Here is a 55,519-nt window from a genome sequence, read left to right as displayed (position 1 = left end):
CGGGTCGCAAGCCTGGGCCGCCACGTGTCATCGGTGTCCACGACCTCGTGGATCTCCTACGCCCCGGCCTGCAGGGCAACGGTGCCGTAGCACGGGGCCCAGCCGACTTGGCCAGCGGCGGCGCGCCAATCCGGACCCTCAGAGGAGATCGGGCAGCGGGCGCCGCGTGACCTCGTGCGCGTCCTCCGGCGGGAGCCCGAGCATACGCAGGACCATCTCCGCCAGGTCGGAGGCGGCCTCGTCGCCGTCGAGGTCGGGGCGTCCCAGCCTCAGAGCCACCAGGGACAGCAGGGTGCCGCCCAGGGCGGACAGGGCTGTGATGGGGTCGGCAGCGGTGAAGCGGCCCGAGGCGATGCCGCGTTCCAGGTCGCGACGTGCTCGTGGCGACAGGCCACTCCCGGAGTGGATGTGGGCCAGGCCGCGGTCGCTCAGGATCCGCATGAGCTCGGGGTGGGAGTCCGTCATCCGGGCGGAGAGCCGGAAACCCGCCGCAACCAGCTCGGCGGGGTCCTCGATCCCTTCCACACGCTCGTCGATGACCTGGCCGAACTCCTCCAGCGCGTCCGTCACCGCCGCGTCGAACAGCTCCGTCTTCGACTCGAAGTGGTTGTAGAAGGAGCCGAAACCGACATCCGCGCGCTCGGCGATGGCCTGGATGCCGGCGCTGGTGTCCCCGGTCTCCGCGAGGATCTGTCGGGCCGCACGGATCAATGCCTGACGGGTCTCGGCGCGGGCCCGCGCCGTCCGTGCGGCAAGCGGCGTGGTTCGCCAACCGGTCCGGTCACACCAAGGGGGGTGAAGGGCCGCGGCGGAAGCAGCCGCTCCGGCCCTCGACTCCGCCTGGCGGACCGTCCGTCACGGCACCTTGTACTCGAGCTCAGCTCCTGGCCGATGGGCCGAGGGGCGAGGCGGCCGCGATTTCGAGCGCCACGCGCACTTCCAGCGAGGTGATTGCCGTGGTGGTGACGGGCAGCAGTTCCTCCGCGCGTTTGACGCGGTACGTGACGGTGTTGCGGGCTACGTGCAGGCGTTCGGCCGCGGCGCGGGGACTGCGTTCCTCGGCGAGGTAGACGCGCAGAGTTTCGCGCAGCTCACGCAGGCGGGCCCCCTCGGAGGCCAGCGGCCCGAGGACCTCCTGCACGAACCAGCGTGCGTGTTCGGGGTCGGCCGTGACGAGGGCCGCCAGGCGGATGTCCTGGTAGTCGCAGAGCCAGGAGCCCGGCGCGTGCGAGGCCATCCGTTGTGCCTGCAACGCCCCCAGATGGCTGCGGCGCATGCCGTGGGGCCCTGGTGCGGGCGGGCCGAGAGCCGCGCGCACTCCTGCCGGCTCGGGCAGGGAGCTGCGCAGGTGCCGGACATGGTCTTCGTCGGTCTTGTCGCTGATGGCGAACCATGCCCACACATGGTTGTCGTGAGCCGGGATGACGAGCGTCCTGGCCGCTCCCAGGGCGCGGGCCATGGTCGAGGTCGCGTGGTGCAGCCGTTGGGCGGCGGGCGCGGCGGTGGCGGTGTCGTCGCCCCACAGCACCGCGGCCACGTGCGTGCCTGACAGGTCGTACCGCAGACGCAGGGCGGCGGCTTCCCGGTCGACCGGGCGGCCGGCCAGCAGTTCGTCGATGACGGCGCGGCGGGCGGCTTCGTCACTGCCGCGCCAGCGGTCCCGTTCGGCGATGTACTCCTCGGCCATCACGCTCGAATGGGCGTCGACGTAGGTGAACATCTGGTCGTCGATCCGGCGCAGCTCGGCCAGGCGCTGGTCGGCCGGGACGTGCTCCTCGACTGCTGCTGCCAGGCTGCGCGCCAGCTGCGCGTGGCCGAGCCGCACTCCCCGCAGGACGAGCTCCAGCGGGATGCCGCGGCGCGCGAACTCGCGGCATCCTTCCAGCGCCTCCTCGGTGAGGGTGGGGAGGGGCCGGCCGATGTCGGAGGTCATCAGGTGCAGGCCCGTCAGCACCGCGGACTGGGTCACACGCCGCAGGGTGGTCGCGGCAGCGGGACCGCCGCCGTGCTCGGGCACCTTCCTGAGGACCTCCTCCGCGATGGCGTCGGCGCTCTGGAGCGCCCACTCGACCGGGTCCGCGCCGAGCTCCGTGCGTGCCGCGGCCAGTTCCGCCGGTGACAGGACGGGCTCGGTCAGGCGGCCGGGGTCCGGCCGCAACCACTGGAGCCACTGTCCCCTCACGCTTCTCGTCCCTCCGTCGCGGGGAAGGTGGGCGAGCGGGCCGCTCGCAGCTGCAACCCAGGTCAGGGAACCATATCTTCCCTGCTGAGTCGAGCAGCCGCGGACCCGCCGCTGAGGACGACGAGCGCCGCCGTGCGGGCCGGCCGCAGGATGCGTCCTGCAGCCGGCCTGCACGGTCGCACCGTTCACCGGCAGGGGCTGCTCACCCCGCGCGGCAGCGGGGCGCGGTGCGTGAAGCGCCGCCCCGTGCCGCGCGTCGCTGTGCTCGGCGCGGCCTGCCATGAGCACCTGATGTGGCGCCGGCGGCTCAAGCGGTGACCTCCGGGGCGGGGGCCGCCGTGAGCCCGCCGCGCAGCGCAGTGACCAGACGCGGGAGGTCGGCCGTACTCTTGGCGCCGCCGAAGACGTAGAAGTCGGGGCGCACCAGCATGGCCTCGATGCCCGTACGGGCCAGGTCGGACAGGTAGGTGCGGTCGAGATCGACGACGTCGTCGGGGCCGTTCGCCGCCGGGTCGTCGGTGATCCTCAGCAGGCGGAGCCCGACCTGCTCACACCAGGCCAGGGTGTCCTCGTCGAGCCCGTCACGCGGATCACCGGTGGTGAGCAGGGTGAGCCCGATGCCGACGGTTTCGTCGAACATGCCGGTACGGCCCCTGAACCGCACCCGTCCCTGCCGGCTGAGCTGCCCGGTCGGCTCCGCGGTGGCGCCGGTGCAGTCGCGGTCCAGCAGTCCGCCGGCGAAGGCCCCCAGGAACGGGTCTCCTTGTGGTACGCGGCCTGCCTGCTGGTCGGCGATCATCCGGGCGTCGCGTTCGGCGGCCGCGGCCGGGTCCGGCTCGCAGACAACCTTCCCCAGCATCACGGACTTCTCGATCGCATTCTGCAGATGCCCGCATCGCTCGGTGGTGTAGGTGTCCAGCAGACTGTCGTCGGCTTTCCCGGACAGCACCAGGTCGAGCTTCCAGCTCAGGTTGATGGCGTCACGGAGGCCCGAGCACAGGCCCTGCCCGGCGAACGGCGGCATCTGGTGGGCCGCGTCCCCGGCGAGCAGCAGCCGGCCGTCGCGCCAGGAGTCCGCCCAGCGTGCCCGGAAGGTGTAGACGGTCTGCCGCTCCAAGGTGGCGTTGTCCGGGTGCAGGTCCCACGGCTCGAGCAGCTTCCAGGCGGTCTCGGCCTGGTGGAGCTCGGCGACGGACTCGCCGGGCAGGCGCATGAATTCCCACCGACGGCGGCCGGGGCCGCCGACCACCGCTGTGGTCGGCCGGGCCGGATCGCAGAGCTGCAGGTTCCGTGGCATCCACGCGCGGTCCCGGTCATGGGGCATGACGTCGAGGACCAGCCAGTCGTACTTGAAGCCGACGTCGGTGATCGAGGTGCGCATGCACGAGCGGATGAAGCTGTTGGCGCCGTCGCAGCCGACGACGTACGCGGCCCGGAGGGTACGCTGCGCGCGCACCCCGTCACGGAGCAGGGGCTCGTCCCCCGCGCTCTCCGCCACGGTGACTTCCACCGCCGTGGGGTCCTCCCGGACGGCCACGGCTTCCCAGCCGCGCAGGACGTCGATCCCCGGCAGCGACTGGACGCGCTCGTTCAGGGCCGCTTCCACGGTGGGCTGGTTGAACGCGCTCACGCTGGGCCAGCCGGAGTAGTTGTCGTCCGAGAAGTCGAAACGGAGGAGTAGCTGCCCCTCTCCGTTGCGCCACTCGTAGTCGACAGCGGGTTCACTGACAGCGGCCATGTCCAACCCCAGCGACGCCAGGATGCGGCCGGCCTCGTGGTCGAAGACGACCGCGCGTGGCAGCGGGTAGGGCTGCGGCCAGCGTTCGACGATGCCGACGCGGCGGCCTCGGGTGGCCAGCTGGATGGCCGTGGCCAGCCCGACCGGACCAGCGCCGACGACCAGCACGTCGTAGGTCTCCGCGGCGAGACCCTCGGTCGAGGTGCTCATGATGTGCGTTCCTTTTCGTCTGTTCAGCCGGCGTCGTGCGCGCCGGTCATCATCGCGGCGAGGTCCTCGGGGCGGAGGAAGGACGGCGGTACGGGCGGGCCCCAGTTGTACAGGGCGAGGCGGGCGTCCTCCCACGTCCCGGGGGTCCACAGTTGGTCGTCGACGATGCAGTCCATGTCGGAGTAGTACTCGGAGAAGTTGCCGGCCGGGTCCCGGAGGTACCAGAAGAAGTTCGACCCCAGCTGGTGGCGGCCCAGACCCCAGACGTGGCGCTCGGGGTGGTCCTCCAGCATCCGGGTGGCGCCGCGTCCCACCTCGTCCACGTCGTCCACCTGCCAGGAGGTGTGGTGCAGGAAGGAGATGGGGGCCTTCTGGACGAGGACGTTGTGGTGGTCGGTGGAGCACCGCAGGAACGCCGCGCCCGGTACCAGGTCGCTGACCTTGAAGCCGAGCCCTTCGGTGAAGAAGCGCTGGGAGGCTTCCTGGTCGGTGGAGCCCAGGACGACGTGTCCGAGGCGGCGGACGCGCACCGGACCCTCTCGCAGCACGCCGGGGGCACGCTCGCCGGTCCGCTCGATCCGCCCGGGAGCGTTGTACGGCATCCGCGCGGCGGCGGGCTGCACGATGCGCGGCTGCACCTCGACGGTCACCGTCACCTCGGTGCCCGGGTCGACCGCGCGCAGGTGGTGGGTGTCCCGGACGAACGGCACCTCGAGCCGGTCGAGGGCCGAGCCGATCCGCCCGAGGTCGTCCTGGTCGTCGGCGCTCAGGGTGAGTTCCTCCAGGCGGCGCCTCGCCGCGTGAACGATCTTGAGCTGTTCGCCACCGTCGGCAGTGGCGAATCGGCCGTCGCCGAGGTCGGTCAGTCCGAAATCGGCGTAGTAGGCCGAGGTGTCGGCCACATTGGGCACCCCGATCGTGATGTGCGCCACGCGGTGCAGGGCCATGGCAGTCTCCTCAAAGAGCTTCAGTGTGCGGGTGGTGTACGCAGACAGGTGGGGGGCCGCGCGTCAGACGGCCTGGGTGCCTTCGGGGTAGGTGGGGCCGGCGACCAGGGGGTTGCGCAGCTCACCGATGCCGTCGATCCAGCTGCGCAGTTCCTCGCCGGGGGCCAGGAACCGGCGCGGGTTCCGGGCGCCGCCCACGCCGGCCGGGGTGCCGGTGAAGATCAGGTCGCCGGGCAGCAGCGTGCAGATCGACGACATCCAGGCGATCTGCTGGGACACCGAGAAGATCATCTGGGAGGTGCGGGAGTCCTGCATGGTCTCGCCGTCGATCGCGCAGCCGAGCGCGAGGTCGTCGGGGTTGTCGAACTCGTCCGGGGTGACCAGCACCGGCCCGGTCGGGCTGAAGCCGGGGAACGACTTGCCGAGGGAGAACTGGGGCGCCGGTCCCGACAACTGGATGCCGCGCTCGGACAGGTCCTGGCCGAGCGTGAGGCCGGCGACGTAGTGCCACGCGTCCGAAGCGGCGACCTGGTGCGCCTCACGACCGATCACCGCTACCAGCTCGACCTCCCAGTCGACCAGGGCACTCGGCAGCTCGACCGTGGCGTAGGGCCCGGTCAGGGACGTGACGTACTTGGTGAAGACAGCGGGACGCTCCGGTACGGCGACCCCCGACTCCGCCACGTGGTCGGCGTAGTTCAGTCCGACCGCGAAGACCTGCCGCGGGCGCGGCACCGGCGCGCCCAGCTGCTGCTCCACCACGGCGATCCGCTCGTGGCCGGTCGCGGCCGCCGACCGGGCCCAGTCGCGGAACTCGGCCCAGCGGTCGAAGACCGCCTGCGGGTCGGAGGAGAACAGGCCGTCGCTGGCCTTCTCCACATCTACGGCGCCGTCGGGGAAGACGAGCACGAGACGGCTGTTGAGCGTGGCTGTCCGCATGGCACAGCACCTCCATGTTCAGAAAGCGAAAAGGGAAAGGGGGAACGGGACGATCGGGTGATCAGTCGGACGGTCGTTGTCGCTGCTCCGGCTGTGTGGCGGGAGACCGAGCGCGTCCTACGTCGTCAGGCGTCGGCCCGCCGCCAGACAATGCGCACCTGGGAGTCGTCGGCCCCGGCAGCTGTCAGCTCCAGCCGTCCCGGGCCGAACTGGACCTCGCGTACCAGGTCCGTCCCCGTCCACGGTGCGTAGTGACTGGCCTGAACGTGGTGCACGACCGACCCGTCCGCCTCGCACTCCCAGCGTCCGGCGTACGCCACGGTCCCGGTGGCCATCTCCTCGAACGGGGATACGAACGGGGCGTCATCGGGATGGACTGTCAGCAGTGCGCTCATCCAGCCGTCGGCGGCGTAGTGCAGCACCCCCCTGGGACGCTCCCCGAGCGGACGGACGACCGTCCCCTCTCGTGTCAGCGAGAAGTCCTCAAGGACCCAAGCTCCGAGCAAACTGTCCATGTGTGCCTCGCACCGTGCTTCAGTTCCGTCGGCCCGGCCGCGCAGACACCGTCACAGCACCACGGTGACGACCCGGCGGCCAGGCCGAGTGGCCGGCTCCTGCCACCCACACAGAGCAGTCAACCCGCGACCACGGCACGGGATCTTGGTCTCCGGAACTCAAAATTCCGCTTGCTTTGGGCTCACCGCACCCATGTGAGCAGCGCCCGTCCGCAACCCGCGCTTCGAAACGAAACGGAGTAGCTCGCGCGCCACCGGTGTCGTGCGACGCCCTCTCTTCGTGCCGCAAGCACGATCAGAGGTTCACGCCGGCGCTGCCCCCGCCCTTCGATGCGTTCAGCCGCTTGCTCTCGCCCTTGACGGAGGCGCCTTCCCATGCTCCTCCAACAGCTCCAGGAGCACGGCGTCCGCCCTTCTCTCGACGACTCCCCGCATGGCGGGGCGTTGCCGGCAGGAAGTGCGGTGCGGACCGCGTGGTGGGGTCGGGGGCGGTCCCATGCAGCGCATGGAAAGGGGTTTCGGGCCCTGGGCGCCCCACCACGACCAGCCCTTGCGACAGGGAGACGACCATGCACAAGATCGTGCAGCGCGCCGCTCTCGCGACCATCTCGGCCGCCATCGCCGCGGCAGCCCTCCTCGGCGCCCGGGGCACCGCCTCCGCCGACGTAGGCGAGGTGGGCGCCGCAGACTGTGCAGCGGAAGAGCATGGCGGTCGCCCGCTCGCATCGGGGTGAGGGAATGCGCGCAACGTGTTCAGCGGGCCAGACCGTGACGGCCAGCTGGCTGTGGACGAGTGCGACCGCCGGCATGGGACGCGACGAGCGGCCGGTGCAGATGACGCGAGGGGATACGTTCGATGATCAGGAAAGCGGCGTCGTCGGTGAGCTGCTCGCCGATGTGCGCGAGCAGGTCGCGGTGAATGTGGTGCAGCAAGGCGTCGGGGCTTGAGGCGAGGAAGGAAGCGACGCGTTCGGCGAGCGGGTAGAAGGCTCCGGTCGGTGAGCGGGCTTCGATCACACCGTCGGTGTAGAGCAGCAGCATGTCGCCCGGTTCCAAGGCGAACCGGTCGGTCCGGTCGTTGAGTACCCACAGGGCACGCAGGCCCAACGGGGGTGCGGGACGGCCGGAGTTCAGGGCAGTCACCTGGCCGCCGCGGATCAGCAGGGGCGGCGGATGGCCGCAGTTGAGCATCTCAGCCTGTCGGCCCTGATCGGGGATGTCGATCATGATGGCGGTGATGAAGTGCTCGCCGGCATCGTGCGCGGTGTCGGCGACCTCCTCCAGGTTCCGGCAGATGCTCTCTTCGACGGCCGTGGCGAGCTCGGGCAAGGAGGGGTACCGGTGAGCGCCCTCACGAAACGCACTCATCGCCACCGATGCTTCGCCGACGGAGGCAAGACCATGGCCTCGTACGTCGCCGATGAGTACCCGGGTGCAGGGGTGATCAGCGCGGGCGACCGCCAACAGGTCGCCCCCGATCTGGGCCTCGTCCTCGGCGGCCAGATACAGCCAGGCCACCCGCAACGGCCCGATCCGGCGAGGTGGAGGCCGCAGCAGAACCCGCTGCGCCGTCTCAGCCACCGACCGCAACCGGCTCAGCTCCCGGGCATGCCGCTCCCGCACATAACAGACGAAGACCACCAGAGCTGACAGCACAGCCAGGGCGATCAGCTGCGCCACGTGGTTGGTCGTGGTCAGCCCGCCGTGGAAAATCGCGATGATCACCAAGGCGACCTCCGCCAGAGCCCCGACCAGAGCGGTAAGCCGCGGACCGGCGAAGGCGGCGGTCAACGTCGGCGCGATGACCAGCAGCGGGCCCAGATGAACACTGGTCCCGATACCGATGTCCACCGCAGCGATGGCCACGATCAGCGCCAGCGCCGTCACCAACAGACCGCGCCGCTGTTCCGGGAGCCGGTCCCGCAAGACACCCCGCAGACGCATATATTCTTTTTACTCCTTTTTCGCGCACAGGCTCCCCCAGGACATCGCACTCCCTGTTGCGACACTGCGTCCCTCGACGCCTATAGAGGATGTCCCGCAGGCGGTCGACGGCCACCGGGTTGGTCAGGTCAGCGCCCGGACCGGCGAGATCGCCGTGGGGGGACAGCGCGGCCAACGCCTCGTCATTCACGCCCCTACCCGCGCGTGGCCGGGGCGCGCCATATGCTACGCGGATCGTTACGGACGAGCAGGCGGGTGCGATCGCACATCAGGCACTCCCAGATCGTCGCAGGAACCCAGACTGCGTGAGGCGCCGACTGCATCGTCCGCGACAGCGCAGCCGATCTCACGGCGCAGCCGCACCGGATCGATCCGGTGCGGCTGCGCCGTCTCAGGGCTCCGAGTAGAGTCCCGGCAGGAAGGACCCCGGCAGGGCCTCGCCGTATCACTGACGCCCCTATAACGGGGGAACGCTGGATACTGTTCTGACCAGGTGAAGACCTCTCAGGCTGTATATCGCTTGAGGCATCGGATGATCTCGCGTCGGGTCTTGCCCTCCCGGGTGCGGCGTTCGTAGTACGCCTGGGTGCGCGGCTCGTGACGCAGGCGGGTGAACACGATGCGGTGCAGGGTCGCGTTCGCACGGCGGTCGCCGCCGTAATTGAGCCGGTGCGTGCTCCGACGGCCCGGCTAATACTCGACTGGGCTGACTCCGCAAAGGGCAGCAAAGGACGCCTCGGTGTTCAGCCGCTCGGGGTTGTCTCCCAGACGCCCCTATAACGGGGGATCTCACCATTGCCAACCCCGACAGCTGGCACGAGCCCGACGCCCCCACCGTCACGGACACCACCCGCTACGGCAAGGCCGAGGCGATCGCCTGGGACCGGATGCATCCCCGACTCACCTACCGCGGGCCCTGGCTTGAGCACGCCAAGGAGGAACTACCCGTCCTGCACGGCACGTTGATCCGGCTGAAGGTCGAGCGGCTGACGGGCGACCGCGATCCGAAACCGGTCTGGCGGTGGTGCTCGGCCACCAGCGCCCTGCTCGCAGACGTGGACCACTGGTGGCAGTCGTCCCTCCGCAGATTCGATCTTGAACACATCTTCCGGCTGATGAAGCAGACCCTCGGCTGGACCGCCCCCAAGGTCCACCAAGCCGACAGCGCCGACCTGTGGACCGCCGTCCACACCCAGCTCCGCCTCGCCCGCCTCCTCACCGAGGACCTGCGCCGCCCCTGTGAGCGACCCGCCGCACCCCGCCGCCTCACGCCCGCCCGGGTGCGCCGGGGGTTTCGCAACGGCCGCGTGACCGCGGCCCGTCGGGCAGCCGCACGGAAACCGTCCCGGCCAGGGCCCGGACGGCCTCCCGGCTCGAAGAACAAGTGCCGGGCCAAGCATCACGACTCGGCAAGACAGTCAAACGCGCCGAGTCGATCAAGGAACACGAAGCCCGCCGACGTTAAACGTCAAGCTCACGTCCCGCTGACAGCCCCCGCTGGACAGCACGGGATCAGGGACACGCCCGAAGGAACTCCACGAGTGCCGCGTTCACCTCGTCCGGACGCTCCTGCTGGGTCCAGTGTCCGCAGCCCGCCAGTTCGACCGGCTCGCGCCACAGATTGGGCATCAACTCGGGCAGTCGACGGATGAGTTCGGGGGTGCCGGGGAAGGCGGGGACGAGGTCGCGGTCGCCGTAGACGTACAGGGCGGGCCTGGTGACGACGGCGCCGCGCCAGGGAGCGGTCAGTTCCCAGTTGCGGTCGAGGTTGCGGTACCAGTTCAGTGCCCCGGTGAAGCCCTCGGCGAAGCTTTCCGTCAGTGCGTCGAGGTCGTCCTCGGTGAACCACTCGGGCAGTGCTTCGGGATCCGGCATGGTCGCGAGCCAGCCACGCTCCGGGTCGACCAGCGGCTGCCCCTGGTCGGCGTCGCGCGCGTCGCCCGAAGCCCAGTAAAAGAACTTCCGCAGGGCGGTGCGCGTGTCCCGGGCGAACTCGGCGTCGGCCACGCCGGGACGGTTGAAGTAGTTCCAGTAGAAGCGGCCGCCGAACCTCTTGTCCATGGCGGTGAGCGGAGGCTCGGCCCCCCGGAAGGGGGGCGGCACGCTCAGGCCGGCCACCGCGAGCACCATGTCCGGTCGCAGCAGCGCCGTGTGCCAGGCGACCGGCGCGCCCCAGTCGTGCCCGACGATATAGGCCTTCTCCTCGCCCAGGGCCTGGATCAGCCCCACTACGTCACCGACCAGATGCAGGATGGTGTACGCCCCGACGTCGTCGGGATGGTCGCTGAGTCCGTATCCGCGTTGGTCGGGGGCGACGGCACGGAAGCCCGCGTCGGCCAGCGGGCCGAACTGGTGCTGCCAGGAATGCCAGGACTCCGGGAAGCCGTGCAGGAGCGCCACCAAAGGGCCGTCGCCCTGCTCGGCGATATGCAGGCGGATGCCGTTCACGTCAACCATGCGGTGCTCAACCATGCGCATGAGCGTACGGCGGCGTGATCGTCCGACGACGGCACGGGGCCGGGGGCCCGCCCCCTGCTTAGCCCGTTCGTCCCACAGAGAGCCGGCAAGAGACGTTCCGCCACCTCCGTCCGGGGCGCGTTACAGTAACCGGCCGCGATCCGCTGTGCTCGTCAAGCCGGGCTGTGCCCGGCGATCGCTGTGAGCGCCGTCTCCACCGCCTCGGCCGCTGAACGTGCCTGCTTCACTCCCGTCCGGAATCGGTCGGGGCCCCCGATGTCCCAGCCGCCTATCGCGACTGTGGGTGTGCCGGTCCGTACGGCGAGAGCCATCTCGCTCAGCGTGCCCCAGCTCCCGCCCACGACGATGACGGCGTCGGCGCTGCGAACGATCAGACCGTTGCGCAGTTCACCCAGACCAGTCGCGAGGGCCACGGTGAGAAAGGGGTTGCCCTGTGCCCGCGAGGTGCCCGGCAGGAGCCCCACGGTAGTGCCTCCCTCGGTCCGCGCTCCCCGGCATACGGCTTCCATCACGCCCCCTAGTCCGCCGCAGACCACGATGCATCGCCGCTGCGCCAGCAGACTGCCCACCTGCCGCGCCATCTCGACTTCCCTGGGCGTCGCCGCTGCGGGACCGACCACTGCCACGTAGGGCGCTGCGTACTGTCCGGACATCGTCGGCCTCCTGCGTACCGGGTCCGCTGAGAGCGCCCCGCCGACTCAGGAAGGTGACGATCAGCGGAGACAGCAGTACCGCTTCCTGGGGGCACCGTGCAGGGCACCGACCGACGTGCTGATGTGCGTGCGCCGATGCGCCACCGCTCAGGGCGCGGTGAAAAGGCTCGGGAAGCGGGGAGCCAGCCACGGCCGAGGGCCCCAGGCGAGTACCCACCCCTGGGCGATGGCACGCCATGGATTCAGCCGGCCCAGGGCGATGAGCAGGAAGGCGACGGGATCGAGCAGGATGGGCAGTCCGCGCGCCGAGGGTGGCTATGCCAACGACCGGTCCAGGAGGCCCTGTTGTCGCAGTTGTACGCGACGGCCAAGACGGAGTCCACCCCGGTCAACCTCGCGTGTGACTGCCTGGCTCACCGGTTCGGAAACGCCACCGACAACGGGGTGCGCGAGCGCTGTGCGGCAGGCCATCCAGGACGGCGCGTAGGTCTACGGCGATGGCCGCAGCACGGCACCCGCCGTGTGCGAGGCCCTGGCCGCCCTCTACCGGGCGCTCCCAGCGCTGTCAACCATCCCGGACGGGGATCAGAGCCACCCGCGGCGAACTGCCTGCGCGCCCGCCTGGAACCGGCTCGTCGCCCCGAGGCGGACGGTCAGGTCGGTGATCCGGCGGCGCAAGGTGCGTTCGCTGAGGCCGAGTTGGCGGGCTATGGTCTCGTCCTTCAGTCCGGCGTGGAGCAAGTGGAGCAGAGCACGCTCCGCCTCGCTGAGGTCGGGATGGTCGTCCGTCTCCCGGGCCTCGCTGCCGAAGACTGGCGTGGCCTGCTGCCAACTCGCCTCGAAGAGGTCGACCAGTGCGTCGCACAGCGGTGACCGGTGGACCAGGGCGGCCGTGGTGCGCAGGCCGTCCGCGCCCGCGGTGAGCGGAACCAGGGCATCGCGGCGGTCGAAGACCAGCAGCTTCAACGGCACATGGGGCAACACCCGGGCCTGCTCTCCGAGTGACACGAGGTGCTGGAGCAGTTCCGCGCGCTCGGGGACGGCCAGCACCTGGCTCGAATAGACAGCCCGCGCCCGCACGCCTCGGGCCAGCAGGTCCTCCTCGAACTGCAACGCACTCGCGTCAGCCGACAGATAGGGCGGGGTGTCGAAGCACAGTACCTCGTGCTCGGCGCCCGCCATCAGCTCGGTCAGCCAGTCGTTGATCGCTGTCGGCCCCTCGATGATCTCCACCAGCCGACTCGGGTCGGAGCTCAGTTTGCGCTCGTTGAACTCGGCGCCGTAGGCGTCCAGCGCGGCCTCCGCGCGCTCCAGCTCCAGACGGCGGGCGCGGATCAGAGCGGCCAGGCCGATGCGCGGATCCAGCGGGGCGTAGCGGGTGGGTCGTCCCGCCGAGGGGACCGCGAGGCCCGCCGCGACCAGGTCGTCGAGCATGCGGCGGGCCTGTGCCGTGCCGCAGGACTGATGCCTGGCCATTTCGGTCGCGGTCAGTGGCGGCGAAGCCAGCAGATGGCGGTAGGTGCGCTCGGTCGCATCGTCCAGACCCAGGGACTCCAGCACAGGTTCGCCTCCTCATGTATGTCCCGGCCGAGGCGGCGCCTGGCCGCTACCGGCTGCTGACCGGTATCGGCCAGCCGTTCGTCTCCCGGTGAGCCGGGTGCGCTGGAACAGTACCGGCATCCCCTGCAGGGCGGTTCACCAGTGCTTCTTCGACACAACCGCCCTGCTCCCACCCGAGAGGCGCGTGGTCACTTGAGAATGCGTGGAAAGGGCATACGCTCCGGCATGGTCGCCACCGTGCTGGGGCTCGCCGCCGGCCTGCTGGTCACACCGTCGGCTCAGGCGGTCCCTCAGCAGGGCGCGAAGAGCGTCCGGCTGACCGCCGCCGCGATCGAGAGGCTCAGCAGGCGGTACGAACCCCGGATCGACGGCACGCCCGGGCAGGTCGCCGCCCAGGAGGGGCCCGCGGCTGCCGCCCCGGTGCTGCCGGGCACGAAGCCGAGCGTGATGGCCGGCCCGGGCGAGCACACGGACACCCCGTCCTCGTCCGTCGCCCCGGGTTTCCAGCGGACCGGTCGGTGGGAGACAGCCCGTGGCTTCGCCGAGAGCCTGGCGCTCGGCGGCACCAAGGACTGGGTGGGCGTCTTCAGCGGCGGCACCGTCGCCCGGTACGACGCCCAGGGCAGGCAGGTGTGGAGCCGCGGAGCCACCTCCTTGTACAAGGACTGGCAGGTGACCCCCGACAACTGGTTCCAGCCGTACCCGTATCTGCCGAACCTCTACGCCGGCTACAACCCGTACCAGATGTCGGCCACCGGCAAGCAGCCGTACGTGACGGGCGACTTCAACGGCGACGGCGTCCAGGACGTCGCCGTCGCCTACGCGGTGGGCGACTGGCCGTTCCGGCCGTTCTCCTCACCCGGTTCGAAGGTGGACTACGGCACCTTCGTCACCGTCCTGGACGGCCGTAGCGGGAAGACGGCGTGGAGCAAGCTGATTCCCGGCTACGTCGGCACCATGCTGTTCCAGGACGGCAAGCTGATCGTCGCCAACACGGTCGGCCCGGACTGGGGCGGCGATCCGGTGGCCGAACAGGGCGACAGCCGCAGCAATCTGACCGCCTTCAGCTTCCGCCGCGCCGGTGACGGCAAGCTCACCGGAACCGCTGACTGGACCTACTCGACGCACGCGCCCTGGGCGTACTGGGGCGATCTGACGTCGATGGGAAGCGGCCGGATCGCCGCGTCGTGGTCCGACACCCCGATGGACCTGGGAAGCCCGCGCCCGGCGGACGGCAACGTGCTGGTGCTCGAGACCTCCGACGGCAGCGTCATGGCGCACACCAAGACTCCCGGCTACCCGCGCATGCTGGTGAAGGATCCGGGCGCGGACCGTGTTCTGGTGGTCGAGCAGAACGACCCGTTCGACAAGGTGCGCTGGGACCTGACCGCGATCGACGCGCACAGCGGCGAGCGTGCGGTGCTCGCCTCTCGTGAGGGCACCGTGCCGGAGGCCTTCCACGTCCTGCCGAACGCCAAAGACGGCCGGCCACGGTTCGCTGTCGCGGAGCTTGGCATCGACGCCGACATGTCCGACGGCCAGAGCACCATCTCCGGCTGGGACGCTCAGGGCCACACCCTCTGGTCGTACTCCACGGCATCCACAATCGGCGGACCGAACGCCCCGACCATGGAGCTGGCCTCCGACGCGAAGGGCAGCGAGGTGTTCGCCTCGCTGTCCGACCCGACGACCGCCACCGCCGCCACCCCCGCGGGTCCCGAGCACACCCAGCTCATCGGACTGAACGCCGCGAGCGGTCACCTCGACTGGCGACAGGAGGGCGCCGTCTCCGGCGACACGATCACCCGGTACCAGGGCGGACTCCTCACCGTCGGCTATGACGACACCGCCTACACGGTCAACCCCCACAGCGGTGCGTCGCACGCCATGCCCCTGGCCGGTGACCCCTACGCGGCCGTCGCCACGGACGTGAACCGGGACGGGAGCAAGGACCTGGTCGTCGCCGGCCAGAGCCGTGGTGTCTTCGCCGTCGACGGCAGAACCCTGAAGAAGGCGGCGCCGACCGTTCTGTGGCGGGCCACCGTCGACAGCTCGGTGCACGCCCTGCGCCTCCTGCCGAACCCGGGCAAGGACGCGACCGGCGCCTCGGTGGTGGCCGCGACCGACCACGGCTTCGCCCTACTGGACACGCACAGCGGTGAGGTACGCGCGAACGTGCACACCGGCGGCTATGCCGCTTCGCTCACGGTCGTGGGCGACGGCCGCGGCGGATCCGAGATCGTCGTCCCGGACAGCAGCCTGACCGCGTACAGCGAGCACGGCAAGAAGCTGTGGACGTACCGGCCCAAGGGCACGGCGGGCAAGAGCCTGGTCTTCTCCAGCGTCACCACGGACGGCGCCGGACACCTGTTCTTCGAGTACGGCGGCACACACCACGGCATCGGCCTGCCCACGCAGGCCACCGACCCGGCGCCGACGGCGGTCAGCCTGGACGCCGCCACCGGCATCCCGAACTGGACCGAGACCCCGACCGGCTCTGATGCCGTCGCGATCGTGCCGACCAACCCCGCCCTGGCCGACCCGAACATCCCGGGCGCCAACGGGCACGGTGTCGCCTTCGCCTACACCGGCGATTTCAGGAACTACCACCACCTGGTCCAGATCCTCGATGCGCGCTCCGGCGCGGTGATCAAGAACTACGACAGCCCCGGAACGTCGCAGGGCTTCGTCGCGTCCAAGAAGACCGGCCTGGTCGAGATGCGCGAGTTCAACGACTTCGTGTACCCGGCGAACGGCGGTGAGCCCTACGACGTACCCACCTTCCTCGGCTTCCACTCCGCAGTGTTCGCCAGATCCGTCGGCGGAACCGAGGCGTTCGTCGGTGCCTACCAGAACCTGTGGTCCTACGACACTCCCTTCGCGGACAACGATGGCTTCCTCCGCGAGAGCGCGACGGACTTCGCCCTGGGGGCGAGCCAGGTGAAAACAGCGGCGCTGGGCGACGGCCCCGGCGACGACCTGATCGGTCTCGCGCTCGACTGGCGGGCTCTGAACATCGCGGCGCAGTCGATCGGTGACGCCGTCAACGACATCGACTACTTCCCGCACGGCCTGACCACCTACAAGCTCTCCGAGGACGAGCCCACCCGGATTCCGACTCCTCCGAACGGCGACACGTCGGCCGCGGCCCCGCAGACCGCCGCCAAGGCGGGTCAGTTCAACGGCGACCGGATGCACAGCGCGAGCCCGCTGAAGGACCTCGGCATGCCGATCGGCACCGCCTCGGTCCCCATCGAGATCCAGTCGAAGACTCCGGCAGCCAAGAGGCTGAGCGCGGGCCAGGACAATGCCCAGGAGGTCGCCCCCGGCTACACCCCGCAGCAGATCCAGGCACGCCTGGGCCTCAAGGGTGACGGCACGGGCCAGACGATCGCGATCGTCGACGCGTACCACTACCCGACGGCGAAGGCGGACCTGAACCACTTCGCCGCGCACTTCAACCTGCCGCAGACCTGCGATACGGCCGGCACGGGAGAGGACTGCTTCGACTTCCAGCAGGTCTACGCGGACGGTACCCAGCCGGACGTGGACACCGGCTGGAACGAGGAGGCGGCGCTGGACATCGAGTGGGCGCACTCGGCGGCCCCGCACGCCAAGATCGTCCTGGTCGAGGCCAAGGATCCGACCATGGCAGCGCTGTCCCGGGCCCAAGACGCGGCCGCGGCGCTGCACCCGGCCGCGGTCAGCAACAGCTGGGGCGCCGGCGAGTTCTCCGAGGAAGCCTTCTACGACGGCCACTGCAAGCTGGCCGACTCGGTCTGCGTCCAGTCCACCGGAGACTTCGGCTACCCCGGCAGCTACTCCGCCACCAACCCCTACGCCCTGGCCATCGGCGGCACCAACCTCCGACTGGACGCCGACGGCAACACCATCGACGAGACGGCGTGGAGGTCCACCGGCGGCGGCCTGAGCTACTTCGAGCCGCGCCCGGCCTACCAGGACGGCGTGCAGCCCTCGCCACTCAGGGCCACACCGGACGTCAGCTTCGTGGCCGACCCCGCCACCGGCGTGCCGGTCTACCTGACGATGACGTACGGCGGCGCCTCCCACTCCATGTGGTTCAAGGTGGGCGGCACCAGCCTGTCCGCCCCGATCTGGGGTGCGATCATCGCCTCGGCCGACCAGCTCCGGGCCACCGCCGGCAAGCCGCACCTGGCTTCCGACGGTCCGGACGGCGACACGGCGCACACCGATGTCTACGCGCTCGGCAGCAGCTACCTGCGAGACATCACCGCCGGCTCCAACGGCCGATGCGGCGCGGAGTGCACAGCCGGCCCCGGCTACGACACCGTCACCGGCCTCGGCTCCCCCACCGCGGGCGTCGACGGGGCCCTGGCAGCCATGAAGTAGCCATCCGGTGTGAGCACGCAGGGTCCCGGCGTCCTTCTGGACGCCGGGACCCTGAGCTGTCTGTCGTCGAGGCTCTCAGCCGAGGTCGTGCAGGGGGCGCTGGGTGACCTTACGAGCGGCTGCTGTCACGCCTTGGACCTGACCAACACCGGCCCGCTCACCTTGCTGGGTCGAGTAGCCGAGGGGAATCTCACCCCTCGGCTCTCCCAGAACGGAGCGTGGCAATCTCTCGTCACTCCGCTCTTGTCATCCTGATCACCAGGCCAATGCGGCGAGCGTTGTGTCCGGCCAGTGCGCGAACATCCGCGGATACCGCTGGGCGATCTCCTGGAACTTCGCGATGGCCCTCCGCAACGGCGCCAGCCGTCGATACTTCCTGCGGATCCAGCGCACCAAGTAGGCGTTGATGCGCTGAAGGAACGGGATCAACACCCAACGGCCGTAGCGGCCGTAGTAGTTGAGCCACCCCGCAACGACGGGATTGATCCGCCGCGCGAGATCTGTGAGGGTCGAACCAGTGCGGTGTTGCAGCCGCCAGGAGCGAAGCTCGTTCTGGCGACAGGCGCTGTGCCAGTGGCGGACCTGTTCAACCAGCAGGTTCCCGGCACCGCCTGGCGGACGAAGCCAAGCTGGCATCGTCGCCAACAACGACCGCACCGTGCACCCCGACCTGGAGCGGTCCGCCGCCGAGCGCATGGGCGCCAATATCCGTCCCGTGGACAGCAGCCACTTTCCCATGCTCTCGCATCCTGAATTCGTCCTCGATATGATCCGTGAGGCCGCAGAGTCCCTCGACGCCTAGAGGATGTCCCGCAGGCGGTCGACGGCCACCGCGTTGGTCAGGTCAGCGCCCGGACCGGCGAGATCGCCGTGGCGGGACAGCGCGGCCAACGCTTCGTCATTCACGCCCCTACCCGCGCGTGGCCGGGGCGCGCCATGTGCTAAGCGGATCGTTACGGACGAGCAGGCGGGTGCGATCGCAAATCAGGCACTCCCAGATCGTCGCAGGAACCCAGACTGCGTGAGGCGCCGACTGCATCGTCCGCGCCAGCGCAGCCGATCTCACGGCGCAGCCGCACCGGAGCGATCCGGTGCGGCTGCGCCGTCTCAGGGCTCCGCGTAGAGTCCCGGCAGGAAGTGCCCCGGCGGGGCCTCGCCGTATCACTGACGCCCCTATAGCGCGGGGGTGCGGGAAACCGGTCTGACCAGGTTGAAGACCTCTCGGGCTGCATATCGCTTGAGGCATCGGATGATCTCACGTCGGGTCTTGCCTTCCTGGGTGCGGCGTTCGTAGTACGCCTGGGTGCGCGGGTCGTGGCGCAGCCGGGTAAACACGATGCGGTGCAGGGCCGCGTTCGCCTGACGGTCGCCGCCGAAGTTGAGCCGACGCGTACTCCGCCGGCCAGAGGAGTACTCGATGGGACTGACTCCGCAAAGGGCAGCAAAGGACGCCTCGGAGTTCAGTCGCTCCAGGTTGTCTCCCATGGTGATCAGGAGAGTGACGGCACTGTCCGGACCGATGCCCACCGGTTCGAGCAGCTGTGGAGCGTGGCGTTCGACGAGCCGGGTCAGGCGTTGGTTCAGCTCGTCGATCTGCCCGGTGAGCTGCTCAATGCGCTCGGCGAGCATGCGCAACGTCAGGTGAGTCGCCTGAGCCACCGCGTCCTCGTCTCGCCCACGATCGTGGAGGGCGAGGCGCGCGCAGGTGCGGAACAACTCAGCATTGCCCAGGCTGGACAACTGTTCCCGCAGGGCGGGATCGGCGATGACCAGGACGGCTTTGAGCTGGTTGACCGCCTGGGTACGGGCCTTGACCGCGGAGTCCTTGGCAAGTTTGAGCAACCGGGCGCTGTGTACGGGGCCGTCTCCGGACTTGGCCCGGGCCCGGGCGCGGCCGCTGAGCACGGCCCACGCGGCGGCCTGTGCATCGAGCGGGTCCGACTTTCCCATCAGTCGACGGGCCGAGCGGTCCGGCCGGTTCACCTCGTACACCTGGATCTGCTGCGCCAGCAGGTAGCGGGACAGGCCCGCGCCGAAGGTGCCGGTGCCCTCCACACCGGCCCGACGTAGCGTCCCCCGCTTGCGAGCCCACACGAGCAGTTGCCGGTAGCCGGCCGCCGTCGCCGGAAAGGTCTCGGTCCCCAAGATCTTCCCGAGCGGGGAGACCACGGCGGCGACATGCACCTCGCCGTGCGTATCCACGCCCAGGACGACCTCGCGCCGAACGGGAGGATCCGTGCTCGAGGAGGTGCTGCGCTGTCGGCTCGTCATGATGGTTCGCATCTCCCGTGGTGACGTGCTGTTGGATGGATGGCACCGGCCCGCTCGGGCGGTCTGAACCGTGATGGCGCCTGAACTCGGCAAAGCCCCTATAGGGACACGCCCCGTGGCTCGGTGGCAGGCAGCGTCCCGCAACGGCAGTCGACAGGAGACCTCACCCGGACACATGGCGGGAGGTCGGTCCCGAACAGAGCCACGTCGCCGGGCCTGAGCCGGTTCGCCACCGTGGGAACTCCTGCCCCGCTGGCCTACCGCCAATTGGGCCTGCCGAAGCCGAGTAGAACGGCTGGTTCTGGGAACGATCAGTGCTTACGAACGGGCATCTCCGCTCGCCTACGCGCAAGGATCGCCGATGCTTCCTGAGGTCCGCCCCTACGTATCCACCGCGCTCGCAGACCAGTTGGAACACCAACTGGACCTGGCTCCGCATCTCGAGGCGGGCCAGCTCGATGTGGAGGGCGTCGCCGGCGTCGCAGTGGTCGCAGCCGCCCACTCCGATGGCTATGCGGCCACCGGCCATCTCCTCGGGCTGCTGGCCGCGCTGCCTGCCCCCACCGCGGCAGGAGAGCACTTCTGGTCGAACCTGTGGAGGTCTTCGGGCACCGCGTACCTGCTGCCCGTCAACATCAAGGATCCGGTGCTGCGTTCGCTGGCAGGAGAGGGAACTGCCCTGGCCCGGCAGATCCTCTCGGCCGTCGATGAGATGACCCCGCCCCAGCGTTACGCGGCCGGGGAGGTGATCGGTCAGGCCCTCGTCGAGTCCGACCATCTGCCCGACCTCAAGACACAGGTCATCGGGGAACTGTGGCTCCGAGATCTCGAGCTCACTGCCTGGCGCGTCCTGCACGCAGACCGCAGGTCGGACGATCCGGCTGGACGGAAAGCCTTCCTCGACGCCTGGACGAGCGTCTGAACGTCGGCTCCTCCGAGCTGCACGGTAGCCGCGCCAGACATGCGGCTCCCGTGCCCGACGACGCTTGCAGCTACTGAGGTCAGGAAGGTTCAAGCCGAAGTCGCGGCGGCCCCGGGCCTCCACAGATCAGGGGGCCGCGCAGCCGTTGCTGCGCGGCCCCCTGATCCTGCACCGGCCCGGCGCGACAGCAGGCAGGGCCTGCACGAGCGGCGGCCACCTGACGCGGCGTGCGCAACCTCTCGGGCAAGTCTGCGAGGTCAGACCAGGTTGATGTTCTCGGCCTGCGGACCCTTCTGGCCCTGGGTGACGTCGAACGTCACGGCCTGGCCCTCCTGGAGCTCACGAAAGCCGGTGGAGTTGATCGCGGAGTAGTGCGCGAAGACATCCGGGCCGCCGCCGTCCTGGGCGATGAAGCCGAAGCCCTTCTCCGCGTTGAACCACTTCACAGTTCCCGTTGCCATACCTCATGCCTTCCAGTCGATGAACGCCTCCCACTCCATGTGGCAGACGGAGGTGATCGTCCTGGTCCCTGCGGCACAGCACAGCAAAACGCCCACACCAAAGGCGCGGGCAGGGAATTCCGAACCACGACAGCTGACGCAGACGCTACACGCCCACACACCGGGTCACCACAGGAAATGATCACGCCACACACGAGACCGTGCGTGCGGTGCCCGCCGACGCTGACGGGCACGCTCATCTCATGCTGCTGCCGTCGGGTTCGCTGATTCGGCGGCGCGGCGGTATTCGGCGTTGAGGCGCTGGGCTTCCTCGAGCTGGTCTTCGAGGATGACGATCCGGCAGGCGGCCTCGATGGGGGTCCCGTGGTCGACGAGTTCCCGGGCGCGGGCGGCAACGCGCAACTGGTAGCGGGAGTAGCGGCGATGTCCGCCTGCGGAGCGCAGCGGGGTGATGAGGCGGTGTTCGCCGATGGCCCGGAGGAAGCCCTGTGTGGTGCCGAGCAGTTCGGCGGCCCGGCCCATGGTGTACGCGGGGTAGTCGTCGTCATCGAGACGGCCGAACGTGTCGTCTGCTGTCATCGCACCTCTCTGTGGAACGCGTGGAGGGGCCCTGGCGCCGTACTGGCACCAGGGCCCCGAAGGAACTACTACACCATCTGCCGGCCCTGATACTGCACCGGCCTTCTGTTTCCGCAAACCCGACCGAGACGCTGTCGGGGGCGCGGGGATCGCGGTTGCTTGACCGGAGACCACCTCACTATCGATGTCCTGCGGTACCCGGGTCCAAGACTTCCGCCCGAGCGATCCTGATGGCGCTCGGCTCCTGTCGTGCGGCATCAGGGGCGCCGTATGCGCCCGTCTCGCCCGGTTGCGCCATCGTCCAAGCCACCCGGGCGGGCCGGTTGCATAGAATCCGATCCCATGCCGAAGCCTGACGAGCTGCTCGTTGCGATAGCCGCCCTTGTGGAGTCCGGGCAGAGTAATCAGATGTCCCTGACCGTGGTCACCAGTGGTGCTGTCATCACCGGTCGGCTGGCTCCGGAAGCCATGTGGAGGCAGAGGGTGTCTGAGGTGCTGACGGACTCCGCCCACCTGGGCGAGTTCTCCGCCGTCTTCCAGACCCCCGCGAGGAAGGACGGACCGCCCACGCATTTGCATTTCCACGTCGCCCGGATCCTGCAGGGTACGGTGGGGATCCCGGAGACAGGCGGGATGTACCGCGTCGCGATCGAGGACGTCAGTGCCTGGACCGTGGGCGACTTCAGCTACTCGGACCACTGACTCACCGGCCCACGGCACACAGTGAAACCCCACCGGCACGCTTCCGATCTAGTGGTCGCCGCAACACCCCAGTTCAAGGCGTGCGACGGACTTCGAGATCCGGAAGGATCGGCGTCCTCAGGGGCCCAGGAGGTTGGACCCTGAGCAGGAGGAATGCCTTCGGCTCGTGGATCTAGGAAGAGGGAACACGGAAGCCTGCCGGATCATCGGCATCAACCGCCGCACCGGCAAGCGTCGGCTCTACGGCCGGCAGGCATCCGCGAGGTACAGGGCAGCCCCGCCCATCGTGGACACGGGGCTGTCCTGGCAAGCGCCCGAACCCCCGGCTCGCCCTGAGGAACCCGTCGGCCCGTCGCGCTACCTCACCGAGGCCGACCGCATCCACATCGCCGACCGGCTCCGGGAGAAGGCGTCAGTCCGGGCCATGCGGCCGAGCTTGGCCGCAGTCCCTCCACCGTAAGCCGGGAGATCGCCGCAACCGCACGCTCATGCCCCACGGCGGCTGGTCCTACCGTCCGCACGCCGCCCAGCGCCGCGCGGACGCCCGCGAACCGCGCCCCCGGCCCGGCAAGATCGCCCAGAACCCCAGGCTCCGGGACTTCCTCCAGGACCACGTGACCCGGCGGTGGAGCTCGGAGCAGATCTGCCACGCTCTACGGGCACGCTTCCCCGACCAGCCGGAGATGCACTACGACCAAGGCCGCGGGGAACTGAGGCGCGAGCTGACCCGGGCCCTGCGGACCGGACGCGCCACCGAACTCAACAGCCGCCCGCGCAGAACGCTCGACTGGTAGACCCCAGCCGAGCGTCTGTCTAAACTGCTCGCGGCTTGATCAACTCACCGCAGTGTTGCTACGGCCCCTGGAATTCGCCCACGCCGGTGGGGCCTCACTGCTCGGTTCGGCTCACACCTGTCCGTACGTCAGGCGGACAGGGGGAGCGCCGAGCGTTGCGGAAGCCGGCCCGTGCGGGTCGACCAGGGGCGCAGATGCGGCGGTAGGGCGGGTGCGGCAGGTGAAGCCGAGTTGGGTCATGGCCCTGAGGACTTCGCCGGTGCTGAAATCACGCCGGTCCTGGCGGGTGACGACCTGGCCGACCTGCTTGGCGGGGTAGTGGCGTCGTCCGATGATGACGAACTCACCGGTGACCAGCTCAGGTGTGATGCCCTTCATCGATTCCACCACGCCGCTCTTGGTCAGGTCGAACGGGAAGCGAGCGATGACACAGCGCATGATGCCTCCAGGGAGAAGAGAAGACGGGGCCGGATAGGGGTGACGGCGGTTCAGCGAGAGAGGGCGAGGACGCCCAGAGCGTTGCCGTGTCCGTCGACCACGGGCGGGGCCCCGAGCCGGCGGCAGCGCATCGCACGCTCGGCTTCGGCCCTCGTGGCCAGCGGCGAGGCGAATGGCCCGATGACGTCGGCGATGTCACGCAGGCGGATCCGGTCCGTGTATCCGGAGCCGTCACGAACGGCCGTGAGCCGGTCCCGGGTGACCAGGCCGGTGCACATACCGTCCTCGTCGCAGACGACCAGCTGACTTGTACAGGCGGCAGCCATCACGGACAGTGCCACCTCCACGGTCATGTCCTCCCACACCTGCGGTCCGGCCGCGTCCGCGGGATCGGCCGCCGTCTGCACGGCGTTGGTACGTGTTGAGCGGAACTGCGTCTGGTCCAGCGTCAAAGGGTGCCTCCTGTGAAGTTGGGCGGGCTTCCTGACACGAAGGTTCTATGCCGCCGCATCGGCGGTGGACTGCCGTACGGGCGCGCGGCGGGCCGCCGAGACGGCACGGCGTCGGCCGCGTGAGGTGGCGCCGCGCTTCTTGGGGCGTTCGACCACCGGTGCGGTGATGACGACCGGGATGCCGGAGGGGGCCTGGGCGCCAGTGATGCGGTGCAGGGCCTCTTCGCCGACGCGGACCTGGGTGGTCTGCGGGACGATGCCGGCCGCTGCCATGAGGCGGGTCATGCCGCGGCGCTGGTTGGGGGTGACCAGGGTGACGACGCTGCCGGACTCTCCTGCGCGGGCGGTGCGGCCGCCGCGGTGGAGGTAGTCCTTGTGGTCGGTCGGCGGGTCGACGTTGACGACGAGGTCCAGGTTGTCGACGTGGATGCCGCGCGCCGCGACGTTGGTCGCTACCAGCACGTTGACGTGTCCGGTCTTGAACTGTGCCAGCGTGCGGGTGCGCTGTGGCTGTGACTTCCCGCCGTGCAGGGCGGCGGCCCGTACCCCGCTGTTCAGGAGGTGTTCGGTGAGGCCGTCGACGGCGTGCTTGGTGTCGAGGAACATGATCACGCGGCCGTCGCGTGCGGCGATCTGGGTGGTTGCCGTGTGCTTGTCGGCGCCGTGAATGTGGAGCACGTGGTGTTCCATCGTCGTGACCGCGCCGGCCGAGGGGTCGACGGAGTGCACAACGGGGTCGCTGAGGTAGCGGCGCACGAGCAGGTCGACGTTGCGGTCGAGAGTGGCGGAGAACAGCATGCGCTGGCCTTCGGGGCGGACCTGGTCGAGGAGGGCGGTGACCTGCGGCATGAAGCCCATGTCGGCCATCTGGTCGGCCTCGTCGAGGACGGTGATGGAAATCTGGTTCAGCCGGCAGTCGCCACGGTCGATGAGGTCTTTGAGGCGTCCCGGCGTGGCGACGACGATCTCGGCGCCGGCGCGCAGCGCGCTCGCCTGTCGGCCGATCGGCATTCCGCCCACCACCGTAGCCAGCCGCAGCCTCACGGAGCGGGCGTACGGGGCGAGAGCGTCGGTGACCTGCTGCGCCAGTTCACGCGTGGGTACGAGGATCAGCCCCAGCGGCTGCCTGGCCTCGGCGCGCTGCCCGGCCGTACGGGCCAGCAGCGCCAGCCCGAAGGCGAGGGTCTTGCCGGAGCCGGTGCGGCCACGGCCCAGTACGTCCCGGCCGGCGAGGGAATTCGGCAGGGTCGCGGCCTGGATCGGGAAGGGTACGGTCACGCCTTGCGAGCTGAGCGCGCCCAGCAGCGCCCCGGGCATGTCGAGATCGGCGAAGCCCTCCACGGCGGGGAGCGCGGGAGTGATCGTCCTGGGCAGCGCGAACTCCCCCTGGACCGCGGCGGGCCGGCGGCCGTAACCACCGGAACGGCTCGGCCCGCCGGAGCGGCTCGTGGCCGACGAACCGAATCGGCTGCCGCCCCTGCCGGAGTCGGTACTGCCGTTACGGGTGCGGGTGAAGCGGTCGTTCGTGCGTGTGCGGTTCATGCGGAACCTTCCTCGATGCGGCACATATCAAGGAATTCCCGCAGCGATCAGCAGCACAGAGAATTGCAAGAATGGACCGGTGGAATGCGACAGCGAATCTGACCGACGGAAAATCCGTGCGGGCACAGGCGCTGGAATGAGTGGCGCGAAGCCGACGCAATGTTCGGGCGTCCGCCGCTATGAAGCTATGAAGCTATGAAGCTATGAAGGGTGCGTACACCCCTGGAGGATGCTCCGTATGCGCTGAGCCTACGGGTTTCCTGGTTGTCGTCCGCAGGTGAAACTACTGCGGAAAATGCGAGTAGCTGGGGCCCGCACCCCGAAGGACGCGGGCCCCAGCTACAAGTACGCGACAGTCAGCGTCAGGCGAGAACGATGTTCTCGGCCGTCGGGCCCTTCTGGCCCTGCGCGATGTCGAAGGTCACCTTCTGGCCCTCGATCAGCTCACGGAAGCCCTGGGCGGCAATGTTCGAGTAGTGGGCGAACACATCAGCGCCGCCACCGTCCTGCTCGATGAAGCCGAAGCCCTTTTCCGCGTTGAACCACTTGACAGTACCAGAAGCCATGTCATTTCTCCTTTGGGGCAGAGCATCGGGATCCGCACTGCACGGACCCCGTGTCGCCGCGATGATCACCCCGCCGGGAAAAAGACCGGAGAACAAAAGTGCTTCCAGTGGCACAGGCGCCGCCCGGAGGGCACTTGAAGTTTTGGGAACCACAACTGCAACTGAGATCGACAGTAGCACGCCGAAGCGGCCTGTGTACGGTGAAGAATCCCACCCCACTTAATGCGGTAGAGAATCTGTCTGCCTGTGCCGTTGAAACCTCAGCTCGCGGGCACAGATTTTGGACCCAGCCGGAGCGCAACGTTTCGGGAGGTTTTGGGGGCGCGCCCAGCGTGAAGACTACTCCCCCAAGGGATGGTGCGGCCGGGCGTGGAGATCAGGGGGGTTCCGGTAAGCGTCACGGCCCGTCTCCGGCGCACGCATGGGAACGGCCATATCGAAGGTCATCAAGGACCAGACCGTCGATCAGCTCGGTGGAAGCAGCAGCATCCTGGTGCGGCAACGCCGTGAGAACGAGGAAACGGCGGCTGACGGATCAGTACATGACCCTCGACGACCTTCACCAGCGGGGACGCGCTCTGAAGCAGGCGGTGCAGCTGGTCTTCAGCCATGCCTTCGTGGAAGAGACGGTGCTGTGGCCCGCCGTACGAGCCTCAGGCCCGGACGGCGAGGAACTGACGACAGCCGCAGTCGTTTTTCACGGCGGTACATGGGCACGCAAGGTGCGCAACACCGGCCGCGTACCCTCGGACAAGGCAGTGCTCTCATCCCGGAATTCCAGTTCGGCGGCGCCACCGACCCGAGCCAACCGCATCTGGGCCATTCCCCCAGGCGAGTCCCCGGCTACGCCCCGCCCGCAACGCGCGCACGGGCATGCGCACGTCGCGGGCCACTGCACGAAACGCGCGAGTGGATAGCGCGAGTGCCGGTGAAGCGGTTAGATCGCGGGACTCATCGACTCAGCCGCCGCTCTTGCGCCTGAACGACCGCTGGCTCGCAGCCGGGCCGTGCGCCGAACGCACCTTCGATGTATCGGACTTGGCGGCAACATCAGCGGCATCCGCCTGCGCACCGCGCTTGCGCGCCAGGGCTTCGCGGAACTTGCGCTTGAGGTCGTAGTTGCCGTCGCTGTCCGGCTCCAGAGGGGACGTCTCGGGGTCAGCCGGCTCCGAACCTTCCGTAGATACGGGCTCTGCGGTCATGGTGACCTCCTGGGTTCGGGGGTGGGCAAGCACAGCTTGTCATGCCGGGCGCAGTGCCAGGCGCCGGCAACATCATCTTGCTCCGTTTCGGCGGGCATCCCTCCCGCGGCGAAAGGCGTTGACTTCGTAGGTGAGGCACACAGGACGGCTTCGGGCCGGGCCGAGGGTTGTCGATCCCGTGGCCAGGCTGCCAGGGCAACGGCTCTCAGCCGTTGCGACGCACGAGGGCGGCCCTGCGGGCCTCGGCGAGCTTGCGGGCCTCGCCCGCCTTTCGGGACTTGCCGCCGGCGCCGCGGGAGGTGCCCTTGCTCGTGCCGAGGCCGCGGAAGGGAGCGTTGGTGTTCTTGGGTCGGGGGACGGTGGGCCCGCCGTCGAGCGGGATCCCGGAGGGAGCCTTGGCGCCGGTGATCCGGCTCAGCTCCGCCTCGCCCGAGCGCACCTTGGTGACGGTCGGCTCGATGCCGGCCTCGGCCATCATGCGGCTCGTCTCACGGCGCTGGCCCGCCAGCACGAGCGTGACCACGCTGCCGGACTCACCGGCGCGGGCGGTGCGGCCCGCCCGGTGCACATAGTCCTTGGCATCGGTGGGCGGGTCGACGTTGACCACGAGATCGAGGTCGTCGACGTGCAGGCCACGGGCCGCGACATTGGTCGCCACCAGAACGGTGATCTGGCTGTTCTTGAACTGCGCCAGGGTCCGTGTGCGCTGTGGCTGGGACTTGCCGCTGTGCAGGGCCCCGGCGTGCACCCCGCTGGCCCGCAGATGCCGGGTGAGCTGGTCGACGGCGTGCTTGGTGTCGAGGAACAGCAGTACGCGGCCGTCGCGGGCGGCGATTTCCGTGATGACGGCGTAGCGGTCAGGGCCGTGGACGACCAGAACGTGGTGCTCCATCGTCGTGACTGTGCCCGCGGCCGGGTCGACCGAGTGGACGATGGGGTCGTGAAGGTAGCGGCGGACCAGTTGATCGACGTCGCGATCGAGAGTGGCCGAGAAAAGCATCCGCTGACCGTCGGGGTGCACCTGGTCGAGCACGTCGGCAACCTGCGGAAGGAATCCCAAGTCGCACATCTGGTCGGCCTCGTCCAGCACGGTGATTCTCACCCGTCCCAGGCGGCAGGCGTTGCGCTCGATCAGGTCGTGCAGGCGTCCGGGGGTGGCGACGACCACCTCGGCTCCCTGGCGCAGCGCGGCGACCTGCCGGCCGATCGACGTTCCGCCGACGACCGTGGCGATCCGCAGCCCCAGTGCCTGGGCGTACGGCGCCAGCGCCTGGGTGACCTGTTGGGCCAGCTCCCGGGTAGGCACCAGGATCAGAGCAAGGGGCTGCTTCGGTTCCGCGCGCCGCCCGGCCGTCCGTGCGAGCAGCGGCAGGCCGAAAGCGAGCGTCTTGCCTGATCCGGTGCGCCCGCGCCCCAGGATGTCGCACCCCTCCAGAGCATCGGGCAGTGTGGCGGCCTGGATCGGAAAGGGTTCGCGCACCCCGAGTTCGCTCAGTGTCCGCAGCACCTCCGTCGGCAGTTCCAGACCGGCGAAGGTGACGGCCGGGAGCAGCGTCGGGGTCGTTGCCCCAGGCTGGGCGGGACTGCCGTGAGCGATACCGGAGTCATTGGGATGCTTCATAAACAGCCTTCCGCAAGGGAACTTACCGAGGAAGGCCCGGCAGGTTTGGACAGCCCACGCACAAGCCGAACGGAACAGACAGAATCGCCCACCGCGACGACCACGCAAACGCGTGAGACTAACACACGACATAACCTCGCGCCGCTGATACCGATCGCCCCTGTGTACGGGGCTGGCAGCGGGTCGGCCTGGAACAACCGTTCCCTTGGAGAACGGCCCCACCCCACGGGCGAGCCACGAACAGCAGGTCGAGCTCCGGTGGAGCAAGGACGAGCGAGTAGAACCCGAGGACCCTGCACCTGCTCGTCCTGATCGCCTCGTTCGCCCTGACCGGCTACGCCATGCTGCGCCTGTTCGCCGGCCAGCCCTGGGAGGTGGCGATCTGGTTCGTCGGTGCGGCGATCCTCCACGACCTCATCCTGCTGCCCCTGTACTCGCTGGCCGACCTGTCGGCCCTCTCCGTACTGCGGCACCGAGCCGCCGACAGGCCGACGGTGCCGTGGATCAACTACCTGCGCGTCCCCGCCTTCCTGTCAGGTCTGCTCCTGCTGGTCTGGTTCCCCCTCGTCCTCCGTCTGGCGGTCCCCTACCCCGGCGACACCGGGCTGTCCGACAGCGTCTACCTCGGCCGATGGCTGGCGATCACCGGCGTAGTCTTCGCCGCCTCCGCCGTGGCCTTCGCGATGAGACTGCGCCGCCTGAGGCGGGCCGGCCGCGGCGACAAGAACCGACCCGCCGCAGGGCACGGCGCAGCACCGTGACAACGGACGAGGGCGAGCTGTACGACGCCGACGAGGACCCCTACGCGCTCGCCCTGGGCCCCGGCCGAGAACCGGTGTACCTACGGCTGGCCGACGGGCGCCGGATCCGGATGCCGGTACACCGCTGGCACGAGCAGCCCACGGCAGCCGACAAGACCGTACTGGAACGCTGCATCGGCCCCGTCCTCGACGTCGGCTGCGGCCCGGGCCGCATGTGCAGAGCACTCCTGAGCCGGGGAGTCTTCGCCCTCGGGGTCGACATCGCGCCTCGCGCGGTCGCCCTGACCACCACCATAGGCGGGCTCGCACTGTGCCGATCGGTCTTCGACCGACTGCCGGCAGAGAGAGGCTGGCAGACGGTGCTGCTCATCGACGGCAGCATCGGCATCGGTGGCGATCCTCGTGGCCTGCTGCGCCGCTGCGGCGGCCTCGTCGCCCCCACCGGGCGCCTCGTCGTCGAGGTCGACCCCGACGACGTCGAGGAACAGTGCACCGCCCGGTTCGAGGACCTCCACGGCCGGACCGGTCCGTTCTTTCCCTGGGCACGGCTCGGGCGACGAGCCCTCCGCAGGATCGCCGCCAACCTTGCTCTCAGCGTCACCGATCAGTGGACGAGCGGGCACCGCTGCTTTGCCACTCTCACTCACCGGGGATCATCCTGTGACCGCCCTGACACGGGCCCCGCAGTGACGGACGCCGGCCGGACCGAGTCGGACGGCCGACAGGGCGGCCCGTGGCCACCGATCGCTCGAAGTCACGTCAACCACATGCTGAGGTGGCCAGGTGGCCTTGCCGGCCCGGCAGAGTATGCCCGCGTGGGTCAAGGCGCCGATGATGCCGTGGGTTCGGGCGGCCTTGATGTCGTGAACTGCGCCGGGCCGGGCAGCTAAGGCCCGGAGCAACTCAGCGGGGGCTGCGTCGGCTTCATGCCTCTCAGGCAGGCACCCAGTGCGACAGTGAGAGCGGCAGCGCCATAGGCCCATGCCTGCAGGGGGAATCCGGGCAACAGTCGCCCTGCGAGGTAGAGGACTGTGCCGGCCACGGTGACGGCGAGCCACTCCCAGCGGCCGTCCAGAGCTGCGAGGGCGATGACGAGCATGGAGTACCAGGGGTAGTTGGGCGAGAACAGCAGCAGGGCCGTGCCGGTCAGCAGTAGGGCACCGCTCCAGGGGCGTGTCGGGTCGCCGCGCCACCATACGAACAGGGCCGTCAGGGCGAGCAGGACAACAGCGGCGATTCCGGCGGCCGAGTCCGGCAGGATCAGCCGTAGCAAGGCGAAGCGGCGTACGTCGCCGGGTTCGTAGCCCTCTTCGTTCAGGTAGCCGGGGAGATAGCCGAGGACGCTGGTGCCGGAGGCCAGGACGTAGGGCAGGTAGGCGATCGCGACCGCGCCGACGGCACCCGCCGTCACGCTCCCGATGCGTCGTGCGCTGCGCTGTCCGGACAGGGCGCCGGGCAGCGCCAGTACGGGCAGCAGTTTGACCGCGATGGCCGCGCCGAGCAGGGCGCCGCGACGCGCCCCGGCGGTGGCGGTGCCGAGTGCCAGCACGGTGAGCAGGACGCCGAGGGCGTCGACGTGGGCGTTGTTGACGGCTTCGAAGGGGACGGCTGGGCACCAACCCCACAGTGCGGCGCGGGCAGGGGCCCGTTGCGGGTCGCCGCGTCGCCGCAGGACGGCGAGCAGGGTGACGGTGGTGCCGAATGCCAGTGCTGCTCCCCCCACTTGGAGCGGTTTGTGACGAGTACCCGGTGGCGAAAGGGCGTGAACGGCGAGGAACCAGCCCTCCGCGACGGGCGGGTAGATCGTCGGCACGGTGGGCCGGTTGATGCGGACGCACGCGCCGCTGTCGGTGCGCCTCAGTCCCCAGCCGTCGCAGGCTCCGCTGGTGGGAAAGAGCCACTCGTCCCGCAGACGAGCGAGTTGGGGGGCGGCCGGCGGGTGGGCGTAGGGGGAGATACCGGCCGCCTGCACGCGGCCGTCCCAGGCGTAGCGGTACATGTCGTCGCTGGTGCGGGGCGGTGCCGCCAGGCCGGACAGTGCGACGGCGGCGGAGCCCGCGAGCACCAGGAAGGTCGCGGCGCGAGCGGGGAGTTTACGCACGGTCCAGACCCCGGCGGCGAACAGTGCCCAGGAGATGGCGTATCCCACGAGCAGGCGGCCCGGGTCGCTCTGGTTGTCGCCGGCGTGGAGGGTGCCGATGACAACGGCGCTGAGTGCGACGAGCACCGCCACGACCAGGGTGGTACGCGTACGACCGGCGTGGCGGATCACCGGCTCTGCGGGGTGGTCGGGCAACGGCTCGGCGGGCCGGGGCACCGACCGACGCGTGGGGGCGCTGCCTGTCATGAGTGGTGGGGCCTTTCGGTCATCGAGGGCTGCGTGTCGGGGTGACTCTCGCGTCGGCGGCGTAGTTCCACGAACGGGCGTCCCACGGCCGTCCACCTACCGGTCAGGATCCAGCCGGCGGAGTCTGCGGCGTTCAGGAGCGCGGTGGTGCCGAGCCTGGCCCAGGGGAAGGCCCTGCCGTGGTGACCGTGGGCGTCCTCGACGCGCACGGTGAGGCGCTGGTCCACGTCCTGCGGGGCGGCTTCGGCCAGCAGGAGCCCGCCGGGGGCGATGAGTTCGCGCATGCGGCGGAGCAGGGCGACGGGATCGCCGCCGATGCCGATGTTGCCGTCCATCAGCAGCACGGTGCCCCAGCGGCCTTCGCCCGGGAGGCGGTCGAAGGCCGAGCGCTGGATGGCGGCGCCACCACTGCGCCGGGTGCGCTTCACGGCGTCCCGGCTGAGGTCCACGCCCAGCGCCGGTACGCCGCGGGCGGCCAGTGCGGCCACCATGCGTCCCGGTCCGCATCCCACGTCCAGGACGGAGCCCGTACATCGGCGCAGCACGCTCGTGTCCGCCGCGTCGGGAGGTGCACACCAGCGCTCCACGTCCAGCGGCAGCACGTGCTCCTCGCCGAAGCCGTCGGGGTGATCAGGGTGTGACAGACGGCGCAGGAACAGCGGGCCGCGTCCGGTGCGCAGGGCGTGGGCATAGGGATCGTCGATCCACGGGGTGCCCGGTTCCACGGGCATGGCGGGGCGGACGGGGAGCGTCGGCATGCGCTTCCTGGCCCTGACCACCGTCGGGTTCTCCGCCCGGGGCTCCGCCACGGCCGGTTCCGGCCGCTCGGCCACGGCGGAGTCGATTCCGACCGCCGTCCCGCTCATCGGACCACCTCTGCCATTGAGTTGAGGACGGCGGCGAAGCGGGAGCCGCGTGCACAGAAGGCGGCGACCGCGGCAGCGTCGGCTGCGGTGTCCACGTCACGCAGTACCGGCAGGTCGTTCACGGCCAGTCCTGCCTCGGCCAGGCGGATGCGCTGGATCGCGCCCGTACGGTCCGTGGACATGGGCACCCCACAGACCAGGGCACCGGCCCGGGCAGGATCGGCGAGGCCGAGCGCCCAGAACCCGCCGTCCGCGGCCGGACCGAACCAGGCGTCGTGGCCGTCGTGGCCGACGTCGGCGATCATGTCGGCGGTCAGTTGCGGGGTGTCCATGCCGACCAGCAGCGTCGGGCCGTCACAGTGGGCGAAAGCAGCGACGATCCGCTGGTCCAGGCCGCCGGGGCTCTGGGGTACGACGTCGTAGCCGGGCGGCAGCCAGGGACCAGGGGTGCCGTCGAGAGCGAGCACGCGACGGCGTGCGGGGGCCTGCAGCAGGGTGTGGAGCGTGTCGGTGAGGGCGGCCTCGGCCAGGGTGACTGCTTCCTGAGGTGTATACGGCGGGGTGAGCCGGGTCTTGACGCGGCCGGGCACGGGTTCCTTGGCGATCACCAGCAGGGTCACCGGGGGCAGGGCGTTCATCGTCCGACTCCCCGCACGCCGGTGACGGCGGTCGTGGTGGCGGGTGTCTCGGCGAGCACGGCACGCATGTCGTGTACCGCCTGCCAGGTGCCTCGCCAGGTGCCGGTGACCTTGGAGCGGCCGGTGCGCGGGTGGTAGGGCACCTCCGTCTCGCGCACCCGCCAGCCGGCGTCGGCGCCGCGCACCACCATCTGCAGCGGGTAGCCGGAGCGCCGATCGGTCAGGTCGAGGGCCAGCAGGGCTTCGCGGCGGACGGCGCGCATCGGGCCGAGGTCGTGCAGGCGCACCCCCGTGCGCCTGCGGATGAGCCGGGCCAGCTCCAGGTTGGCCAGGCGCGCGTGCACGGGCCACGCCTTGGGGGACGTGGGGCGCCGCCGGCCCAGCACCAGATCGGCGGTGCCGCCCAGCACAGGTGCGGCGATGTCCGGCAGTAGGGCGGGGTCGAGGGAGGCGTCGCAGTCGCAGAAGCAGACGACGTCTGCGGTGGCCGCCATCAGGCCGGCGTGGCAGGCGGCGCCGAAGCCGCGTACCGGCTCGGTCACCACGTGGGCGCCGAATGCGCGGGCGATGCCCGCCGAGCCGTCGGTGGAGCCGTTGTCGACCACGATGGCGCGCCAGCCGGGCGGGATCCGGTCGAGCACCCACGGCAGGGCCTCGGCCTCGTCCAGACAGGGCAGCACCACATCGACCCGGGCGGGAGAAGAGGGGGAAGTCGAGATCACCCCACTCACCCTACGAACACAAAAGGGGCGTAAGGGACTTGGCGTCCTTACAGATCTCTGACGTCGGCGGCAGTCCTTACGGATCTCTGACGTCCGCCACCACTCCCCCTGACAGCCGCGGGGCAGTGTGAGACTCGATACCGTGAAACGCGTACTCGTCGTGGACGACGACCCGACCGTCTCCGAGGTCGTCGCCGGATACCTGACCCGGGCGGGCTTCGACGTCGATGTGGCCGCCGACGGTCCCTCCGCCGTGGCCAGGGCCACCGCGCAGCCGCCGGAACTGGTGGTGCTGGACCTGATGCTGCCCGGCATGGACGGGCTGGAGGTCTGCCGCCGAATCCGCGAGACCGGCCCGCTGCCCGTGATCATGCTGACGGCGCGGGGTGACGAGGAGGACCGCATCCTCGGCCTGGAGGTCGGGGCCGACGACTATGTCACCAAGCCTTTCAGCCCGAGGGAGCTGGTCCTGCGGGTGCAGTCGGTGCTGCGCCGTGCGGGAGCGCTGGCGGCGGTGCGGAGCGCACCGTCCGTACCGCGCCTGACCGGACTACGGGCCGGACCGCTCGCTCTGGACGCCACGGCTCGCCGAGCCACCCGCAGTGGTCGGGAACTTGCCCTGACCATCAGGGAGTTCGATCTGCTGGAGTTCTTCCTGCGCAATCCCGGGCGGGCCACCAGCCGGGAGGAACTGATGCGTCGCGTGTGGGGCTGGGAGTTCGGTGACCTGTCCACCGTCACCGTCCATGTACGGCGGCTGCGCGAGAAGATCGAGGACGACCCGGCCCGCCCGCGGCTGATCAACACCGTGTGGGGCGTCGGCTACCGCTTCGATGTACCTGAGGCGAACGGGGCGGACGATGCTGCGTGACACCTTCCTGATCGCCCTGTACGCGGCGATCGGCGCGGGCGCCGCCGGACTGCTCGGTGTGGCCGCCCTGAGGCTGCTGCGCAACCGCTCGGTCGCGCTGTCGCTGGCCGTGGTCGCCGCCGTCGCCGTGGCGGCGATGCTCGCCGGGACAATGCTCGTGTCGTGGGCGATGCTGCTGTCGGATCACGACCTGTGGGTCGTCACCATGGTGTGCTCCATAGCGGCGATCGTCTCCCTCGCGGTGGCGCTCGTCCTCGGCCGCAGCGTCGTCAAGGGCAGCCAGGCCCTCACCGAGGCCACCCGCGTCCTGGGTGACGAGGGCCGCTTCACCCCGCCAAGCACCGCTCCCACGGCTGAACTGGCCCAACTGGTCCGGGAGTTGGACGCGACCAGTGCGAAGCTGGCCGCCTCAAGGGAGCGCGAGCGGGCCTTGGAGGAGTCCCGACGGGAGCTTGTCGCCTGGATCTCCCACGACCTGCGCACACCGCTCGCCGGGCTGCAGGCGATGACCGAGGCGCTTGAGGACGGCATGGTCGACGATCCGAGCGTCTACCACGCCCGGATCCGCACGGAGGTCGAGCGGCTCAGCGAGATGGTCGGCGACCTGTTCGAACTCTCCCGCATCCAGGCCGGCGTGCTCGCCCTGAACACGGCCCGCATGTCGGTCTACGACCTCGTCGGCGACGCGATCGCGGGCGCCGACGCCCTCGCCAGGGAACACGGCGTGCGGATCATCGGCGACGGAGTCGAACCGGTGCCGATCGAGGTCGACGGCCGCGAGATGTCCCGCGTCCTGGCCAACCTCCTCGTCAACGCCATCCACCGCACGCCCACCGACGGAACGGTCGCCGTCTCCGCCCGGGAGGAGGGCGGCAGCGTCGTCGTCTCGGTGACCGACGGCTGCGGCGGCATCCCGTCCGAGGACCTGCCCCGCGTCTTCGACACCGGCTGGCGCGGCACCGACGCCCGCACCCCGCCCGCCGGTGCGGGCCTGGGACTGGCCATCGTGCGGGGCATCGTCGAGGCCCACAGCGGCCGGGCCGCCGTCCACAACGTGCCCGGCGGCTGCCGCTTCGAGGTCCGCCTGCCGACAGCCGCCTGAGTGCATTTCCCGGTCCGGAGAAGGGCCGTCCCTGTGGAGTACAGGGACGCCCCCCGAGTTGTCACCGGGGAAGGCTCAGCCTGACCGCAGCGCAGCCTTCGCGAACTCCGCCATTCCCTCGGCGAAGTCCACCACCGGTTTCCAGCCCAGCTCGTCGCAGAGCCTGCGCGAGGAAGCGGTGATGTGACGGACGTCGCCGAGCCGGTACTCCCCGGTGACGACGGGTGCGTCGCCGCCGTGTGCCGCGGCCAGCGCGGCGGCCATCTCCCCCACCGTGTGCGGCTCGCCGCTGCCGACGTTGTACGCCCGCAGGCCACCCTCCGGCAGAGCGGGCAGCCCCTCCATGGCCGTGAGGTTGGCCCCCGCGACGTCCCGCACGTGCACGAAGTCCCGGCGCTGACCGCCGTCCTCGAACACACGTGGCGCCTCACCGCGCGCGAGCGCGGACCGGAACAAAGAGGCGACTCCCGCGTACGGGGTGTCCCGCGGCATACCCGGCCCGTACACGTTGTGGTACCGGAGCGCCGCCACCCGTCCACCGGTGGCCCGCGCCCACGACGCGGCCAGGTGCTCCTGCGCGAGCTTGGTGGCCGCGTAGACGTTGCGCGGATCGGTCGGCGCCTCCTCCCCCACCAGCCCGGCGGACAGGGGCTCGCCACAGTGTGGGCACGGTGGTTCGAAACGGCCCGCGTCCAGCTCGGCGATCCGTCGCGGCCGCGGCCGTACGACGCCGTGCTGGGCACACTCGTAGCGGCCCTCGCCGTACACCACCATGGAACTCGCCAGCACGAGTCGGCGCACCCCGGCCGCAGCCATGCCTGCCAGCAGTACGGCCGTGCCGAGGTCGTTGCAGCCGACGTAGTCGGGCGCGTCCGCGAAGTCCTTGCCGAGCCCGACCATCGCCGCCTGATGGCAGACTGCGTCCACGCCCCGCAGAGCGTCCACCACCGCCCCCCTGTCGCGAACATCCGCGTGGCGCCAGTCGACACCATCGGGGACGGGCGGCGGCGTACGGTGGGCGGCGGGCAGGAGCGCGTCGAGCACACGTACCTCGTGCCCGGCACTGGTGAAAGCGCTGACGATGTGCGAGCCGATGAAGCCCACACCTCCGGTGACCAGGATCAACATGCTCCGACGCTAAGCCTGACCGCGCGTCTGCGGATGCCGGGACGGGGATCCGTCAGGGGTTCGTAAGCCTTCCGGACCGGCCGGACGCCGCCACGCTCAGCAGACCGAAGCCCACGGCGAAAGCGAGCATGGTGAACACGCCGCGGGGCCAGAAGATGTGACTGTCGAGAAACGACCAGCACGCCCCCAGCACCACCACGGCCCCGGGCAGCACCCGGACGCCGTGGCGCCGCAGCAGTACCGCGCCGGCGGCGAGCGCGGCGACCGTCAGCCCGTACACCCCTGCCCGTCCCAACTCGTCGCCGGTCGAGAACAGCCACCCCACCGCCCCATGCACCCCGTGTACCGCCACCGTCCCGGCAGAGATACCGGCCACAGCGTCCAGCCCCGAGTAGTACGCCGCGTAGCCAAGACACCCGGCCCAGGCCACCAAGATGAGTGCGCCGTCGACGTCACGCCCCGGTCTGCCCCACAGCGGCACCAGCAGGCCGAGCGCCAGCAGCGGAAAGGCGGGCAGCAGGGCGACATGCAGCCCCGCCCAGTGAGCGGCCGTCGACGCGGTGAGATGCCGCGGGTGGACCAGGCCCGCCACAGCTAGAAACAGGGGCGGAGCCGTTACGAAGACCACCGTACGAAGAGTGCGCATGGCGCCACCGTAGGAATGACCTACGCCAGGCGGGGCCCGTGCCGGCGATGCGTAAGACACCCGTAAGACGCCGCCGTCACGAAGGTGGACGCCGTCGGCTGCGTCGGACCTCCTTCGCCACCACCAGCAGAGCCGTGAACGTGGCCACGGCCACCAGGATCAGCAGCCAGTTGCGCGGATAGTCGAGCGGCAGCACCGTCGAGTTGGCCCGGGGCCCCGGTCGCAGCAGCACCGGCAGCGCCACCGCGGTAAGGGCACCCCCTACGAGCAGCGCCCCGCGGATGGGCCCCCGCACCCCGCTAGGGACCAGCACCAGCCCGACGAGCAGCACCAGCGGCGCGACCAGCGCGTCGTGCAACACCACCGCCCCGCCGAGCCACTCCAGCACACCCATCAGGTCCTGCTGCCTGTCCAACAGCAAGGACGCGCCGACACCCATCAGCGCCAGCCCGGCGGCACCGGCCAGCAGTCGCAGCACTTTGACCCTCATGACAACACCTCCAGTCGGCCGACCCACTTGGTCTGCAGTACGCCCGGACGGTTCGGAGCGATCAGGCGCACCGGGTAACCGTGGTCGGGCGACAGTTCCTCACCGTTCAGCCGCAGTGCGAGCAGGGTCAGCGGGTCCCGGGCGTGCTCGTGACCCATCTCGGAGACCCGGTAACCGCCCCGGGTCTGCAACGACACCACCCGTACCCGCGCGTGGACCGGGGCTCCCACCCGCTCCAGCAGGTCCACGACGCGCACGCCTGTCCAGTGCGCCGACTTGCTCCAGCCCTCCACGCAGGCGATCGGCAGCTCGACCTCGTGCTGGGGCAGTGCGCGCAGCTCGTCCAACGTCAGCGTGCAGGGCCGCGGTCCGGCGATGGTCAGGCGGTAGCGCTCGGCATGGATCAGGCCGACCCCGGCCGCGGCAGCAGTCCGGTTGACCGGCAGGCCCTCGGAACCATGGTCAGGGTGGCGGGGTGCGAGGAGGGTCAGGCCCCTCAGCGGGGTGAAGGACTGCCCCACCGTGGTCACAGTGACGGCGCCGACCGCCGCTGCCACCGCGGCGAGCAGGGAGCGCCGATCCGGGGCGTCCTCGGCGGGCAGGGACAGCGTGCCCGCCGAGCGACGGCTCCAGTGTGCCGCGATCTCAGGTGCCTTGACCGCGATGTGCAGCACCAGCGCTCCTATCAGCAGCCAGGCCACGGCGTAGTGCACCTCCACGAAGGAGAAGGGCCACGGGTACCACTGGGCGGTGTTCAGCAGGCCGGTCGCCAGCTCGAAGAGGGCGGCTGCGACCAGGAAGGCCACCGACACCCGTTCCAAGGCGTGCCGCACCGAGCGCACCGGGGGCCACTCGAACAGGCGGGGATACACCGTCCACAACTTGGCGAGCAGCAAGGGAATCGCCGCGATACCGGACGCGACGTGGAGCCCCTGCGTGAACCGGTAGCCCCACACCGGACGGCTGGGCAGCTCGTTGGCGAGCCATCCCGGCGGGTGCTGCATGAAGTGACTGATCAAACCGGTGCAGAAGCACACCGCGAACGCCAGGCCGAGCCACCGCCCGATCGAGGTCGCCGTGCGGGCATCGTGCAGTCGGCCCTTGAACACGGGCGGAAAGAAGCGCGATCTCATGCCTTCCATCCCACCGGGAGGAAGGCCGCCATGGAACGTCCGACCGCCTTACGGAACTGGGACGTCTCCCGGCCACAGGGCACGCCCAACATCCGCGACACTCCGCCCGACGCCGTCCTGACCACCCGTGTGACAGGCAGGTGGCGGAAGTTGGGAACCTGTCCGGCGTCCGCGCTTCGCAGCACAGCCGACACGCCGTCCAGCACCTCGAAGCCTCCACACGGGCCTTCCAGGAACACCTCCTGCGAGGCGGTCGGGCCGGTGCACAGCCTTGCCTGAGCAGGACAGCCACAGCGTGAGGACGCACACGCGTCGCTGCCCGGCCAACGCCGACCACGTGGCCGCGAAGTTGACCTCCGACTCCTCACCCGCAGCTTTCGACCGAGGGAGCGTGCCCTCCAGGAACCGCCGGGCCGCCGTGGCCTCCGCCCCAACGGCCGTCCCTCCCGCAGCGGTCCTGACAGCCCGGAACAGGTCAGTGCGTACCCAACTCGCCGAACTGTCGACTCCAACGGCGGGCACCTGCGCTGGGCGGCCGAATTCCTTTCGAGAGCATGACGTTTCCCGATGCCGTGATCTCGAACTGTGCCGGCGCGGCTAGCGTGCTGGGCATGACGAACGCGGAGATCGGTGTCATCGGCGGGTCCGGCTTCTACTCCTTCCTCGACGAGGTGACCGAGGTCCAGGTCGACACCCCGTACGGAGCACCCAGCGACTCCCTCTTCCTCGGCGTGATCGCCGGCCGACAGGTCGCCTTCCTCCCCCGCCACGGACGCGGCCACCATCTGCCCCCGCACCGCATCAACTACCGTGCCAACCTGTGGGCGCTGCGCTCCGTCGGCGTACGTCAGGTTCTCGGCCCGTGCGCGGTGGGCGGACTGCGCCCGGAGTACGGGCCGGGCACACTGCTGATCCCCGACCAGCTGGTGGACCGCACGAAGACCCGGGTGCAGACGTACTTCGACGGGCTGCCGCTCCCGGACGGCACCGTGCCGAACGTGGTGCACGTGTCCCTGGCCGACCCGTACTGCCCCGCCGGACGGGCGGTCGCGCTCAAGGCCGCGTGCGGACGGGACTGGATGCCGGTGGACGGCGGCGCCCTGGTCGTCGTCGAAGGGCCACGGTTCTCCACCCGCGCAGAATCGTTGTGGCACCGGGCGCAGGGCTGGTCCGTGGTGGGCATGACCGGTCATCCCGAAGCTGCGCTCGCCCGTGAACTGGAGTTGTGCTACACGTCGTTGACCATGGTCACGGACCTCGACGCGGGGGCGGAGACCGGGGAGGGCGTCTCGCACGACGAGGTGCTGAAGGTCTTCGCGGCGAATGTGGACCGGTTGCGGGGCGTGCTGTTCGACGCGGTGGCCGCGCTGCCCACCATCGAGGAACGGGATTGCCTGTGCGTGAACGCGCTCGGCGGAATGAACCCGGGCTTCGAACTACCCTAGCCGCACAGGGTTCGAGGGTGTCCCGACAGCGGGACGTCGTCCTACCCAGTCGGCCGGTATCGCATGTCCGGCTCGCTTCGCAGACGCCCCTATAACGGGGGGTCGGTAGGGACCGTCCCGACCAGGTTGAAGACCTCCCGGGCGGCATATCGCTTGAGGCATCGGATGATCTCACGACGGGTTCTGCCCTCCTGGGTGTGGCGTTCGTAGTACGCCTGGGTGCGCGGGTCGTGACGCAGGCGGGTGAAGACGATGCGGTGCAGGGAGGCGTTTGCCTGCCGGTCGCCGCCGTAGTTGAGCCGTCGCGTGATTCGCCGCCCGGAGGAGTACTCGATGGGGCTGACTCCGCAAAGAGCTGCAAAGGATGCCTCGGTGTTCAGTCGCTCGGGGTTGTCTCCCATGGTGATCAGGAGAGTGACGGCGCTGTCCGGGCCGATGCCCACCGGTACGAGCAGCTGTGGGGCGTGGCGTTCGACGAGCTGGGTCAGGCGTTGGTTCAGCTCATTGATCTGTGCGGTGAGCTGTTCGATGCGCTGGGCGAGCATGCTCAGGGGCATGTGGGTAGCTTGGGCTACCGCGTCATCGTCTCCCTCATCGTCGAGTAAGCCGAGGCCCGCGCAGGTGCGGAACAGCTCGGCGTTGCCGAGGCTGGACAGTCGTTCCCGCAGGGCGGGGTCGGCGATGACCAGGACGGCTTTGAGCTGGTTGATCGCTTGGGTGCGGGCCTTGACAGCGGAGTCCTTGGCGAGTTTGTAGATCCGGGCGCTGTGCACCGGACCGTCGCCGGACTTGGCTCGGGCCCGGGCGCGGCCGCTGAGCACGGCCCGCGCGGCGGCCTGCGCGTCGAGCGGGTCCGACTTCCCCAGCAGCCGGCGGGCCGAGCGATCCGGCCGGTTCACCTCATATACCTCGACCTGCTGCGCCAGCAGGTAACGGGCCAGGCCGGCGCCGAAGGTGCCGGTGCCCTCCACACCGGCCCGGCGCACCGTCCCCCGCTTGCGGGCCCACACGAGCAGCCGCCGGTAGCCGGCCACCGTCGCCGGAAAGGACTCGGTGCCCAAGATCTTCCCCAGCGGGGACACCACGGCGGCGACGTGCACCTCACCGTGTGTGTCCACGCCCAGTACGACCTCTCTCCGCACGGGAGGATCCGTACTGGAGGAGGTGCTGCGCTGTCTGGTCGTCATGGTGGTCCGCCTCCCGCGTGTTGACATGCTGGTGGATGGCACCGGCCCGCTCGGGCGGTCTGAACCGTAATGGCGCCTGATCCTCGGCAAGGCCCCTATTGGGACACGCCCTGTGGCTCGGTACCAGCAGTCGCCATCCCGCAACGACAGTCGACAAGCCTGTGACTGGACACGTCGGTCATAGATCTCATGAGTCAGACCCCGTCCGGGACGGCACTGTGCAACCGTCCCATCGATCCCGGCATAACGTCGTGGCTCGATCACTGCCGGATGGCTTCGAACGAACCGGCGCCCAACCTGGCTTTGACGGGCTGACACCGTGCTGACTACTCGCCGATTCGTGACCGGCATTGACGAACGGCTTGTGGCCCTGCGGAGCATTGGTTCCAAGGCGTTCGGGGTCGGCCTGGGCATCACGGCCTCGGCATGCGGCACACCTTCGACGCCGACTACATCACCGCGATCGACAACACCACCCGCAAGCTCATGGCCGACGGCAAGCGGCCCGTGTCAGTGGGCTTCTGGTTCGCGCTCGGGCACTCCAGCGTGGTCGTCGTCTTGGCCGCGCTGGTCGCCGGGGGCGCGAAGCTTGCCGGCACCTTGATGAACGACGGCTCCCGAACCCATCAAGTCCTCGGCACCATCGGCATCACGGTCTCCGGCGGCTTCCTGTACCTGATCGCCGCCCTCAACCTCGTCGCCCTGTTCGGCATCATCCGGGTCTTTAAGGCAAGCCCGGGAAGTTAGGGGCTGGTGTCGTTCGTCAAGGCGACTCTTGGCGTGACGGTAAAGCTGCTGGTGATGCGGCGTTTTGCCCAGCTGGCACCTGCCTTGGGCTTGTTGTAGGCGTAGGGCGAGAGCGTGCGTTTGACGGTGCGCGGGCTGGTCCTGTGCCGTCGCTTCCCGGGGTGGAGGTGGCGGGGGTTGAGCAGGGCCGCGGTGATGCCGGCCGAGTGGCGGTCAGCGCTGATCACGCTGTGTCGGAGGGTGCGCAGGGCGACAGTGAAGGACAACCGGTCAGGGTCGAGGCCGGCGGTGTCGGCGGCCTGGCCCGTGGCGATCCGTAGGGCCTGGTAGGTGATCAGGTAGGCGTAGATCTCCTGGTTGACCCCGGTGGGGTGGTGGGAGCGCAGGACCTGGTTGGGGCCGCGCAGCGTGGCCTTGAACGCGAAGAACGTCGTTTCGGCTTCCCAGCGCTGGTGGTAGAGCTGGGCGAGGTCGGCGGCCGGGTAGCGGTCGGGATCCAGCAGGGTGGTCAGCAGCCGCATCGAGGAGGTGCGGGTGTCGCCGTCGGCGGTGGTGACGGCGATGGTCACCTCGATGACCCGGGCAAGCAGGCCGTGGACCTGCGGCGGGATGCCGCCGCTGCGAACCCACTGGTGGTAGCGGATGGAGTGCTTGGGCAGGGGCAGGAAGCAGATGCCCGAGCCGTCGGGCAGTGCTTGCAAGACCGGCATCGGGTGGCGGGTCTTGGATCTGAACAGCAGATCGGCGCCGGTGTCGGCGACCTCACGCATCAGTGCGTAGCTGTCGTAGCCGCGATCGGCCAGCAGCAGCATGCCCGGGACGAGGCTGGGCAGCAGTCGGCGCACCTGTCCGGCCTCGCCGCCAGTGCGGGGGCCGAAGACCGCGTCGATCAGGGCGCGGGTTCCGCATTCCACCAGCGCCGAGAGGTGCACCTGCGGATAGCCGGCCGGGCCGTGTCCGGAGCGGTGTCGCTTGAAGACAGCCACGTTGGCGGCGGTGTCGGCTGCCTCCACGGTGGTGGCGTCCCAGGCCACCAGCCGCAGCCCCTGCCAGAATGCGCCGGCTGTTGCCGTGGTGGCCACGGGGCCGCGCAGCCGGCCGAACAGCACGGCCAACGGCTCTACTCCCACCCGGCGGCGGGCCGCTCGTAGTGCAGCGGCCGACGGCTCGACGGCCCGTGAGCGCAGCCCCGCGGTCATCGACGCCCATACTCCGCCATAGCCACAGCCCGGGAAGAGGGCCATGGCCAGCACGAAGTACACCACCACCCGAGAGGGCAGCTTGCGCACACGTTTCTGAACCCGTCGAGTCACGGCGAGTACTTCGTCCACCAGCTGCGGCGTGACGATCTGTGTCAGCTCTCCAAGATGCCCGGCAGCGAAGGCACTTCGGCCGACGGCGGGCATGCCAGACTGAACATGCAACGGGGCTCCTGCAGGAACGGTGTCTTGGTCGACTCCCGTCCTACGCGGAGCCCCGTTCGCCTACCCCGACTTCACCGAACCGCTTGACACCACACCCAACGGCCTAACTTCCCGGGCTTGGTCTTTAAGGCCATGCGCGCCGGACGCTGCGACAAGGCGGAGCTGGAAGCGCACCTGGACTCGGGCGGCTTGATGAACCGCCTCCTGGGCCGGTTCACCAAGCCGATCCTCCGACCGGGGCAGATGTTCCCTCTTGGCTTCGTCTTCGGCATCGGCTTCGACACCTCGACCGAGGTTCTGCTCCTCGCCCTGGCCGGCAACGGCGCCGCCGCCGGCCTGCCCTGGTGCGCGGTTCTGTGCCTGCCCCTGCTCTTCGCGGCGGTATGAGCCTGTTCGACACACTCGACGGCACGTTCATGAACTTCGCCTACCACTGGGCGTTCTCCAACCCGGTGCGCAAGGTGTTCTACAACCTCACCATCACCGGCCTGTCCATCGCGGTGGCCTTCTTCATCGGCACGATCGAACTGGTCGGCGTCCTGCACGACAAGCTCGGCCTCGACGATGACGTCACCGGCTGGATCTCGGGCCTGGACCTGGACAACGTCGGCTACGTCATCATCGGTCTGTTCGTGGTCGTCTGGGCCGTAGCCATCGCCCACTGGCGCCTGGCCAAGGTCGAGGAGCGCTGGAGCGCCCGCGCCGCGGACACCGGCTGACGGCACTGTGGCCGTCGCCGTAACCCCGGCCTGATCAGTTGTGCACGAAGTGGCTGGGCCTGCCGTCGCGTTGGATCAGACGGCCCAGCCGGGCCGCCGTCGCTCGGGGGACGAGCGTCCAGGTGCCGTCGGCGCGGTGGAGTGCGGCGGAGTGCCAGGGGGTGGTCCAGGCGTCGGGGGCGTCGAGGAGGCGGATGCCGAATTTCGGGGCGCCGACGGGTTGCGGGTGGATCGAGAGGCGTACGGCGTGGGGGTGGTGCTCGGCGATCAGGTTGCCCCAGGCGCGGCTGCGCTGGATGACGCCGTAGGCGCGTTGTCGGCATGCGCGCTGCAGGGCGGAGCGGGTGCCGGTCCAGTCGGCGGTGTCCTCGACGAGGAAGCGCGTGATGCCCCGGTAGAGGGCGAGGGCCTGGTCGTCGGCACGGACCTCGGCACGCAGTGCGTCCAGGGTGGGGGCGTAGTGGTCGTGGACGCGGGCGCGTTTCGTGTCGTGCGGGAGGTCGCCAAGGATGTCGCGGAGGTCGAAGACGGACAGTCTGTCCAGGCCCAGTCGGGCTATCTGTATTCGCAGGTCGTCGGCGTACGCGTCGATGTGGTGGTCGGGGACGTGGATGAGGTCACCGAAGACGTGGCCGTCGGAACAGATGATCACCCGGGCGCCGGGCGCGTAGATCCGCTCGATCTCGGTGCACAGGGTGTTCAGGAACGTCAGGGAGAGGCGTTCACCCTGGTCGGGGAGGTGGCCGAGGACCTTGGCGGGGTTGGGGGACTTGCAGGGGAAGCCGGGCAGGGTGAAGACGACCGGGGCGCCCTCGTGTACGAAGTCGGCGATGCGGCGCAACTGATGAGGGAACGCTTCCGCAGGGGCGGCAACGGGAGCGCGGTCGGCCGTGCGGTGATGTGGCAGGAGCAGGTTGAGGATCTCGGTGCCGATGCGGGTGGGGAGGGCGTCTGACGCGGTCGTCAGGGGCATGTCGTTCCTCCTGGAGTACGAGGGCATGTCGACATGGCGCCGTGGCGGGAATGCACGCCAGGCGCCAGTGGGCAGCGGGTTTGGGTCAGCCGAGACCGGTCCGGCCGGTGTGGCCGGACACGGTCAGCGGTACGTCGGTGTCAAAGGCGTCGGTCGTAGCCGACGGGCAGGCTGTTGGTGCCGCGACCGAGGACGGCGGGGATCCACTCGATGTCCTCGACTTTGATGGCGAGATGTAGGCCGGGCAGCCGGGTGAGCAGGGCGCCCAGGGCGATCTGGAGTTCGGCGCGAGCGAGGGCCGCGCCGGGGCAGAAGTGAATACCGTGGCCGAAGGCGAGGTGGGGGTTGGGGCTGCGGTGGAAGTCGAGGACGTCGGGGTCGGGGAAACGGCGCGGGTCGCGGTTGGCGGCGCACAGGGAGACGATCACGGAGTCACCGGCCGGGACCTCGGTGCCGTGCAGGTCGCTGTCCTTGTCGAAGAAGCGCCAGGTGGTGAGCTCGAAGGCGCTGTCGTAGCGGAGGAGTTCCTCCACCGCGCGGGGCAGCAGGTCCGGTTCGTCGCGCAGCCGGGCCAGCTGGTCCGGGTTGCGGAAGAGAGCGATCAGGGCCGTGGTGATCTGGTTGGTGACGGGTTCCTGGCCCGCGACGAGGAGCTGGAAGATCATGGAGTCCAGCTCTTCCTGGGACAGCTCACGGCGGTCGCGTGCCACGACCAGGCGGCTGAGCAGGTCGTCGTCCCAGTGTTCGCGCTTGTGGGCGACGACGTCGGCGATGTAGCTCTGCAGGCCGTGCAGACGCGCCTCATACAGCGGGCGGCCTGGGTCGGTGGGGCCGACCGGTTGGACGACCTTGCCCCAGTCGCGGTCGAAGCGGGCCGCGAGCTCCTGCGGAAGGCCGATGACTTCGGCGAGGACCTGGAAGGGGAAGTGGGCGGCGAAGCCGGTGACGAGGTCGGCCGGGCCGGACTCGGGCAGGGCGTCGATCAGCGCATCCGCCAGTTCCTGGAAGCGGGGGCGCAGGCTCTCGATCCGGCGTGGGGTGAAGGCGTCGGTGACGAAGCGGCGCATGCGCGTGTGCTGGGGCGGGTCCTGGTGGAGGAGGTGGACCTGGAGCTGGGAGTGCTGGGGCTCGGGCATGATCGAGGCGCGGGCGCGCCAGCGGTCGTTGCCGCGGTCGTGGTTCTTGCCCAGGCGCTCGTCGTTCAGCGCGGCGTGGGCGGCGTCATAGCCGGTGACGAGCCAGGCTTGCACTCCGCTGGGGAAGAGGACGCGGTGGACCGGGCCGGCCTCGCGCATCTGCTCGTACAGGGGGTAGGGGTCGGCCTTGTAGGGGCAGCCCATCAGCGGGACCGGATCGGGCAGGACGTCCGGATCGGCGCCGGGCATCGGCTCCTGGATGGTCATGCGAAGGCTCCTCAGAGGGCGAGTTCGGGGCGGTGGTGGTCCAACCACAGGGCAAGGTCGACGACACGTTCCAGACGCAGGCGGTGGCCCCACTCCAGCCGGTCGGGTGGGGTGTCCAGGCAGGGCTTGATCCGGGTCTCGTCGGCCAGGGCCCGGACCTGTTCGGTGGCGAGCGCGTCGCGGGCCATGTCCTGCAGGCCGCGGTTGTAGTCGGGGTGGTGGGTCGCCGGGTAGTGGTTCTTGGGCCGGTACAGCACCGAGTCCGGGGCGAGGCTCGTGCCGATGGCGCGGAGCAGGCTCTTCTCACGGCCGTCGAAGCTCTTCAGCGCCCAGGGCGTGGAGAAGGCGTACTCGACGAGCCGGTGGTCGCAGTACGGCACCCGCACCTCCAGCCCCTGAGCCATGCTCAGCCGGTCCTTGCGGTGCAGGAGCTGGCGCAGCCAGCGGGTGAGGGACAGGTGCTGCATCTCGCGTTGCCGGTGCTCGGCGGGACTCTCGCCGTCCGTGTGCGGTACGGCGGCCAGCGCGCTGCGGTACGTGTCATCGCGGAACTCCCCGATGCGGAGGTTGAGTTCGGGGTTGAGCGGCATGGCGGCCTCGTCGCCGATTACCAACAGCCACGGGAAGGTCTCGGCGCTGAGCGCCTTGGGGTTGTGGAACCAGGGGTAGCCGCCGAAGACCTCGTCGGCAGCCTCGCCGGACAGGGCGACGGCGGAGTGCCGCCGTATCTCGCCGAACAGCAGGTACAGCGAGGTGTCCATGTCGCCCACACCGATCGGCGAGTCACGCGCCACGACGACCGCCTTGCGGTGCTCGGGGTCGAGCAGAGCACGCGGGTCCAGGACGACGGTGCTGTGGTCGGTGCCGATGAATGCGCCGGCCTCGATGGCGTACGGGGTGTCGTGGCCGGTGCGCAGGACGTCGCCCGTGAACTGTTCGGCCTGGTCGCTGTAGTCGACGGCGTACGAGCGGATCCTCGCCTCCGTCCCCTCGCGCAGCCGTAGTTCGTCGGCGAGCAGCGCGGTCAGGACGGTGGAGTCGATGCCGCCGGAGAGCAGGCTGCACAGTGGGACGTCGGCCTCGAGCTGGCTTCGGGCCGCCGCGCTTACCAGCGAACGGACCCGCTCCACCGTCGTGTCCTGGTCGTCGCCGTGGTCCCTGGCCTCAAGCTGCCAGTAGCGGCGCTCGCGGACGCCATGCCGGTCAAGGACCAGCAGCCCGCCGGGCTCGACCTCCCGTACCCCGGACCACACCGTCGGCCCGGTGTTGAACAGCAGGCTGTACGCCTCCCGCAGCCCGTCGGCATCCACCCGAGGCTGGATCTCGGGGTGGGCGAACAGGGCCTTGGGCTCGGAGGCGAAGGCCACACCGCCGTCGACGGCCGCCCAGCACAGCGGCTTCACGCCGAGCCGGTCACGCACCAGCAGCAGCCGCTGCGCCCGCTCGTCCCAGACCGCGAACGCGAACATGCCCTCCAGGTGGTCGGCGACGTCCTCGCCCCACTCCGCGTAGGCGCGCAGCACCACCTCGGTGTCACTGCGGGTGCGGAAGACATGGCCCCTGCCACGCAGCTCGGTCCGCAGTTCGTGGTGGTTGTACACCTCGCCGCTGTAGGTGAGCACGATGTCCGGCTGCTCGGGACGGTCGGCCATCGGCTGCACGCCGCCCTCGAGGTCGATGACGGCCAGGCGGCGATGGCCGATCGCGGCACGCTCGCCCAGCCAGACGCCTCCGGCATCGGGGCCGCGGGGCGTGAGGGTGGCGGTCATGGCCTCGATGACCGGGACCTGGCTGCGGGCGTCGTGGTGGAAGCTCGCCCAGCCGGTGATTCCGCACATACGGGTGACTCCTTGCTCAGCGATGGGCGGCGGACGCCGCGTCGGTGGTCTTCTCCGGCCCGGTGGCCGGGCGTCGGGCGGGCAGTGCCAGCAGAGGTACGGCGAGACAGGCGGCGGTGGCGGCCACGACGAGGGCGGCGTGCACGCCGTCGGCAGGTCCGGCAAGGCCCCAGGCGGCGGTGGCCAGGGCCGGGCCCAGGGTGAAACCGAGACTGCGGGCGAACTGGACGGTCGAGCCAACGGTCGCGGTCCACTCCGGCGGGGCGGCACCCATGACCAGGGCCTGGGTCGGGCCGCCGTTCAGGCCCATGCCGATGCCGGCCAGCGCCAGCCGCCAGGCGACGTCCAACGGTGACCAGTCGCCGCCCAGCGGAACGAGGAGAACCAAGCCGGCGGCGGTGAAGGCGACGCCGGTGACCGCTGTCGGCCGGGCGCCGTACCGGTCGGCGAGGCGTCCGCCGAGCGGTCCGGCCAGGCCCATACCGAGCGGGAAGGAGAGCACGGTGAGCCCGGTGGTCGTGGCACTGACGCCGTCGTCGCGCTGGAGGTGCAGGGCGACGACGTAGTGCATGGCCGCGAAGCCGGCCGCCAGCGCCAGTACCGCCCCGTGTGCCCGGAACAGTCCCGCGACACGCAGCACGCCGGTCACCGGACGCCCGCCCGGACCGCGCAGCCACCACCACAGCGGCGGGACTGCCGCGAGCGCGAGCACCAGCCACACCGGACGGTCCGAGGCCAGGGTCAGCGCCAGCAGCAGGGCCGCTACACCGGTGGCCGCCAGGAGGGCGTCTGCTGCGGAGCGCCGGTCGGGCCGGCGCAGGGCGCCGTCCGAGGGCAGCGCGCACCAGGCCACGACCAGGGCGAGCGCACAGAAGGGGATCTTGACGAGGAAGACGGCGTGCCAGCCCAGATGGTCCAGGAGCAGCCCGCCCACGGCCGGCCCGGTCACCGCCCCGAGCGGGCCCAGGGTCGCGGGCACGCTCATCGCACGTCCTCGCCTCTCGGGCCGTACGGAGCGGATCGCGAGGACTGGCATCAGCACGAACAGCACCGCGCCGAACGCGCCCTGCGCGATGCGGGCGGCGATCAGCCAGGCAGCCCAGGGAGCGGCGGCCGCCAGTGCGCTGCACAGGGCGAAGCCGGCGGTCGCGACGAGTACGGCGGAGCGCATTCCCACGCCGTCCAGCCAGCGGCCGACGGGCAACAGCAGTGCGACGACGGGAAGCTGGTAGCCGAGCACGGCCCACTGGGCGGTCGCGGCGGAGACGTGCAGGCCGTCGGCGATGTCCGCGAGAGCCACGTTGACGATGTTCATGTCGAGCATCGCCACGAACGAGAGCATGCCCGCCACGGCCACCAGCAGCCAGCGGTCCTCGCCGGCAGAGCCGTCGGGTATGTGCCCGGGCTGTTCCGAACCGGGTCTGTGGTCTGTCACCTTTCCGCCCCTCACCTTCGTGGGCGGGCTGCCGGAAGGCAGCCTCGTCCCACAAGTCGGGAGGGATCGCGCGTGAGTTCCCGGACCTGTCCCAAAAATCGTGGCGGGAAGGCTGGAAGTAGCCCCGTCGGCCAGTTGAGCCCCACGAGGAGCATCGGAATCAGCTTGCTCACGGCGGAACTTCAGGCTCGGCTCATCCGACTACTGAGGTGACGGCGACAGCCTGAACCTCCGCGTTCACGCGAACGTACGTCACGCCGAACCCCCCATCAGCTTCCAGGAGTTGCGCCATGGCCCAGAAGCAGTACAACGTCACCGGAATGAGCTGCGAGCACTGCGCGGCCAGCATCAGGGAAGAGGTCTCCGAGGTACCCGGGGTGAGCGAGGTCGCGGTCGACCTCTCCGCCAACGCCGTCACCGTCCACGGCACGGAACTCGAAGACGAACGGCTGCGCGCCGCGATCGTCGAGGCCGGGTACGGCATCGCGGACCCGGCCGCCGCCTGACCGAAACCCGCAGACCAGGAAGGACGGCACCACCCCCGCCGTCCTTCCCCACCGTGTTCAGGCGCCGGTGTGCGTCTCCACTGCCACAGCCGGCTCCGCGTCGGCGGGTGCCCGGTGGTCGAAGGCGATCAAGGGATCCCCGGTGAGGGGGTGGTCGACCACGGCCGCCCGCACCCCGAACACCTCCGCCATCAGGGCGGGCGTGAGCACCTCGCGGGGCGGGCCGGAGGCGACGACCGAGCCGGCGTGCAGGACGTGGAGGCGGTCGCAGACGGAAGCAGCCGCGTTGAGGTCGTGCAGCGACACCAGCGTCGTACGGCGCTGGGCACGCAGCAGGGCGAGCAGTTCGACCTGGTGGCGGATGTCGAGGTGGTTGGTCGGCTCGTCGAGGACCAGGACGTCGGGACTCTGGGCGAAGGCCCTTGCGAGCAGGACGCGTTGGCGCTCACCGCCGGACAGAGCCGTGAACCGGCGACCCGCCTGTTCGTCCATGCCGACGTCCGCCAAGGCACGGGCGACGATGTCCCGGTCGGCGGCGTCCTCACCGGCGAAGGCCCGCTTGTAGGGGGTGCGGCCCATGGCGACGACCTCGCGCACGCTCAGCTCGAAGTCGTTCCCCCGCTCCTGCGGGAGAGCGGCCACGCGCCGCGCCGACTCGACCGGGCTCAGCTCGCGCAGATCGGTGCCGGCCAGAAGTACGCGCCCGGCGGTGGGCTTCAGGTGCCGGTAGACGGTGCGCAAGAGCGTGGACTTGCCGCTGCCGTTCGGACCGACCAGGCCGGTGATCTCACCCTCGGCGGCGATCAAGTGGGCGCCCGCGACGACCGTACGGCCGGCGTAGGCGACGTGCAGGTCCTCGATGTCGATCCTCAACTGCCGCTCCCCAGGCGCCGGTCCAGCAGATACAGCAGGGCCGGAGCCCCGAGCAGCGAAGTGACCACGCCCACCGGCAGCTCCTGTGTGTCCATGGCCGTACGGCAGACGATGTCGACCACCACCAGCAGCACCGCCCCGAACAGGGCCGAGAGCGGCAGCAGGCGCCGGTGGTCGCCGCCGACGACCAGGCGGCAGACGTGCGGCACCATCAGGGCGACGAAGGCGATCGCGCCGGAGACGGCGACCAGGACGCCGGTCAGCATGCTGGTGACGGTGAAGAGTTCGCGGCGCAGGCGGGTGACGTCGATGCCGAGGCCGGCCGCCGTCTCGTCGCCCATCAGCAGGGCGTTCAGTCCGCGGGCGCGCGCCTGCAGCCAGAGCAGAGCGACGGGCACGGCGACGGCGGGAACCGCGAGCATCTGCCAGTTCGCTCCGCTGAGGCTGCCCATGAGCCAGAACAGCACGCTGTGGGTCTGCTGCTCGTCCCCGGCCCGCAGCACCAGGTAGCTGGTGAAGCCGGAGAGGAACTGGCCGATCGCCACTCCGGCGAGCACCAGGCGCAGCGGTGCGAAGCCCCCGCCGCGCCGGGCCACCGCCCACACCAGTGCAAAGGTGGCCAGCGCACCGGCGAAGGCCGCTCCGGACAGGCCAAGACCCAGCGCCCCGCCCCCGAGCACGATCGCGGCGACCGCACCGAGGGAGGCCCCGTTGGAGATGCCCAGCAGGTACGGGTCGGCCAGCGGATTGCGCACCAGCGCCTGTACGGCCGTACCGACGACACCGAGCCCGGCACCGACGAGAGCGGCGAGCAGGGCGCGCGGAACGCGAAGTTGCCACACGATCAGGTCGTTCGTGCCCGGCCGCGGCGCCTCACCGGACAGTCTTCGCCACACCACGCCCCACACCTCGCCGGGCGGGATGGACGTCGAGCCCCAGGCCACCGCGGCCGTCAGCGCGGCCAGCAACACCACTGCGAGGACCACTGCCAGCGGTGTCGCGGGCAGACTGCGCTCTTCCGAAGCCGAGGCTTTCCGGCGCACCAGCGTGGAGGACATGGTCAGCCGACCTTGCCCGGGTAGAGCGCCTTGGCGATCTCCTCGACCGTGTCGGCGTTCTCGACTCCCGCGATGGTCGTCTGCTCGGAGCCGACGCGCAGGAGGTGGCCTTCCTTCACTGCCTTGAGGCCCTTGGTCGCCGCGTTGGACTTCAGCCACTGTTCGGCCTCGTCGAACGCCTTCTTGTTCGCCGCCTCGCTGCCCCGGTTGCGGACCCCGAGCTGGATCCAGTCCGGGTTCTTGGCGATCACGTCCTCCCAGCCGACCTGCTTGTAGTCGCCGTCGCAGTCGGCGAAGACGTTGCGGGCCCCGGCCAGGGTGATCACCGCGTTGGCGACCTGGCGGTTGCAGGTGACGGAGGGCTGCTTGGTGCCGGCGTCGTAGTCGAAGAAGAAGTACGTCGGCCGCTTGCTCTCCGCCGTGCCGCCGACCGCCTTCTGGACGGCGTCCACCTTCTCCTTCATCCCGGCGACGAGTTCCTTCGCCCGTGCGCTCGTGCCGGTGACCGCGCCGAGAGAGGTGATGTCGGCCTCCACCGCGGACAGGTCGGTCACCGGGCTCTTGCTCTGTGCCGCGCAGGCGGTGGACTTCAGGTAGATGTGCTTGATTCCGGCGGCCTGGAACTCCTCCGGCGTCGGCGCGTCCCCCATACCTCCGCCGCCCATGCTGCCCATGGAGGCGAAGGTGTCGATGTACAGGTCGGCGCCGGAGCCGAGCAGCTTCTCCTTGGGGATGACGGTCTGGCTGAGCACCTTCACCTTCTGCGCCTGCGTGTCGAGCGTGCCGGGCAGGGTGCCCTTGCCGGGCGGGAAGCCGGTGCCGATCACCTTGTCGCCGGCGCCGAGGCGCAGCAGCAGCTCCAGGCTGGAGGCGTTGCTGGTGACGATCTTCTTCGGGGCGGCGGAGAAGGTGGTCTTGGCGCCCATGCAGTCGGTGACGGACACCGGGTAGGCGCCCGAGACGGAGTCCTTGGCCTTCCCCGCGCTCTCGCTCCCCGTGTCCTTCTCCCCGCCGCCGCAGCCAGCCGCCAGCAGGCCGCCGAGCACGACGGCCGCCGCAGAGCCCCACACACGAGAACGCATCGAACAACTCCCGGATCCACTCGGTACGCGGGCGAACCTCCGTCACCCGCTCCAGAAGTCGGAGCGAACACCACGCGAGTTCCCGTGAGTTCCCGCAAAGTTGGCGACACGGCTCAGGAGAACCGTTCCCAGGTGCTGACGAGGGTGTCGGTGCCAGGATTTCCGCAGTCGGCACCGACACCCTCCTGGAGCGTCAGGCCGCCAGTGCGGCGGGCCTCTCCGCCTCGTCGAGCAGGTCCATCAGGGCCGCCCGGGCGCGGGCCACGCGGGAGCGGACCGTGCCGACCGGGCAGTCACTGACCTCCGCGGCCTCCGCGTAGGGCAGGCCGAGCAGCTGCGTGAGGATGAACGCCTCCCGACGGTCATCGGGCAGCGAAGCCAGCAGATCGAGCAGTGCGATGCCGTCGTCGAAACCGGGCAGGTCGCACGGCTGAGCCAGCTCAATGGCTGCACGCCAGTCCGGTACGTCCGACTGACGCGGCCGGGCTGCGGCGTACCGGTAGCTGTCGATCACCGCGCGGCGGGCGATGGACAGCAGCCAGGCCCGGGCCGAGGAACGCCCCTCGAACCGGTGCAGGCTGCCGAGCGCCCGCAGGAACGTGTCCTGGGCCAGATCGTCCGCAGCCTGGGGATCGCCGCAAAGGTGGGCGACGTAGCGCTGGACGTCGCGGTGCAGGGCGCCCACGAACAGCTCGACCGCGTCCGCGTCACCGCCTCGGGCGGCCAACGCCCATGCGGTGATCGATTCGTCGGGCGCTGCCGGCTGGTAGCTCTTGGCGCGCGACGTGGGCAGGGCAGTGGTAATCACCTGGTGTCCTTCTCGGGTCAACCGTGATCCGGACCAGGGCGCGTCACAGCGCGCGGTCCGGTGAAAGTGAGAGAGACGGCCCTACGACGTCGCTGTGGCGCGACAGCACCTGTGCGGTCGTACGGCCGTGGCCCGAAGCACACACGGGCAGCCCGGCAGCCTCGGGAAACCAGCTGTCTTCAGACGACAGCCGTTCCCACCGGCGGACCCCGAGAAGTGATCGCGTGGAC

The 55,519-nt window shown here is 70.0% G+C and carries 49 protein-coding genes and 6 pseudogenes (1 of these 55 running past the window's edge); 14 read left to right on the top strand and 41 right to left on the bottom strand.

Going from position 1 to position 55,519, the window contains the following annotated elements:
• Positions 1 to 138: 138 nt before the first annotated feature.
• The 6 genes from ACFYZB_RS39135 to ACFYZB_RS39110 all read right to left on the bottom strand — a co-directional run bounded on the left by ACFYZB_RS39135 (position 139) and on the right by ACFYZB_RS39110 (position 6,531).
• Positions 139 to 711, bottom strand: a complete 573-nt coding sequence (locus ACFYZB_RS39135; RefSeq protein WP_388766560.1) for a TetR/AcrR family transcriptional regulator — start codon at positions 709 to 711, stop codon at positions 139 to 141.
• Between the two features lie 166 nt (positions 712 to 877).
• Entirely contained in the window at positions 878 to 2,182 is a 1,305-nt protein-coding gene (locus ACFYZB_RS39130; protein ID WP_388766558.1) for a PucR family transcriptional regulator, read from the bottom strand.
• A 307-nt stretch (positions 2,183 to 2,489) separates the two neighbouring features.
• Positions 2,490 to 4,130: a bifunctional 3-(3-hydroxy-phenyl)propionate/3-hydroxycinnamic acid hydroxylase gene (locus ACFYZB_RS39125; RefSeq protein WP_388766557.1), complete on the bottom strand. Its 1,641-nt coding sequence runs from the start codon at positions 4,128 to 4,130 to the stop codon at positions 2,490 to 2,492.
• A gap of 23 nt (positions 4,131 to 4,153) precedes the next feature.
• Positions 4,154 to 5,077, bottom strand: a complete 924-nt coding sequence (locus tag ACFYZB_RS39120) for a VOC family protein (protein ID WP_388766556.1) — start codon at positions 5,075 to 5,077, stop codon at positions 4,154 to 4,156.
• Between the two features lie 63 nt (positions 5,078 to 5,140).
• Positions 5,141 to 6,016: a fumarylacetoacetate hydrolase family protein gene (locus ACFYZB_RS39115; protein WP_388766555.1), complete on the bottom strand. Its 876-nt coding sequence runs from the start codon at positions 6,014 to 6,016 to the stop codon at positions 5,141 to 5,143.
• 125 nt (positions 6,017 to 6,141) lie between these two features.
• A complete protein-coding gene (locus tag ACFYZB_RS39110; protein WP_388766553.1) occupies positions 6,142 to 6,531 on the bottom strand; it encodes a lipocalin-like domain-containing protein in 390 nt (129 codons plus the stop codon).
• A 569-nt stretch (positions 6,532 to 7,100) separates the two neighbouring features.
• Here ACFYZB_RS39110 and ACFYZB_RS39105 point away from each other — a divergent pair.
• Positions 7,101 to 7,265, top strand: coding sequence for a hypothetical protein (locus tag ACFYZB_RS39105; RefSeq protein ID WP_388766552.1), 165 nt, complete (start codon positions 7,101 to 7,103; stop codon positions 7,263 to 7,265).
• 19 nt (positions 7,266 to 7,284) lie between these two features.
• On the opposite strand, the gene ACFYZB_RS39100 is transcribed toward ACFYZB_RS39105, so the two are convergent.
• Together ACFYZB_RS39100 and ACFYZB_RS39095 are read right to left on the bottom strand one after the other, a co-directional pair.
• Positions 7,285 to 8,418 carry a PP2C family protein-serine/threonine phosphatase gene (locus ACFYZB_RS39100; protein ID WP_388766550.1) on the bottom strand — a complete coding sequence of 378 codons (1,134 nt, stop codon included), beginning with the start codon at positions 8,416 to 8,418 and terminating at the stop codon, positions 7,285 to 7,287.
• 564 nt (positions 8,419 to 8,982) lie between these two features.
• Positions 8,983 to 9,240, bottom strand: a pseudogene (locus ACFYZB_RS39095) (transposase); the annotation flags it as partial.
• 20 nt (positions 9,241 to 9,260) lie between these two features.
• Here ACFYZB_RS39095 and ACFYZB_RS39090 point away from each other — a divergent pair.
• Positions 9,261 to 9,940, top strand: a pseudogene (locus ACFYZB_RS39090) (transposase); the annotation flags it as partial.
• 47 nt (positions 9,941 to 9,987) lie between these two features.
• Here ACFYZB_RS39090 and ACFYZB_RS39085 read toward each other — a convergent pair.
• From ACFYZB_RS39085 to ACFYZB_RS39070, 4 genes and pseudogenes are all read right to left on the bottom strand, one after another.
• On the bottom strand, positions 9,988 to 10,947 hold the full coding sequence (locus ACFYZB_RS39085; RefSeq protein ID WP_388766548.1) for an alpha/beta fold hydrolase: 960 nt from the start codon (positions 10,945 to 10,947) through the stop codon (positions 9,988 to 9,990).
• 158 nt (positions 10,948 to 11,105) lie between these two features.
• The gene (locus ACFYZB_RS39080; protein ID WP_388766547.1) at positions 11,106 to 11,606 is read right to left on the bottom strand and encodes a TIGR00725 family protein; all 501 of its coding nucleotides are present in this window, start codon (positions 11,604 to 11,606) and stop codon (positions 11,106 to 11,108) included.
• Positions 11,607 to 11,753: 147 nt separating this feature from the next.
• Positions 11,754 to 11,897 (bottom strand): annotated as a pseudogene (locus tag ACFYZB_RS39075) (sterol-binding protein); the annotation flags it as partial.
• Positions 11,898 to 12,191: 294 nt separating this feature from the next.
• Entirely contained in the window at positions 12,192 to 13,166 is a 975-nt protein-coding gene (locus ACFYZB_RS39070; RefSeq protein WP_055704128.1) for a helix-turn-helix domain-containing protein, read from the bottom strand.
• Between the two features lie 225 nt (positions 13,167 to 13,391).
• On the opposite strand from ACFYZB_RS39070, the gene ACFYZB_RS39065 reads away from it, so the two are divergent.
• Complete coding sequence (locus ACFYZB_RS39065; RefSeq protein WP_388766545.1) at positions 13,392 to 17,537, top strand: hypothetical protein; 4,146 nt, start codon at positions 13,392 to 13,394, stop codon at positions 17,535 to 17,537.
• A gap of 255 nt (positions 17,538 to 17,792) precedes the next feature.
• Here ACFYZB_RS39065 and ACFYZB_RS39060 read toward each other — a convergent pair whose 3' ends face one another.
• Both ACFYZB_RS39060 and ACFYZB_RS39055 read right to left on the bottom strand, forming a co-directional pair.
• Positions 17,793 to 18,275: a group II intron maturase-specific domain-containing protein gene (locus ACFYZB_RS39060; protein WP_388766544.1), complete on the bottom strand. Its 483-nt coding sequence runs from the start codon at positions 18,273 to 18,275 to the stop codon at positions 17,793 to 17,795.
• Between the two features lie 435 nt (positions 18,276 to 18,710).
• Positions 18,711 to 19,808, bottom strand: a complete 1,098-nt coding sequence (locus ACFYZB_RS39055; RefSeq protein WP_388766542.1) for an IS110 family transposase — start codon at positions 19,806 to 19,808, stop codon at positions 18,711 to 18,713.
• Between the two features lie 361 nt (positions 19,809 to 20,169).
• Here ACFYZB_RS39055 and ACFYZB_RS39050 point away from each other — a divergent pair, with 361 nt between their 5' ends.
• Positions 20,170 to 20,730, top strand: a complete 561-nt coding sequence (locus ACFYZB_RS39050) for a hypothetical protein (RefSeq protein WP_388766541.1) — start codon at positions 20,170 to 20,172, stop codon at positions 20,728 to 20,730.
• 257 nt (positions 20,731 to 20,987) lie between these two features.
• Here the strand turns inward: ACFYZB_RS39050 and ACFYZB_RS39045 are convergent, their stop codons facing one another.
• Together ACFYZB_RS39045 and ACFYZB_RS39040 are read right to left on the bottom strand one after the other, a co-directional pair.
• Positions 20,988 to 21,191 (bottom strand): cold-shock protein, encoded by a 204-nt coding sequence (locus tag ACFYZB_RS39045; protein ID WP_055495910.1) that lies wholly within the window; start codon positions 21,189 to 21,191, stop codon positions 20,988 to 20,990.
• Between the two features lie 240 nt (positions 21,192 to 21,431).
• A complete protein-coding gene (locus tag ACFYZB_RS39040) occupies positions 21,432 to 21,770 on the bottom strand; it encodes a MerR family transcriptional regulator (protein WP_102909439.1) in 339 nt (112 codons plus the stop codon).
• Positions 21,771 to 22,112: 342 nt separating this feature from the next.
• Here ACFYZB_RS39040 and ACFYZB_RS39035 point away from each other — a divergent pair, with 342 nt between their 5' ends.
• Both ACFYZB_RS39035 and ACFYZB_RS39030 read left to right on the top strand, forming a co-directional pair.
• Positions 22,113 to 22,472: a hypothetical protein gene (locus ACFYZB_RS39035; protein WP_388766539.1), complete on the top strand. Its 360-nt coding sequence runs from the start codon at positions 22,113 to 22,115 to the stop codon at positions 22,470 to 22,472.
• Positions 22,473 to 22,569: 97 nt separating this feature from the next.
• Positions 22,570 to 23,251 (top strand): annotated as a pseudogene (locus ACFYZB_RS39030) (transposase); the annotation flags it as partial.
• A gap of 126 nt (positions 23,252 to 23,377) precedes the next feature.
• On the opposite strand, the gene ACFYZB_RS39025 reads toward ACFYZB_RS39030, so the two are convergent.
• The 6 genes from ACFYZB_RS39025 to ACFYZB_RS39000 form a co-directional block, all read right to left on the bottom strand.
• A complete protein-coding gene (locus ACFYZB_RS39025) occupies positions 23,378 to 23,704 on the bottom strand; it encodes an SCO5918 family protein (RefSeq protein WP_388766538.1) in 327 nt (108 codons plus the stop codon).
• Between the two features lie 50 nt (positions 23,705 to 23,754).
• Entirely contained in the window at positions 23,755 to 24,156 is a 402-nt protein-coding gene (locus ACFYZB_RS39020; protein WP_388766536.1) for a CBS domain-containing protein, read from the bottom strand.
• Positions 24,157 to 24,201: 45 nt separating this feature from the next.
• On the bottom strand, positions 24,202 to 25,698 hold the full coding sequence (locus ACFYZB_RS39015) for a DEAD/DEAH box helicase (RefSeq protein WP_388766533.1): 1,497 nt from the start codon (positions 25,696 to 25,698) through the stop codon (positions 24,202 to 24,204).
• Positions 25,699 to 26,060: 362 nt separating this feature from the next.
• The gene (locus ACFYZB_RS39010; protein ID WP_043505040.1) at positions 26,061 to 26,264 is read right to left on the bottom strand and encodes a cold-shock protein; all 204 of its coding nucleotides are present in this window, start codon (positions 26,262 to 26,264) and stop codon (positions 26,061 to 26,063) included.
• Between the two features lie 959 nt (positions 26,265 to 27,223).
• On the bottom strand, positions 27,224 to 27,466 hold the full coding sequence (locus ACFYZB_RS39005) for a DUF5302 domain-containing protein (protein WP_351214584.1): 243 nt from the start codon (positions 27,464 to 27,466) through the stop codon (positions 27,224 to 27,226).
• A gap of 205 nt (positions 27,467 to 27,671) precedes the next feature.
• A complete protein-coding gene (locus tag ACFYZB_RS39000) occupies positions 27,672 to 29,087 on the bottom strand; it encodes a DEAD/DEAH box helicase (RefSeq protein WP_388766531.1) in 1,416 nt (471 codons plus the stop codon).
• A gap of 341 nt (positions 29,088 to 29,428) precedes the next feature.
• Here ACFYZB_RS39000 and ACFYZB_RS38995 point away from each other — a divergent pair, with 341 nt between their 5' ends.
• Together ACFYZB_RS38995 and ACFYZB_RS38990 are read left to right on the top strand one after the other, a co-directional pair.
• Entirely contained in the window at positions 29,429 to 29,848 is a 420-nt protein-coding gene (locus ACFYZB_RS38995; protein ID WP_388766529.1) for a hypothetical protein, read from the top strand.
• Positions 29,845 to 30,738 carry a class I SAM-dependent methyltransferase gene (locus tag ACFYZB_RS38990; RefSeq protein ID WP_388766527.1) on the top strand — a complete coding sequence of 298 codons (894 nt, stop codon included), beginning with the start codon at positions 29,845 to 29,847 and terminating at the stop codon, positions 30,736 to 30,738. Before ACFYZB_RS38995 ends, ACFYZB_RS38990 begins: the two co-directional genes overlap by 4 nt.
• On the opposite strand, the gene ACFYZB_RS38985 is transcribed toward ACFYZB_RS38990, so the two are convergent.
• From ACFYZB_RS38985 to ACFYZB_RS38970, 4 genes are read right to left on the bottom strand one after another with little or no spacing between them, the layout of a single operon-like run.
• Positions 30,735 to 32,195 carry a glycosyltransferase 87 family protein gene (locus ACFYZB_RS38985; protein WP_388766524.1) on the bottom strand — a complete coding sequence of 487 codons (1,461 nt, stop codon included), beginning with the start codon at positions 32,193 to 32,195 and terminating at the stop codon, positions 30,735 to 30,737. The genes ACFYZB_RS38990 and ACFYZB_RS38985 overlap by 4 nt on opposite strands.
• The gene (locus ACFYZB_RS38980) at positions 32,192 to 33,061 is read right to left on the bottom strand and encodes a class I SAM-dependent DNA methyltransferase (RefSeq protein WP_388766522.1); all 870 of its coding nucleotides are present in this window, start codon (positions 33,059 to 33,061) and stop codon (positions 32,192 to 32,194) included. Before ACFYZB_RS38980 ends, ACFYZB_RS38985 begins: the two co-directional genes overlap by 4 nt.
• Positions 33,058 to 33,699 carry a DUF2064 domain-containing protein gene (locus tag ACFYZB_RS38975; protein WP_388766521.1) on the bottom strand — a complete coding sequence of 214 codons (642 nt, stop codon included), beginning with the start codon at positions 33,697 to 33,699 and terminating at the stop codon, positions 33,058 to 33,060. Before ACFYZB_RS38975 ends, ACFYZB_RS38980 begins: the two co-directional genes overlap by 4 nt.
• A complete protein-coding gene (locus tag ACFYZB_RS38970; RefSeq protein WP_388766519.1) occupies positions 33,696 to 34,421 on the bottom strand; it encodes a glycosyltransferase family 2 protein in 726 nt (241 codons plus the stop codon). The genes ACFYZB_RS38975 and ACFYZB_RS38970 overlap by 4 nt, the downstream gene beginning before the upstream one ends.
• 142 nt (positions 34,422 to 34,563) lie before the next feature.
• Between ACFYZB_RS38970 and ACFYZB_RS38965 the strand changes: the two genes are divergently transcribed.
• Both ACFYZB_RS38965 and ACFYZB_RS38960 read left to right on the top strand, forming a co-directional pair.
• Positions 34,564 to 35,292 carry a response regulator transcription factor gene (locus tag ACFYZB_RS38965; RefSeq protein ID WP_055706174.1) on the top strand — a complete coding sequence of 243 codons (729 nt, stop codon included), beginning with the start codon at positions 34,564 to 34,566 and terminating at the stop codon, positions 35,290 to 35,292.
• Positions 35,282 to 36,394: a sensor histidine kinase gene (locus tag ACFYZB_RS38960; RefSeq protein ID WP_388766517.1), complete on the top strand. Its 1,113-nt coding sequence runs from the start codon at positions 35,282 to 35,284 to the stop codon at positions 36,392 to 36,394. The genes ACFYZB_RS38965 and ACFYZB_RS38960 overlap by 11 nt, the downstream gene beginning before the upstream one ends.
• A 75-nt stretch (positions 36,395 to 36,469) precedes the next feature.
• On the opposite strand, the gene ACFYZB_RS38955 is transcribed toward ACFYZB_RS38960, so the two are convergent.
• The 4 genes from ACFYZB_RS38955 to ACFYZB_RS38940 all read right to left on the bottom strand — a co-directional run bounded on the left by ACFYZB_RS38955 (position 36,470) and on the right by ACFYZB_RS38940 (position 39,791).
• Positions 36,470 to 37,522 carry an NAD-dependent epimerase/dehydratase family protein gene (locus ACFYZB_RS38955; RefSeq protein WP_388766515.1) on the bottom strand — a complete coding sequence of 351 codons (1,053 nt, stop codon included), beginning with the start codon at positions 37,520 to 37,522 and terminating at the stop codon, positions 36,470 to 36,472.
• Between the two features lie 52 nt (positions 37,523 to 37,574).
• On the bottom strand, positions 37,575 to 38,114 hold the full coding sequence (locus tag ACFYZB_RS38950; RefSeq protein WP_388766514.1) for a hypothetical protein: 540 nt from the start codon (positions 38,112 to 38,114) through the stop codon (positions 37,575 to 37,577).
• Between the two features lie 130 nt (positions 38,115 to 38,244).
• Positions 38,245 to 38,658: a hypothetical protein gene (locus tag ACFYZB_RS38945; protein ID WP_388766512.1), complete on the bottom strand. Its 414-nt coding sequence runs from the start codon at positions 38,656 to 38,658 to the stop codon at positions 38,245 to 38,247.
• Positions 38,655 to 39,791: a molybdopterin-dependent oxidoreductase gene (locus ACFYZB_RS38940; protein WP_388766510.1), complete on the bottom strand. Its 1,137-nt coding sequence runs from the start codon at positions 39,789 to 39,791 to the stop codon at positions 38,655 to 38,657. Before ACFYZB_RS38940 ends, ACFYZB_RS38945 begins: the two co-directional genes overlap by 4 nt.
• A 611-nt stretch (positions 39,792 to 40,402) precedes the next feature.
• On the opposite strand from ACFYZB_RS38940, the gene ACFYZB_RS38935 reads away from it, so the two are divergent.
• Entirely contained in the window at positions 40,403 to 41,236 is an 834-nt protein-coding gene (locus tag ACFYZB_RS38935) for an S-methyl-5'-thioadenosine phosphorylase (protein WP_388766509.1), read from the top strand.
• A gap of 89 nt (positions 41,237 to 41,325) precedes the next feature.
• On the opposite strand, the gene ACFYZB_RS38930 is transcribed toward ACFYZB_RS38935, so the two are convergent.
• Positions 41,326 to 42,423, bottom strand: coding sequence for an IS110 family transposase (locus ACFYZB_RS38930; RefSeq protein WP_388766508.1), 1,098 nt, complete (start codon positions 42,421 to 42,423; stop codon positions 41,326 to 41,328).
• 379 nt (positions 42,424 to 42,802) lie between these two features.
• Between ACFYZB_RS38930 and ACFYZB_RS38925 the strand changes: the two are divergent.
• A pseudogene (locus ACFYZB_RS38925) lies at positions 42,803 to 43,155 on the top strand (HoxN/HupN/NixA family nickel/cobalt transporter); the annotation flags it as partial.
• 11 nt (positions 43,156 to 43,166) lie between these two features.
• Here ACFYZB_RS38925 and ACFYZB_RS38920 read toward each other — a convergent pair.
• Positions 43,167 to 44,576, bottom strand: a complete 1,410-nt coding sequence (locus ACFYZB_RS38920) for an IS4 family transposase (RefSeq protein ID WP_388766570.1) — start codon at positions 44,574 to 44,576, stop codon at positions 43,167 to 43,169.
• A gap of 138 nt (positions 44,577 to 44,714) precedes the next feature.
• On the opposite strand from ACFYZB_RS38920, the pseudogene ACFYZB_RS38915 reads away from it, so the two are divergent.
• Positions 44,715 to 45,313, top strand: a pseudogene (locus ACFYZB_RS38915) (HoxN/HupN/NixA family nickel/cobalt transporter); the annotation flags it as partial.
• A gap of 34 nt (positions 45,314 to 45,347) precedes the next feature.
• On the opposite strand, the gene ACFYZB_RS38910 reads toward ACFYZB_RS38915, so the two are convergent.
• The 4 genes from ACFYZB_RS38910 to ACFYZB_RS38895 all read right to left on the bottom strand — a co-directional run bounded on the left by ACFYZB_RS38910 (position 45,348) and on the right by ACFYZB_RS38895 (position 50,962).
• Positions 45,348 to 46,286, bottom strand: a complete 939-nt coding sequence (locus tag ACFYZB_RS38910; protein ID WP_388766506.1) for an L-tyrosine/L-tryptophan isonitrile synthase family protein — start codon at positions 46,284 to 46,286, stop codon at positions 45,348 to 45,350.
• Between the two features lie 140 nt (positions 46,287 to 46,426).
• Positions 46,427 to 47,689, bottom strand: a complete 1,263-nt coding sequence (locus ACFYZB_RS38905; protein ID WP_388766504.1) for a cytochrome P450 — start codon at positions 47,687 to 47,689, stop codon at positions 46,427 to 46,429.
• An 11-nt stretch (positions 47,690 to 47,700) separates the two neighbouring features.
• Positions 47,701 to 49,527: an asparagine synthase (glutamine-hydrolyzing) gene (asnB, locus tag ACFYZB_RS38900; RefSeq protein ID WP_388766502.1), complete on the bottom strand. Its 1,827-nt coding sequence runs from the start codon at positions 49,525 to 49,527 to the stop codon at positions 47,701 to 47,703.
• 16 nt (positions 49,528 to 49,543) lie between these two features.
• Positions 49,544 to 50,962, bottom strand: a complete 1,419-nt coding sequence (locus tag ACFYZB_RS38895; RefSeq protein ID WP_388766500.1) for an MFS transporter — start codon at positions 50,960 to 50,962, stop codon at positions 49,544 to 49,546.
• Between the two features lie 290 nt (positions 50,963 to 51,252).
• On the opposite strand from ACFYZB_RS38895, the gene ACFYZB_RS38890 reads away from it, so the two are divergent.
• Positions 51,253 to 51,468, top strand: coding sequence for a heavy-metal-associated domain-containing protein (locus ACFYZB_RS38890; protein WP_388766498.1), 216 nt, complete (start codon positions 51,253 to 51,255; stop codon positions 51,466 to 51,468).
• 57 nt (positions 51,469 to 51,525) lie between these two features.
• On the opposite strand, the gene ACFYZB_RS38885 is transcribed toward ACFYZB_RS38890, so the two are convergent.
• The 5 genes from ACFYZB_RS38885 to ACFYZB_RS38865 form a co-directional block, all read right to left on the bottom strand.
• Positions 51,526 to 52,341, bottom strand: coding sequence for an ABC transporter ATP-binding protein (locus ACFYZB_RS38885; protein ID WP_388766497.1), 816 nt, complete (start codon positions 52,339 to 52,341; stop codon positions 51,526 to 51,528).
• Positions 52,338 to 53,399: a FecCD family ABC transporter permease gene (locus tag ACFYZB_RS38880; RefSeq protein ID WP_388766496.1), complete on the bottom strand. Its 1,062-nt coding sequence runs from the start codon at positions 53,397 to 53,399 to the stop codon at positions 52,338 to 52,340. The genes ACFYZB_RS38885 and ACFYZB_RS38880 overlap by 4 nt, the downstream gene beginning before the upstream one ends.
• A gap of 2 nt (positions 53,400 to 53,401) precedes the next feature.
• Positions 53,402 to 54,481, bottom strand: coding sequence for an ABC transporter substrate-binding protein (locus ACFYZB_RS38875; RefSeq protein WP_388766494.1), 1,080 nt, complete (start codon positions 54,479 to 54,481; stop codon positions 53,402 to 53,404).
• 193 nt (positions 54,482 to 54,674) lie between these two features.
• Complete coding sequence (locus ACFYZB_RS38870) at positions 54,675 to 55,289, bottom strand: sigma-70 family RNA polymerase sigma factor (RefSeq protein ID WP_388766493.1); 615 nt, start codon at positions 55,287 to 55,289, stop codon at positions 54,675 to 54,677.
• 179 nt (positions 55,290 to 55,468) lie between these two features.
• A protein-coding gene (locus ACFYZB_RS38865; RefSeq protein WP_388766492.1) for a hypothetical protein crosses the window boundary here: on the bottom strand, positions 55,469 to 55,519 show its end. Its footprint extends 600 nt past the window's final position; the window shows 51 of its 651 coding nt (coding positions 601-651); its start codon lies beyond the right edge, outside the window; its stop codon occupies positions 55,469 to 55,471.

It is taken from the genome of Streptomyces sp. NPDC001852 (assembly GCF_042891825.1).
GTDB lineage: Bacteria > Actinomycetota > Actinomycetes > Streptomycetales > Streptomycetaceae > Streptomyces.
The sequence above is the reverse complement of the archived record's forward strand: the minus strand, read 5'-3'. Positions and strand labels throughout refer to the sequence as shown.

Excerpts from the sequence above, each read along its gene's own strand:
- ACFYZB_RS39125 (WP_388766557.1), bottom strand. The coding sequence starts at position 4,130 with ATGAGCACCTCGACCGAGGGTCTCGCCGCGGAGACCTACGACGTGCTG.
- ACFYZB_RS39120 (WP_388766556.1), bottom strand. The coding sequence starts at position 5,077 with ATGGCCCTGCACCGCGTGGCGCACATCACGATCGGGGTGCCCAATGTG.
- ACFYZB_RS39115 (WP_388766555.1), bottom strand. The coding sequence starts at position 6,016 with ATGCGGACAGCCACGCTCAACAGCCGTCTCGTGCTCGTCTTCCCCGAC.
- ACFYZB_RS39110 (WP_388766553.1), bottom strand. The coding sequence starts at position 6,531 with ATGGACAGTTTGCTCGGAGCTTGGGTCCTTGAGGACTTCTCGCTGACA.
- ACFYZB_RS39105 (WP_388766552.1), top strand. The coding sequence starts at position 7,101 with ATGCACAAGATCGTGCAGCGCGCCGCTCTCGCGACCATCTCGGCCGCC.
- ACFYZB_RS39085 (WP_388766548.1), bottom strand. The coding sequence starts at position 10,947 with ATGGTTGAGCACCGCATGGTTGACGTGAACGGCATCCGCCTGCATATC.
- ACFYZB_RS39080 (WP_388766547.1), bottom strand. The coding sequence starts at position 11,606 with ATGTCCGGACAGTACGCAGCGCCCTACGTGGCAGTGGTCGGTCCCGCA.
- ACFYZB_RS39065 (WP_388766545.1), top strand. The coding sequence starts at position 13,392 with ATGGTCGCCACCGTGCTGGGGCTCGCCGCCGGCCTGCTGGTCACACCG.
- ACFYZB_RS39060 (WP_388766544.1), bottom strand. The coding sequence starts at position 18,275 with ATGGGAAAGTGGCTGCTGTCCACGGGACGGATATTGGCGCCCATGCGC.
- ACFYZB_RS39055 (WP_388766542.1), bottom strand. The coding sequence starts at position 19,808 with ATGACGAGCCGACAGCGCAGCACCTCCTCGAGCACGGATCCTCCCGTT.
- ACFYZB_RS39050 (WP_388766541.1), top strand. The coding sequence starts at position 20,170 with ATGCTTCCTGAGGTCCGCCCCTACGTATCCACCGCGCTCGCAGACCAG.
- ACFYZB_RS39045 (WP_055495910.1), bottom strand. The coding sequence starts at position 21,191 with ATGGCAACGGGAACTGTGAAGTGGTTCAACGCGGAGAAGGGCTTCGGC.
- ACFYZB_RS39040 (WP_102909439.1), bottom strand. The coding sequence starts at position 21,770 with ATGACAGCAGACGACACGTTCGGCCGTCTCGATGACGACGACTACCCC.
- ACFYZB_RS39035 (WP_388766539.1), top strand. The coding sequence starts at position 22,113 with ATGCCGAAGCCTGACGAGCTGCTCGTTGCGATAGCCGCCCTTGTGGAG.
- ACFYZB_RS39025 (WP_388766538.1), bottom strand. The coding sequence starts at position 23,704 with ATGCGCTGTGTCATCGCTCGCTTCCCGTTCGACCTGACCAAGAGCGGC.
- ACFYZB_RS39015 (WP_388766533.1), bottom strand. The coding sequence starts at position 25,698 with ATGAACCGCACACGCACGAACGACCGCTTCACCCGCACCCGTAACGGC.
- ACFYZB_RS39010 (WP_043505040.1), bottom strand. The coding sequence starts at position 26,264 with ATGGCTTCTGGTACTGTCAAGTGGTTCAACGCGGAAAAGGGCTTCGGC.
- ACFYZB_RS39005 (WP_351214584.1), bottom strand. The coding sequence starts at position 27,466 with ATGACCGCAGAGCCCGTATCTACGGAAGGTTCGGAGCCGGCTGACCCC.
- ACFYZB_RS39000 (WP_388766531.1), bottom strand. The coding sequence starts at position 29,087 with ATGAAGCATCCCAATGACTCCGGTATCGCTCACGGCAGTCCCGCCCAG.
- ACFYZB_RS38995 (WP_388766529.1), top strand. The coding sequence starts at position 29,429 with ATGCTGCGCCTGTTCGCCGGCCAGCCCTGGGAGGTGGCGATCTGGTTC.
- ACFYZB_RS38985 (WP_388766524.1), bottom strand. The coding sequence starts at position 32,195 with ATGACAGGCAGCGCCCCCACGCGTCGGTCGGTGCCCCGGCCCGCCGAG.
- ACFYZB_RS38980 (WP_388766522.1), bottom strand. The coding sequence starts at position 33,061 with ATGAGCGGGACGGCGGTCGGAATCGACTCCGCCGTGGCCGAGCGGCCG.
- ACFYZB_RS38975 (WP_388766521.1), bottom strand. The coding sequence starts at position 33,699 with ATGAACGCCCTGCCCCCGGTGACCCTGCTGGTGATCGCCAAGGAACCC.
- ACFYZB_RS38960 (WP_388766517.1), top strand. The coding sequence starts at position 35,282 with ATGCTGCGTGACACCTTCCTGATCGCCCTGTACGCGGCGATCGGCGCG.
- ACFYZB_RS38955 (WP_388766515.1), bottom strand. The coding sequence starts at position 37,522 with ATGTTGATCCTGGTCACCGGAGGTGTGGGCTTCATCGGCTCGCACATC.
- ACFYZB_RS38945 (WP_388766512.1), bottom strand. The coding sequence starts at position 38,658 with ATGAGGGTCAAAGTGCTGCGACTGCTGGCCGGTGCCGCCGGGCTGGCG.
- ACFYZB_RS38940 (WP_388766510.1), bottom strand. The coding sequence starts at position 39,791 with ATGAGATCGCGCTTCTTTCCGCCCGTGTTCAAGGGCCGACTGCACGAT.
- ACFYZB_RS38935 (WP_388766509.1), top strand. The coding sequence starts at position 40,403 with ATGACGAACGCGGAGATCGGTGTCATCGGCGGGTCCGGCTTCTACTCC.
- ACFYZB_RS38930 (WP_388766508.1), bottom strand. The coding sequence starts at position 42,423 with ATGACGACCAGACAGCGCAGCACCTCCTCCAGTACGGATCCTCCCGTG.
- ACFYZB_RS38920 (WP_388766570.1), bottom strand. The coding sequence starts at position 44,576 with ATGCCCGCCGTCGGCCGAAGTGCCTTCGCTGCCGGGCATCTTGGAGAG.
- ACFYZB_RS38910 (WP_388766506.1), bottom strand. The coding sequence starts at position 46,286 with ATGCCCCTGACGACCGCGTCAGACGCCCTCCCCACCCGCATCGGCACC.
- ACFYZB_RS38905 (WP_388766504.1), bottom strand. The coding sequence starts at position 47,689 with ATGACCATCCAGGAGCCGATGCCCGGCGCCGATCCGGACGTCCTGCCC.
- asnB (WP_388766502.1), bottom strand. The coding sequence starts at position 49,527 with ATGTGCGGAATCACCGGCTGGGCGAGCTTCCACCACGACGCCCGCAGC.
- ACFYZB_RS38890 (WP_388766498.1), top strand. The coding sequence starts at position 51,253 with ATGGCCCAGAAGCAGTACAACGTCACCGGAATGAGCTGCGAGCACTGC.
- ACFYZB_RS38880 (WP_388766496.1), bottom strand. The coding sequence starts at position 53,399 with ATGTCCTCCACGCTGGTGCGCCGGAAAGCCTCGGCTTCGGAAGAGCGC.
- ACFYZB_RS38875 (WP_388766494.1), bottom strand. The coding sequence starts at position 54,481 with ATGCGTTCTCGTGTGTGGGGCTCTGCGGCGGCCGTCGTGCTCGGCGGC.